The sequence below is a fragment of the Afifella sp. IM 167 genome, from assembly GCF_020144925.1.
GTDB lineage: Bacteria > Pseudomonadota > Alphaproteobacteria > Rhizobiales > Afifellaceae > Afifella.
Genome location: NZ_NSLC01000005.1, coordinates 224,500 through 279,232, shown reverse-complemented (window position 1 = coordinate 279,232; position 54,733 = coordinate 224,500). Strand labels below are relative to the sequence as shown.

Below are 54,733 nucleotides of genomic sequence, written 5' to 3'. Positions count from 1 at the left end.
CTCTTCGGGCAGCTGCGCCAGGACGGACCGCTGGGCGGGCCGATCCTCATCAATGCGGGACGCGGCAGGCTGCAGAACGAGGCGGATATCGCCGCCGCGCTCACGAACGGCCTTCTGAGAGGCGCAAGCCTCGACGTCTTCGCCGAGGAGCCGCTGCCGGCCTCAAGCCCTCTGTGGAAGCTCGACAACCTCTTCATCACCCCGCATGTCGCCTCGGTCTCCGACCCGGCGGTGCTGCCGCGCCTGATCGCAAGGCAGGTGAAGCGGATGGAGGCCGGGGAAGAGCTTCAGTACCTCGTCGACCGATCCGCCGGGTACTGAACCGGCGGCGGGGTGAAGGCCATATTGGCCGCAAGAATCACCCGCTCGTCCGGGTGGTCGAGCTGCTGGAAGCTCATCACCTGAAGCGCGTTCTCCACCTTTTCCCATAGGCCGGGGCGGATCGCCGCCGAGGTCATGTCGATGGCCAGAAGCCGGGTGCGCTTCAGCGTGCGCACGGCGCCGGCAAGGATTTCCGGCTCCACGCCCTCGCCGTCGATCTTCAACAGGTCGATCGCCGGCAGCGCCACGATCTGCGGCAGGGCGTCGAGCGGCCAGGCCTCCACGGAGATGGAATCGCGCGGACGGCCGGTGCGGCGGATCAGCGAACTCTTCGTCGCATCGCCGGCAAGATAGAGCTTCAGCGCCTCGCGGCCTTTCCAGACGGCGCAGGAGACGAGGCGGACATGATCGAGCCCGGCGACATTCTGGGTGAGGCAGGAAAAGGCCCGCGGATCTGGCTCGATCGCCACGACCTGCGCCCCCGCATCGGCGCACAGGAGAGTGAGCTCGCCGATATTGGCCCCGACATCGACGATGACGTCGCCCTCGCGCGGGAAATAGACCCCCCCGATCCCGTATTTGTCGCCGACGAGATGCAGCCTGGCGCCGATCCCCTGCCGGTAGCGCGGAACGCGGCTGAGATTGGGCAGAACGAGGCGCCTCAGCCCGTCATCGATGACGACCCGATCCGGATCGGCGAGAAGCTCCACCGGGCGGCCGCGCCCGTGCCGCATGGCCTGCAAGCTGAGATGCAGCTGGTAGTAGCGACGCAAAAGCTGCACCGGCACGACCGACAGCACGGCGTTGCCAAGCTGGCGTGCAGGCATGCGCAGCGAAGGAAAAGGCAAGGATGTGGCCATGTGTTTTCGCCGACTAAGAAAACGACGCGAGGTGGCGAATTACAAGCGGCGAATTGCGGTGATGGTGGGACCCTTTTGCGCAATCCGCACGGCAGCGACGGAAAGCGGCTCGAAGCCCACAGCCATGTGGAAAACATTGGCGTGAAGCAGGCTCTGCCCGTCCTGCATGATGCCGACATGGCCCTTCCAGAAGACGAAGTCGCCGCGCTGAAGCGGCGGCAGGCCGGCGGAGATGTCGAGGGCTGAGCCGAGGCCGTTCGCCTGCATGTCCGAATCACGCGGGCAGGCGATGCCGGCGGTCTCGCAGGCGATCTGGACGAGGCCGGAGCAGTCGATGCCGAGGCGGGACTTGCCGCCCCAAAGATAGGGCGTGCCGAGAAAGGCCTCGGCGGTCGCCACGAGGTCGGTTCCAGCCGGCGTGCCGACGGGTGAAAGGTGCTGGGCGACGATGGCGCCGGCCGGCGCGATCTTCAGGTAGCGGGCGTTGCGATCCTCCGCCTCGCCCGTCACGCGCACAGTGGCGCCGAGGGGCAGTACGGCGAGCGGCGGCAGCTTGATGTCGGGCCCGGGGAAGACAAGCGTGGAGGGCACGGCGACGCGGTGCGTGGCGGCGGCGACATGCCGGCTGAGCGCCCCGGAGGGCAGATAGCCCACATATCCGTCGGCGGCGAGCTGACCCCAGGCCCAGCCCTCCTCTCCGAGCTCGAAAACATGGACGATTTCACCCCTTAGGGCCTCCGTGTCGAGCGGTGCGTCCGGCGAGGGCGCGCGGCGCACGGGAGCGAGCGGATCGACCACCTGATACGCCTCGGCCTCGACGAAGCGGGCCGCCTCCACCTTGCCGGCAAGACGGCTGTCGGCGAGATCCGGCCGATAGGCGGCAAGACGCGGATCGAGCTCGCTCACCGCATCACCTCAGCGGCCTTGCGAACGACGAGATCGCCGAAGCGCTCCAGGAAGAGCGCGCCTTCCACGGTGCGCTGGACGAGGACGTTGCGCATGTCCTTCGGATCGCGCTTGCGCGTCAGCAATCCGTGGCGGCCGAGCGTATCGAGGGCGCGGGTGATCACCGCCTTGGTGACGCCGAGCCTTGCGGCGAGGCCGCGCACCGTATGAGGCGGCGCCTCCAGATAGACGATCAGCAGCACCGTCATCTGGCGTGCGGTGAGGTCCGGCTCCTCGGCGCGGACGAGAGAGAGCGTGACGTCGTGCCAGAGGCGAAGGGCATGGCTGGGGCGCAGCGCGTTCATGGGCGGGCGAGCGGGGCTCAGCCCTTCCCGTAGCGCTTTTCAAGATAGGCGAAGAGCGCGCGGATCGCCTGCGCCTCGCCGCCCTTCGGGCCGATGGGGCGCGATTTCGGCGCCCAGCCGAAGACATCGAAATGGGCGTAGGCGCTTTCGGCGACGAAGCGCTTCAGGAAAAGGGCCGCCGTGATGGCGCCGGCATAGGGACCGGAGGAAATGTGGCTGACATCGGCGATGTCGGAGGACAGAAGCTCGTCGTAATCCGGCCAGAGCGGCAGGCGCCAGAACGGATCATGCACGGCGCGCCCGGCCGCTTCCATACCGGCGGCAAGCTCGTCGTCGGTGGCGAAGAAGGCGGGAAGATCCGGGCCCAGCGCCACCCGCGCGGCACCCGTCAGCGTCGCCATGGAGACGATGAGCTCCGGCTTTTCCTCCTCGGCGAGCGCCAGGGCGTCGGCAAGGACGAGGCGGCCTTCCGCATCGGTGTTGCCGATCTCGACGCTGAGGCCCTTGCGGCTCGGCAGAACGTCGCCGGGGCGGAAGGCGCGGCCGGAAATGGCATTTTCGGCGATCGGCAGGAGGACGCGCAGGCGGACCTTCAGCCCGGCGCGCATCACCATCCGGGCAAGGCCGAGGACGCTGGCGGCGCCGCCCATATCCTTCTTCATCAGCAGCATGGAGCTCGGCGGCTTGATGTCGAGACCGCCGGTATCGAAGACGATCCCCTTGCCGACGAGTGTCACCTTCGGGGCGCTCTCATCGCCGTAGGCGATATCGACAAGGCAGGGCGCCCGATCGCTGCCCATGCCGACGGCGTGGATCAGCGGAAAATTGTCCTCCAGTTCCTCGCCCTCCACGAGGGAAAAACTCGCGCCCTCCTCGGAGGCGAGACGGCGGGCGGCGGCGGCAAGCTCGGCGGTGCCGAGATCGTTCGCCGGCACGTTGATGAGGTCGCGGGCCAGAGCGATGCTCTCGGCCTGATCGCGGATGGCGGACAGGTCGACAGAGGGCGAGACGGCGAGCCGCGGCCGCGGCTTGTCGCGGTCGGGGAGGTAGCGCGTGAAGCGGTAGCCGCCGAGGGCAAAGCCGAGCGCGGCAAGCGCCTCGTCGCCGACATCGCCCTCCAGCCGGTAGGTGCCGGCGGGAAGGCGCTGGGCGAGGCGGCCGGCGAGGAAGGGCCTTGCCGCCTTGCCGAGGCCGAAGGCGACACGTGCGAGCGCGCCGTCCTCGCCCGGCAGCAGCGCGATCTCGCTCTCGCCGGCGGCAAAGCCGCTCGTTTCCAGAAAGCGCCGCTGGACAGCCGGAAGCGCGCCCAGGGCCGCCTCCAGGCCTGAGGCGGCGATCATGGTGACGGGAATGGCCGCTTCGCCATCGGCAAGCTCGGCCGCCGCAATCAGAAGGCTGTCTGGGCTCAAAATCTCTCTCCTCGCCCTCCCGTAGGCGCGGCGCCGCGCCAATGCAACGCCCGGCTTTACCGACTTTCGCCCGCTCGCCTCAATTAGCGTTAACGAAGCGTTAGCCAGTCAGGCCTAAGGCTTGGGTCGAACGTGCCAGAACGGGACAGGCCCATGCTGACGAGGCGAACGCCAAAACCCACGATCCGCCGGTCCTCCGGAGTGATGGCCGGCCTGCTTGCGGCGAGCCTTCTCGCCGGCTGCCAGACCGATTCGTCCGACGGGCCGCGCCATACGGGCTCCATCAACCCGTCCGGATCGCTGCGGTCTTCCGATCTTTCCAGGCCGCAGGCGCTGCAGGCGGTCCAGCAATGGGGCGCCGCCTATTCGCGGGACGAGCGCAACAAGGTCGCCGCGCTCAACTACGCCACCGCCCTGCGCGCGGCCGGCCAGACGTCGCAGGCCGTGGCCGTCTTGCGCAAGTCGCTGATCTACAATCCGAAGGACCGGGAAGTGCTGGCCGCCTTCGGCAAGGCGCTCGCCGACAACGGCGAATTCGAGGAGGCGCTGGCCACCGTGCGACGCGCCCAGCACCGCGACAACCCGGACTGGCGGCTGCTGGCCACTGAAGGCGGCATCCTCGATTCGATGGGCGAAAACGAGGATGCGCGCGCGGTCTACCGCCAGGCGCTGGTGCTGGCGCCCGGAGAGCCGCAGATACTCAACAATCTCGGCATGTCCTACACGCTGACAGGCGATCTCGCCGAGGCGGAGAAGGTGCTGCGCGAGGGCGCCCAGAACCCGGCCGCTTCGGCCAAGGTGCGGCAGAACCTCGCCCTTGTCGTCGGCCTGCAGGGCCGCTTTCAGGAGGCGCAGGAGATCGCCACGCGGGACCTTTCGCCGGAGCAGGCGAAGGCGAATGTGGCGTACCTCAAGGCGATGATGAGCCAGCGCGACACCTGGAGCGAGCTGAAGAAGGCAGGCTGAGCCGCCCCTTCTGGCAACGACACGCGAACGGCCGCCCATCGGGCGGCCGTTTTGCTTTCCTTGAAACGGGAGAGCGGCGAGCCGCCTACGGGATCTCCATCACCTGGATCGCCGCCGGCGTGATGATGACGGCAAAGAGCACGGGCAGGAAGAACAGGATCATCGGCACGGTGAGCTTCGGCGGCAGGGCGGCCGCCCTCTTTTCCGCTTCCGCCATGCGCATGTCGCGGTTTTCCTGCGCCAGAACACGCAGGGACTGGCCGAGCGGGGTGCCGTATTTTTCCGCCTGAATGAGGCTGGTGACGACGGAGCGCACGCCTTCCACGCCGGTTCTCTTGCCGAGGTTCTCGTAGGCCTTGCGCCGGTCCTGCAGATAGGAGAGCTCGGCCGTGGTGAGCGAGAGCTCCTCGGCGAGCTCGACCGACTGGTGGCCGATCTCCTCCGACACCTTTCGGAAGGCCGATTCGATGCCCATGCCCGATTCCACGCAGATGAGCAGGAGATCGAGCGCATCCGGCCAGGCGCGCCGGATCGCAGTCTGCCGCTTGGTGGTGCGGTTCTTCACATAGAGGCCGGGCAGATAGTAACCGGCATAGGCGGCGACGACGACGATCAGGATCTTGATCATCGCCGGCTGATCGAGCGGCGTCAGCACGAAGATGTAGAGCGCCGTCACGACGAGCATGACGCCCGGCATCAACAGGCGCGCCACGAGGAAGATGAAGACCGGGTTCTGGCCCCGCAGGCCCGCCATGCGCAGCTTGTTGGCGATCTCGCCATCATCGGCCTGCTTGGCGAGATTGAAGCGATCGACGAAGTTCTTCGCCCAGCGGCTCGGCTCGACGCGCAGCGAAGCCTGCTTCTTGTCGGCTTCCAGCTTGGCGCGCTCGCGGGCGCGGATGCGCTCACGCTCGGAGGAGACCTGCTTCATGCGGGCGCTGAGGTTGTCGCCGGCGAGATACGGCCAGGCAACGACCACGATCGCAGCGAAGACGGACAGCGCCGAGGCGATGGCGATCAGCAGTTCCGGATTGTCGATGAAATCCATCAGCTGCATCCGTCAGAAATCGAAGTTGATCATCTTGCGCATCACGAGAATCCCCATCCCCATCCACATGGCAGAGATGCAGAGCACGATCTGGCCGATGGTCGTGTTGAAGAGCAGCAGGATGTAGTCGGGGCTGGTGAAATAGACGAGCAGCGCCACGATGATCGGCAGCGAGCCGATGATGGCGGCCGAGGATTTCGCCTCCTGGCTCATGGCCCGGATCTTGGCGTCCATCTTCTTCCTGTCGCGCAGCACCTTGGAGAGGTTGGAGAGCGCCTCCGAGAGCGAGCCGCCGGAGCGCGACTGGATGGTGATGACGATGGCGAAGAAATTGGCCTCCGGCAGCGGGATGCGCTCCGGCAGCTTGGAGATCGCCTCGTCGAGCGGCAGGCCGAGCGTCTGGTCCTCCACCACCTCGCGGAACTCCGTGGAGACCGGCGGGGAGGCTTCCGAGGCGATGATCTTCAGGCAATCGACGAGCGGCAGGCCCGCCTTGACGCCGCGCGTGATGACATCGAGCGCGTTCGGAAACTCGTTGGTGAACTGCTTGAAGCGGCGCTTGCGCAGGAATCCCACATAGCCATAGGGCAGGAAGATGCCGAGGCCGAGACCGAAGCCGATCGACGGCAAGAGGGGCAGGCCGGTCAGGAAGGCGATCGCCGGGATCATCACCAGCACCGACAGCACGCACACGATCGCGAAGGTGCGCACCGACCATTTCAGGCCGGCCTGGCGCATGCGCATGATCAAGGTGGGCTTGGAGCCGCGCTTGCCCTTCGCCTTCTGCTGCTCCTCGATCTCCCGCAGCGTGTCCTCGACGGAGCGGCGGCGGCGCCCGTCCTCGCCCGGCCGGCGGTCGTGCGCCGGACTGGCGGCGCCGGCGGCGACGACGTCGACGCGCTTCTGGCTGCGCGAGCCGCCGGAAAGCCGCGCATAAAAGAGCGCATAGAGGATCCCGCCGATGGAGAAGGCCACCAGCCCGAAAAGGGCGAACTGGATCATCTGCGGACTGAGATTCACCTTTGCCTCCCGCCTCGCGCGCGGCGCCGGCCGAAGCTGATGTCAGCGTTGCCGGTCATGAGCGGTGCGGCTCGTCGTATTCGGCGGCATCGAGCGCGGCTGCGAGCCGCTGCTCCTCGCCATAGTAGCGGGCGCGATCCCAGAAGGCCGGACGGCCGATGCCGGTGGAGCGGTGGCGGCCGATCAGGCGGCCATGCTGATCCTCGCCGATGAGATCGTAGACGAAGAGATCCTGGGTGATGATGACGTCGCCTTCCATGCCCAGGACCTCGGTCACATGGGTGATGCGGCGCGAACCGTCGCGCAGGCGCGCGGCCTGGACGATGACGTCGATGGAGGAGACGATCATCTCGCGGATGGTCTTCGATGGCAGCGCATAGCCGCCCATGGTGATCATGGATTCGATACGGCTCATCGCCTCGCGCGGCGAGTTGGCATGGAGCGTGCCCATGGAGCCGTCATGGCCGGTGTTCATCGCCTGCAGAAGATCGAACGCCTCCGGTCCGCGCACCTCGCCGACGATGATCCGCTCGGGGCGCATGCGCAGGCAGTTCTTGACCAAGTCGCGCATGGTGACCTCGCCCTCGCCTTCCAGGTTCGGTGGGCGCGTTTCAAGACGCACCACATGCGGCTGCTGCAGCTGGAGCTCGGCGGCGTCCTCGCAGGTGACGATGCGCTCGTCATGATCGATGTAGCGCGTCAGGCAGTTGAGGAGCGTCGTCTTGCCCGAGCCGGTGCCGCCCGACACGAGGACGTTGCAGCGCACGCGGCCGACGATCTGCAGGATGGTCGCGCCTTCCGGGGTGATGGTGCCGAACTGGACAAGCTGATCGAGGGTCAGCTTGTCCTTCTTGAACTTGCGGATGGTAAGGGTCGGGCCGTCGATCGACAGCGGCGGGGCGATGACGTTGACGCGGCTGCCATCGGGAAGGCGCGCGTCGCAGATCGGGCTCGATTCATCGACGCGGCGGCCGACCTGGCTGACGATGCGCTGGCAGATATTGAGGAGCTGGCCGTTGTCGCGGAAGCGGATATCCGTCTCCTCGACCTTGCCCTTCACTTCGATGAAGACCTGGTCGGCCCCGTTGACCATGATGTCGGCGATGTCGTCGCGGGCGAGCAGGGGCTCCAGCGGGCCGTAGCCGAGAACGTCGTTGCAGATGTCCTCCAGCAGTTCTTCCTGCTCGGAGATCGACATCACCAGGTTCTTCACCTGGATGATGTCGTTGACGATATCGCGGATCTCCTCGCGCGCCTGCTCGACATCCATCTTGGCGAGTTGGGAGAGGTCGATCGTGTCGATCAGGGCGCCGAAGATCTGCGTCTTGACGCGGTAATATTCCTCCGACTTGCGGGCGCGGCCGGCCGGACGCACGGGCGGCGGGGCGGCAGCCTGACGATCGGCAGGCGCGGCCGCGGACGGGCGGGCACCCGCCGGCTTCTGCTCCGGGACGCGCTGCGGCTGCGGCGGCTGGGCGGAAACCGGCGCCGCCGGCGCCTTCGCCGGCTCGGGCAGCTTCGGCTTCGGCTTGTCTTCCAGGTCGTTGAGTGCACGCTTGCCGAACATTCAGGAACTCCGCTCAGGCGGCCTTGTTGGACTTGGACTTCTTGCCGGACTTCTGCATGACGGAGAGCTTTTCAAACAGGGGCGCGAGGCTGAGCCCGCTCTTGCGCCCGTGCTTCAGCTCCATGCGGCCGGTGATGATCTGGGCGATCTCGGCGAAGGTGTCGTTGATCGACGACTTGGCCGAGGCCTCGGCGATCATCTGGCCGTTATTGGCCGCCGTGCCGAAGAGCAGCGGATCGAACGGAATGGCGGCGGTCGGGGCGAGCTGCAGGGCGGCTCCGAAATCGTCGACCTTGATCTCCGGCTGGCGCGGCACGCCGACCTTGTTGAGGATGAGCTTGGGCGGCGTGTCGTTGGGGCGCGCCTGCTTGAGAAGATCGACGAGGTTCTTGGCGTTGCGCAGATTCGCCAGATCCGGCGTCGCGGTGACGATGACATCGTCGGCGGCGAGCAGCAGCTTGCGGGTCCAGGACGTCCACATATGCGGCAAGTCGAGGACGACGGTCGGCACGTTCGACTGGACGATATCGAGGACGTGGTCGAAGGAATCCTCCTCGAAGTCATACGTCTTGTCGAGCGTTGCCGGGGCCGCGAGGATGCTCAGATGCTCCTCGCACTTGGTCAGGAGCCGGTCGAGCAGGACCTCGTCGAGGCGGTCGGAACCGAAGACGGCGTCCGCCATGCCCTGCGGCGGATCCTGGTTGAAATCGAGCGCGACCGTGCCGAAGGCAAGATCCAGATCGGCGAGCAGCACGTCGGAGCCGAAGGCTCGCGCCATCGTCCAGGCGACGTTGTGGGCGATGGTGGAGGAACCGACGCCGCCCTTAGCGCCGACGAAGGCAAAGACGTGGCCGAGCTTGGATTCGCCGTCCTCGCGGTAGATGTCGGCAATGGCGGCGATGACAGTCATGACGTCAACAGGGGCGATCAGGTATTCGCTGACGCCCCGCTTGAGGAGCTCGCGGTAGGTGACGACGTCGTTGGAATGGCCGATGACGAGGACCTTGGTGCCGGCATCGCAGACCTCGGCGAGATCGTCGAGATGGGCGAGCAGCTCCTCACGCGAAAGGCGGCTTTCCACGACGATGAGGTTCGGTGTCGGCGCCGAGCGGTAGAACTCGGCCGCAGCGGTGATGCCGCCCGTGTGCACCTTGGTGTGGGCCCGCGCCATGCGCCGGTCGGAAGCGGCCATGTCGAGCGTGCCGGCCACATCCGGCGTATCGCAGAAGGCCTGGACGGTAATGCGCGGCACCGGCCGGGCGACCGGCGCGAACTGGCTGGGCATCTCCGGCCGGTCGTCGGCAAACGGATCGTCAAAATCAAGCGCGCCCATCAGATCAAGACCCCCCCACGGTGCTGTCGATCAGCTCCGTCTGCGACTTCGGATCGGCGCCCTTGGCGTAGTCGTCCAGCACCTTGGCGCGCCGCGCACCGGAGGCCGGGGACATCGGCCGCGGCCGGACGAGATCGGCCGGATTTGCCACCATCGCCGCCAGGTTCTGCTGCGAAGCGCAACCGAAGTTGTAGTAGTTGCGGTTGTCCATCGTCGCGGTCACATCCTTCGGCCAGGCGCCGCAATCGGGCGTCACGGCCTTCACCTTGAGATAGGAGAGGCGCACCGGCGCCACCCTTTCCGGCATGCTGGGATAGGCGGCAACGCGCACCAGGCCGGGCTCCACCCCCGCTTCGATCACGGCAGCCCGGATCGCCCGCGAGGCGGCGGCCGCCGCGATGTCGTTGCCGGAGCCGCTCGGCACCTGAACGGTGACCGCTCCGATCCCGTCGTCCCGATAGCCGAGGGCATAATCGTAGATCGCGTCCTTGAGCTCGGCGGACAGATGGCCGCCGCGCATGCCGATCGGGATATCGAGCGTCTCGGGCTCCTCCGACACCATAATAGGGTGGCGCAGACGGTAATCGTGGCGTTCGAGATCGGCAGCGTTAATGTTTCGTGACTGACAACCGGCCAGGAGCGAGGCGGCGAGCGCCAGCCCGAGGGCGGCCCCTGCCGGGGCGCGCTTCAGACGGTTTTCGGACTGCAGCATGTGTCTCTCCCCAACCCGATCAATCGAAGGAAAATCCGACCTGACCGGAATAGACGCCCTTGGGCCGGTCACCCTGCGCGCCGTAGCGCTTGATGAGCGAGCCGAGGAAATAGGCTTCCGCATCGTTGGCCATGACGAGATTGTCGTCGGGCCGGGCGAGAGCAGAAGGCGAAGTGGGCTTCACGATGTAGGGCGTGATGATGATGACGAGCTCGGTCTCCTTGCGCAGGAAGTCCTTGGAGGAGAACAGCGCGCCGAGGATCGGCAGATGCTGAAGTCCCGGCAGGCCGCCGACGGAACGCCGCGTCTCGTCCTGGACGAGACCGGCGATGGAGAAAGAGCCGCCGGAGGGAATCTCGACCGTCGTCTCCGCGCGCCGCACGGTGATGCCGGGGATGGTAATGCCCGCCGCCGTGGTGAAGGCACCTTCCGTGGCAAGGTCGCTCACCTCGGTCCGCACCTTGAGGCTGATGCGGCCACCGTCGAGGACGACGGGGGTGAAGGCGAGATTGACGCCAAAGGGCTTGAAGGAGATCGAAACGTCGCCGTTGTTGTCGACCGAGACCGGCACCGGGAACTCGCCGCCGACCAGGAAGTTGGCGGTCTCGCCGGAAACGGCCGTCAGGTTCGGCTCGGCGAGGTTGCGCAGCATGTTGGCCTCTTCCAGGGCCTTGATCGAGGCGGAAAGCTGGTTGCCGTTGTTGTTCCAGGCGACGCCGCCTTCGGCGGCGGTCTTGTTGGTATTGATCGGGAAGCTGAACGGCGACAGGCTCGCCGCGCTGGAGACCGCCGCGCCGGCGATGGTGCCAAAGCCGATGTTACCCTTCTGCAGCAGCGCCTGGGTGTTGATGCCGAGCTGCTTGACCACCTCGCGGTTCACCTCCGCGATGGTGACGCGCAGATTCACCTGCTCCTGGCCGGTGATCTTCAGAAGATTGATGACGGAGCTGTCGCTGCCGCCTCCACCACCGCTGCTTGCGCCGCCACCGCCGCCGGCGACCATGGCAAGCGCCGCGGCCGCGCCGCCGCCGCTCTTTTCCAAGAGGCTCGTGGCGATCTGCTCGGCGCGCTGGGAGGCGGCCGAGGAGGGAACGTAGCCGGAAAGCACGATCGAGCCGTTGATCACCTCCGCGCGCACCTCGCCATCGGGGATGGCCGTGCGCAGGAGGCGGTTGAGCGGCGTCAGGTCGACCTCGACATAGAGGTCGAGGCTGGCGATCTGGCGACCCGCGGCGTCGAACAGGAACACGTTCGCCTGGCCCACCTTGACGCCGATCAGATAGAGGCGCGTGGCGGTGCGCAGGACGGCGTCAGCGATCTCCGGATTGGAGACGAGGACATCGCCGGCAGGGCGGGGAAGCTCCACCACCACGGATTTGTTGATGCCGAGGCGGATGGTGCGCTCCTGACCGTTACTCACCCGCGCCAAGTCGATGCTGCGGGGAAAATCGCCATCGGCGCGGGCGGGCGTCGCCGTGAAGGCGCCCAGCATGCCGGTGAGCGGAATGGCGAGAGCGACGAGCGTTGCAAGACGCGCTGCCCATCTGCGCGGGTTGCCCATCATCTTCACACTCCTCATCGCGCGGTTTTCGGCGCTCATCGGGTCTTCACCATCTGCTCGCGGCCAAAGCGGATGATCTTCACGACGCCGGAGCGGTCGCGGTCCTCCACCATCTGATCGTTGTCGGCATCGGCCATGGAGCGCAGGGCGAGCGCCAGCGTGCCGCTGCTTTCCGCGGCAGTGACGATCTCCGCCTCGCGGGGGCTCACTTCCAGCGTCGCGGTCTTGCCGATGACGACGGGCTGGCCCTCGCGTTCTTCCACCTCCTGGTCGACCGCCAGGACGCGCACATTGGACAGCAGCGTGCGGCTCACCTGCTGGCCGGCCTCGCCGTTCACGCCCTGCTCGGCCGTCGTCAGGATGATATCGACATGGTCGTTCGGCAGGACGAAGCCGCCGGCCGCGCTCTGGGCCGAGACCCGCACGGCGATGGCGCGCTTGCCGGAAGGCAGGATGGCGGAGAGGAAGCCCGATTCGGCGCGGGCGAGCTTGCCTTCGCGGATCGGCTCTCCGGCGAGGAACTGGGTGCGCACGATGGTGCCTTCCAGCTTCTCCAGCGCCTCCGACCGGGCGGTCTTCTCGATATAGGCCGGGTTGACGTTGTCCTCAGGCCAGGGCTGCCAGCGCACATTGGCGGCCGTCAGGGACGCGCCGGGCGGAATATCGGCCGCGGCGACGAGGATGTCGCGCGTCGCAAGCTGGGGGTTGAGCTTGACCTCGGTCGGGCTCGGCTGGCCCTCCGGCTCCAGGTTGAGGGCAAGATAGGCCGCGGCGCCGCCCGCCAGAAGGGCGACGAGGAGAACGATCAGGCGGATTGGTGTCATCGGCCGGTAACCCTGCTTGCGCTTCCCGAACAGGGAGCGGATTGGTGACAAGGAGTTTCGTGCCGAATGGTCAAAGGACAGTTAACGAAGGGGCGAAACTGTCTCCATTCGGGACTTGGAATCCATCGAAACGGTGTGAAACCCGTCCGAAATGGATGCAAAGGCCTTCAGGCCAAGCGCGCGTACCAGTCGGTCTGGCTGAAAAGCACGAAGGCGGCCGCGGCGAAGGCGGCGCCATAGGGGACCCCCCGCTTCACGTCGCGCAGGCGCGCGAGCCAGCGCGGCAGCTCGCGACCGAGCGGACCCCAGCGGGTGCGCAGGACAATGATGGCGAGCGAGAGAAGGCCGCCGAAGAGCGAGGCGAGCACGAAATAGGAAAAGGCGTCCTGCCAGCCGAACCAGAGCGCCACCGCCGAGGCGAGCTTGGCATCGCCGGCGCCGATCCATCCGAGCGCGAAGAAGAAGCCGCTGAGAACGAAGACGATGCCGGCCGCCGCGATGGAAAGCCCGATATCGACTGGCGACATGCCGGCGAGCGGCGCGGCAACGGCCCAGAGCGCGACAACGGCCAGGACGAGCACGTTGCGGATGCGCAGCGTGAAAAGATCCATGATCCCGGCATAGGCCATGATCAGGAGAAAGAGGATGGTCGCGACAGAGGCCAGCGAATTTGCAGCGAGCATGTTTCCTCCGGGGCCAACCGAAGCTAGGCCGACAGGGTTAACGCCCGGTTGCCGAACGCATCCGCGACCAGCCCGGGTAGGCGGAAACGAAAACGGAGGGCAAGAGCCCTCCGCTTGATCCATCCAACGTGGCCTTTAGCCCGTGGCGTCGTGCCTTAGCCGCCTGCGGGCGCGAGGGCACTGGCAACGCTGCTGAAGGCGATGTTGAGGTTGCCGCCGATGGCGGTCAGCGTGGTGATGACCACGACCGCGATCAGGGCCGCGATGAGACCGTACTCGATGGCGGTCGCACCGGACTCGTCCTTCACAAAACGCGCGATAAGCTTCTTCATCTCTCTGCTCCTTGAATTATTCTCTCGTTCCGTTCGCCTTGAGGCCTGCGTTATCGGAACTGACGCAGAGGTAGCAGCAATTGCTTGCGGCAATCTTAATCCAATCCCATAGCGACCGGGGCTTCGGCAGCGTTTCCGAGGTGATTTGAAGCCTCCCATCCGCCGTCTTCAAATCGACGATTCAGGGATGGCAAGTTGCGTGTGGCGGGCGAAAAATCGCGCCGAAATTCAAAGGATTACGAGGGGGACATATTTTTCGTCCCAGCGAGCGCGACAGCTGAGGAGGCGCGCCGGACGACCGCCGCGCGTTTGGACTTCATTCACCCTTCCCGAGCAATATGGCCCGGACAGAAAGGGATGCCGCCATGTCAGTTCTCCGCGTTCGGCCGATCCTCAGATACATCCTTGCCGGACTTGTCGCCGGGTTCCTTTCCGGCGCCGCCCATGCCGCGGAGCCGATCGACCTCGTCATCGACTTCGCCAAGATCCTGCAGCTCGACCGGCCAGCCACGACGATCATCGTCGGCAATCCGGGTATCGCGGACGCTACGGTGGAAGACCAGACCACCCTGGTACTGACCGGAAAGGCCCCGGGCACCACCAACCTCATCGCCCTCGACGCGGAGGGGGCGGAGATCGCCAACGCGACGATCCGCGTCGCCTCCAACGACCGGCAGCTGACCACCATCTTCTACGGCGCCAAGCGGCAGACCCTTTCCTGCGCCCCGGTCTGCGAGCAGGTGATCTCCATCGGCGACGCAAACGAAAAGTTCCAGGAAGCGGCCTCGCAGATCCAGGCCCGAAAGGGCTTCTCGGGCGGCCAGTAGGCGGCTTAACCGCGCGTTCACCAAACGGCGGTCGCAAGCGGGCGCGCGCCGGCGCGTTAACGCTCCTTTGGCGCGAGATGGCGCAGGTTTGGCGCGTTCCTTGTGGGGGAGGATTGCTGCCATGCGCCAAGCGGCGGCAGGGCGACCGGAAGAAAGGGCGGCCAGCAACGCGGGCCGAAAACGCCGCGCGCGGCGGCTTTTCGCACGCCTGGCGCACGAGGAAGATGGCGTGACCGCGGTCGAATTCGCACTGATCGCACCCGCCTTCTTCTTCCTCATCCTCCTAATCATGGAGACGGCGCTCATCTTCATCGCCGAGCAGGTTCTCGAAAACGCGGTGTTCGAGGCAGCGCGCGACGTGCGCATCGGCCGGGTCCAGGCCGACCATGCCGACGCCGCCGGCTTCAGCGACATCGTCTGCAGCCGCCTCTTCGCCCTCATCCGCTGCGACAGCCCGAACTTCTATCTCGACGTGCGCTCTTACGAGACCTTCGCAAGCGCCCAGGTCTCGAACCCGGTGGACGAGGACGACGCGTTCGAAGATGCCGGCGAGTTCGAGTTCGGCGGGCCGGGCGACATCGTCGTCGTGCGGGCCTATTACCAGTGGCCGACCAACCCGCTCTATGGCGGCCTCACCTTCGGCAATCTCGCCAACGGCAAGCGCCTGATCGGCTCCTTCACCGCCTTCCGCAACGAGCCCTTCCCCGAGGTGGAACCGATACCCGAAACCCCGGTCTCCGACGCGGGTGGCGGGGGCAGCCCATCATGAGCCGCCCTGCCCTTTCCAGCCTCAGAGCCCTCCTTCATCGCTACCGGGCGCAGGAAACCGGCGTCGCGGCCATCGAGTTCGCCTTGATCGCCCCGATCCTGATCGCCCTCTGGCTCGGCACGGTGGAGCTCAGCCAGGGGCTCAGCGTCGACCGGCGCCTCGACCAGATCACCGCCTCCGTGGGCGACCTCGTCGCGCGCACGGCCAAGCTGACGGAAGCGGACATGAGCGACATCTTCGAGATCGTCCGCTCGGCGATGACCCCCTATCCGGAAGAGGAGGTCGGCGTCGTCGTCTCGGCGGTCGACATCGACGAGGAAGGCAACGCCTCCGTCGCCTGGAGCCGGGCGAGAGGCCCGCTCGCGGCGCATGCCAGCGGCTCGGACGTCACCGGCGAGATCCCGGCGAGCCTGCGCCGGCCGAACTCCCAGGTCATCGTCTCGGAAGGAAGCTATGCGTTCCGCCCGGCCCTCGGCTATACGATCACCGGGACGATCAATCTCTCCGACCAGCACTTCTTCGTGCCGCGCGAGTCGGAGAAGGTCGAGCTTTGCGGGCCGGACGAGGAGGATTGCGGCTAGGGCGATCCTCGATGGAGGAGCGTCATGCTGAAGGAATTCAAGGAGTTCGCCCTCAAGGGCAACGTCGTCGACATGGCCGTCGGCATCATCATCGGCGCCGCCTTCGGCGCGATCGTCTCCTCGCTCGTCGACGACATCATCATGCCGCCGATCGGGCTCCTGCTCGGCGGGGTCGATTTCTCGCAGCTCTTCGTAGTGCTTTCCGGAGACGGTCCCTACAACACCGTCGCGCAGGCGAAGCAGGCCGGGGCCGTCACCTGGAACATCGGCCTGTTCATCAACGCCATCCTCAAATTCCTGATCGTCGCCATGGCCGTCTTTCTGCTGGTGCGGACGGTGAACCGGCTGGTGCGCAAGCGCGAGGAGAAGCCGGCCGCCGCGCCGGAGGTGCCGGAGGACATTCGCCTCCTGCGCGAAATCCGCGATCTCTTGGCGACCCGCGGCGAGAGCTGAGGCGACGGAGCCCCACCGAGGACGGCCTGCCATGCGCCGGCACGGCGCGAAGGCTCTGGACGGGCCGGCGCCGGCCGGCCTAGAGAAGCTGCATGACACACGCGCTTTCACCCGAGACTGAGGCAGCAGGCCCCCTGGCCAGACCGGAAGAGGCCGCCTCGCCGCTCTTCAAGAACCTGCGGCAGGCCGCCCGGTCGGCGCCGGATTCGGGCATCGTCGAAGTGATGAACTACGGCCGCGACCGGCCGGGGATGATCCCGCTCTGGGCCGGCGAGGGCGATCTCTCGACGCCCGACTTCATCTGCGCGGCGGCGACGAAATCGCTCGCCGAGGGCGAGACCTTCTATACCTGGCAGCGGGGCATCCCGCCGCTGCGCGAGGCGCTGGCGCGCTACCACAGCCGCGTCTTTTCCCGCGACCTGCCGGCGGAACGCTTCTTCATCACCGGATCGGGCATGCAGGCGATCCAGCTCGCAATCGCCGCCGTGGCGGGAGCCGGCGACGAGGTGCTGATCCCGACCCCGGCATGGCCGAACTGCGCGGCCGCCACCGGACTTGCCGGCGCCAGGGCCGTGGAAGTGCCGATGCGCTTTGCCGACAATTCCGGCTGGCGGCTCGATCTCGACGACCTCTTCGCGGCGGTCACGCCCGCAACAAGGGCGATCTTCGTCAACTCCCCCTCCAACCCGACGGGCTGGACTGCGGACGAGGACGAGCTCAGGGCGCTTCTTTCCTTCGCCCGCGAGAAGGGGCTGTGGATCATCGCCGACGAGGTCTACCACCGCTTCTATTTCTCCGGCGAGCGCTCGCCCTCCTTCTACGACGTGGCGGGCGAGGACGACCCGATCCTCTTCGTCAACACCTTCTCCAAGAACTGGGCGATGACCGGATGGCGCGTCGGCTGGATCGGCGCCCCGCCGGTTCTCGGGCGAGTGATCGAGAACCTCATCCAGTATTCCACCTCGGGCGTCGCCGTGTTCATGCAGCGCGCCGCCACGGTGGCGCTGGACGAAGGGGAGGATTTCGTCCGCCTGCAGGTGGATCGCGCCCGCCAGGGCCGGCAGATCGTCTGCGAGGCGCTGCAATCCTCGCCGCGCGTGCGCTTTTCCTGGCCGGACGGGGCCTTCTATCTCTTCTTCTCCATCCGGGGCGCGGAGGAGACCGGCAAGCTCGGCCTGCGCCTCGTCGACGAGGCCAATATCGGGCTGGCGCCCGGCACCGCCTTCGGCGCGGGGGGCGAGACGTTCATGCGCCTGTGCTTCGCGCGCAAGGCGGAGGACCTTTCGGAGGCCGCGCGGAGGCTGACGGCCTGGCTCGCACACTGAAGGACATCGAAAGCCGAGCCGTCCGGACCGGGAGCAAGGGGCGCGGGCCGAAGCGCGCCGCCCGGGTGCTGGCGACGCTCGCCATCTCCGCCACCGGCGGCTTCCTGTTCTCGCTCGCCGGCGTTCCGGCGGCCTGGATCGCCGGCGGCATGCTGGCGGTCGCGGCGACGACGCTCGCCGGCTTCGACAGCGACATGCCGACGCCGCTGCGCGACCTCGTCTTCCTGGTCCTCGGCGTCATCGCCGGCACCGGCGTCAATCCCGCCACGATCCACCAGATGGTGAGCTGGCCGATCAGCTTCGTCATTCTCGTGGTGACGGTCTTCCTGGTGGCGCTCTCCGGCTATGTGTTCTTTTCCCGCTTCTGCGGCTGGGACCGCAACAGCGCCCTTTTCGCCTCGCTGCCGGGAGCGCTCTCCTTCGTGCTCGCCGCCGCCGAGATGACGAACGCGGACATGCGCCGCGTCGCGGTGGCGCAAAGCCTTCGCCTCATCGTGCTGCTGGAAGCGCTGCCGGCGGCCGCATGGATCTCCGGCATCCACCCATCCGGCATGCCGAGCCGCACCGACGCTCCGGTCATCCCGCTGGAACTTCTGCTTCTTTATGCGCTGGGCGCGGTCGGCGGGCTCATTCTCAACCGGCTGCGCATTCCAGGCGGCATTATGCTCGGCGGGCTGACGGTGGCGGCCGTTCTTTACGTTTCCGGCGCGGTGACGACTGCCGTGCCGACCTGGATCCTCGTGCCGGCCCTCATCGGGCTCGGCGCCGTGGCCGGCTGCCGGCTGAGGCCGGAGGACCGGCATCTTCTGAAAAGCACGCTCGCCAGCGCCAGCGGCGCCTTCGTCGTGGCGGTGGTGATCTCGGCGGCCGGAGCGGGCCTCGTCACCTGGCTCCTCGGCGTGCCGATCGAGCAGACCTTCATGGCCTTCGCGCCGGGGGCGCTGGAAGCGCTGACCATCCTCGCCTTCACGCTCCATATCGACCCGGCCTATGTGGCCGCCCACCATGTCGTGCGCTTCATGGTGCTCGCCTTTTCCGTTCCCCTGATCGCCCGATGGCTGATGCGCCTCGACGCCAGCGACGCGGCGCGCGCCGAGGCACAGGCTGCGGGGAGCGGCAAAGGCTAGAGGCGTTCTCCCGGCAAGGCGACGCCGCACAGCGCGACGCGAAGCGGCAGGACGCGGCGCGCAAAAAAGCGCCGGGCACGGAGCCCGGCGCCGAGAGGAACGGGAGGCTACTTTGAGATCAGCCGCCGGAAGCGGCGAAAATCTCGGCGCGCACTGGCACGGTCTCCGAAGAATCCGGCCGGTTGAGCGGCAGGTCGAGCGCCTGCCAGGTCTCCACCAGCGCCTCGGCGAGCGCGTCGATCAACTGGTCGTCATGCGCCGGCGTCGGCGTGATCCGGAGCCGCTCGGTGCCGCGCGGCACCGTCGGGTAGTTGATCGGCTGGATGTAGATGTGATGCTTTTCGAGCAGCCGGTCGCTGGCGGCCTTGCAGGCCTCCGGGTCGCCGACGAGCACCGGCACGATATGGGTCTCGCTCGGCATCACCGGCAGGCCGTGGCGGCGCAGCACTTCCTTGGCGCGGGCCGCCTGGCGCTGCTGGCCGTCGCGTTCGGCCTGCGAGCTCTTCAGGTGGCGGATGGAGGCGCAGGCGGCGGCGGCGATGGCCGGCGGCAGGGCCGTGGTGAAGATGAAGCCCGGCGCATAGGAGCGGATGGCGTCGATCACCGCCTCGCGGCCGGTGATATAGCCGCCCAGCGTGCCGAAAGCCTTGGCGAGCGTTCCCTCGATCACGTCGATGCGGTCCATGACGCCATCGCGCTCGCAGATGCCAGCGCCGCGCGGACCGTACATGCCGACCGCATGGACCTCGTCGATATAGGTCATGGCGCCGTACTTGTCGGCGAGATCGGCGATCTGCTCGATGGGGGCCACGTCGCCATCCATGGAGTAGACCGATTCGAAGACGATCAGCTTGGCCCGCTCGTCGCCCGCCGCCTTCAGGAGATCTTCAAGATGCTCCAGATCGTTGTGGCGCCAGATCTGCTTCTGGCCGCCGGCGCGCTTGACGCCCTCGATCATGGAAGCGTGGTTGAGCTGGTCGGAAAGGATGAGGCAGTCCGGCAGGAGCCGGGCGAGCGTGGAGATGGCCGCCTCGTTGGAGACGAAGCCGGAGGTGAAGACCAGAGCGGCTTCCTTGCCATGAAGGTCGCAGAGCTCGGCTTCCAGCTCGACCAGGGGCCGGTTGGTGCCGGAGATGTTGCGCGTGCCACCGGCGCCGGCGCCCATCGTGGCCGCCGCCTCGCGCATGGCCTCGACGACCTTGGGATGGTGGCCCATCGCCAGATAGTCGTTCGAACACCAGATAAAGACTTCCTCAGCTTCGCCATGGCGACGCCATATGGCCCGCGGAAACTTGCCGACCTGACGTTCCAGATCAGCAAATACGCGGTACCGCCGCTCATTGCGCAGCGCCGCGATCGCGGCCTCGAAATGGGATTGATAATCGAACATGGCGTGCTCCAGTCGATGCCGCGGCAACATTAAACAGGCGGGCCCCCCTTTGGCTAGCGGCGGTTCGACGCGCCGAATTTGCCAGCGGCCCCAAGGGGAGAGTAGGGCGTGCTTCCTTCTGCGCCTCTGATCTGGATCAAATCCTTGACACTCGAAAGGCGTCTAAAAGGACTCAAAGTGTCACGTGCGCTTGACAGCCGCCGCGGCACTCGGTCCCAAGCAGCGCCGTCCACGCGACGTCCTGCCGGGCCGCCACCGCGGCGGGTCGCCGCAAGGATTTGAAAAGGCGCAGCGCGCCACCATGGGAGAGCAATGCCTACCAGCGAAGCCAGACAGCCGCCACCCCGCGCCGTCGGCATGGGACGCGCCTTCGCAGGAAGGCGGCTCAGACTATCGACCCTGACCTGGCTGCGCTGGCTGGCCATCGTCGGCCAGACGGCGACGGTGCTTCTGATCGGCTTCTGGTTCGATTTTCCGGTGCCGTTCGGGGCCTGCTTCGCGCTGATCGCGCTCTCGGCCTGGGTCAACATCGCGCTGCGGATCCGCTTTCCGGCCAGCAACCGGCTCGAGCCGAAATGGGCGACGCTCATCCTCGGCTACGACGTCGTGCAGCTCGCCGGCCTGCTCTATCTGACGGGAGGGCTGGAAAACCCGTTCGCCTTCCTGATCATCTCGCCTGTCCTCGTCTCGGCGACGACGATGCAGGCCGACAAGACTTTCCTTCTCGGCTTCCTCGCCTTCGTCTGCGCCACGATCCTCGTCTTCTTCCACGAGCCGCTGCCCTGGCCTCCGGGACAGATGCTCGCCATCCCGCTTCTTTATGTCGGCGGGCTGTGGTCGGCGCTGGTCTGCTCGCTCGCCTTCATGGGCTTCTTCGCCTTCCGCATCGCGGAAGAGACGCGCCAGCTTTCCACCGCGCTGACGGCGACGGAACTCGTGCTGCAGCGCGAGCAGCACCTGACGGCGCTCGACGGCCTGGCCGCCGCCGCCGCCCACGAGCTCGGCACGCCGCTCGGCACCATCGCGCTGGTCGTCAAGGAGCTGCAGCGCGAGACGGAGGAGGACGATCCGCGCTCGGAAGACCTGAAGCTTCTCGCCTCGCAATCGGCGCGCTGCCGCAACATCCTTTCCAAGCTCACCTCGCTCTCCACGGAGCCGGAGGAGCATCTCGGCATGCTGCCGCTTTCGCGGCTCGTCGAGGAGGTGACCGCGCCGCACCGGGACCTCGGCAAGAAGCTCTCCATCGAGCGCCACGGCACCATCGCCGAGCCGGTGTTCCGCCGCAATCCCGGCATCCTCTACGGCATCGGCAACCTTCTGGAGAACGCCGTCGACTTCGCCAACAGCGAGATCACCATCGGCACGGGCTGGGACGAGAACTGGGCCATCGTGACGATCGCCGATGACGGGCCGGGCTTTTCGCCCGACGTCATCGACCAGCTCGGCGAGCCCTATATCACCACCCGACGCACCAAGCCTGAGGCCCCTCGTTCGCACCATGGCGGCGGGCTCGGCCTCGGCTTCTTCATCGCCAAGACGCTGCTGGAGCGCTCCGGCGCCCAGCTGACGCTCCGCAACCGGACGGTGCCGCAGACCGGCGCCGTCGTATCCATCGCCTGGCCGCGCACGGCGCCGATCATCGGCGGATCCTCGGAAGAAGAAGAGGAGATGCTGTATGCCGCTGAGTAGCCATCCGATCCATCCGGGACCGACGGCCCGGATTGGCGTTCCAACCAGAGACCAGTCCATCTCATGACAAGGTGGGGTTAGCTCACATGACTACCGAATCCCTAGCGGAACTGGGCGTTGCAGATGCAAGCCTGCTGATCGTCGACGACGACAAGCCCTTCCTGCAGCGCCTTGGACGCGCCATGGAAAAGCGAGGCTTCGCCACCGAAATGGCGGAGAACGTGAAGGACGCCAAGCAGCGCGTGGCCAACGACCCGCCCGCCTTCGCGGTGGTCGACATGCGCCTGGAAGACGGCAACGGCCTCGACGTGATCGAACTGCTTCGCGAGAAGCGACCCGATGCGCGCGCCGTGATCCTGACCGGCTACGGCAACATCGCCACCGCCGTGACGGCCGTGAAGATGGGCGCCATCGACTATCTGTCGAAGCCGGCCGATGCGGACGACATCTATGCCGCCCTCATCCAGCAGCCGGACGAGCGGGCCGACCCGCCGGAGAATCCGATGTCGGCCGACCGGGTGCGGTGGGAGCACATCCAGCGCGTCTACGAGCTTTGCGACCGCAACGTCTCGGAGACCGCAAGGCGGCTCAACATGCACCGGCGCACGCTGCAGCGCATCCTCGCCAAGCGCGCTCCCCGCTGAGACGAGGGGTCCGCGCCGCCATCGCGGCGCGGGCGCGCCCACCCTCAGGCCCCGTGCCCGGGGTCCTCGAGGTCGTGAAGCCGGTTCGCACCGGCCCGCGCCAGGCGCGTCAGCATCTCCTTGCGACGCGCCGCGGGCAGGCGGCATTGGGGAGCCCCCTCGCGCAGGATCTCCGCACCGAAGGGATCGGCGAGGATGAGGCCTGCCTCCTCAGGGAACACATCGAGCGGCACCTCGGCCGAGGTGGCGAAGAAGAAGCGGTCGGAATGGGCGAGATAATCGCGCCATTTGCGATCGGCCATGAAATCGGCCAGCGACGACTTGATCTCGACGATGACGATCTCGGCCTTGCGGCCGAGGGCGACGAGATCGGCGCGCCGGCCACTTGCAAGCGGCACCTCGGGCAGGAGCGCATAGCCTTCGGCCCGCAAGCGCCGGCAGACGCCTCGCCGGATGGCAAGGGCGGCGGCCGACTGGCGCCCGTCGACGAGACCGGGCTGCGAGCCTGACTGGCAGGGCGATGCTTCGGCGATGACGGTGCGGACGGCGATGCGCGGCATTTTTCGAAGATAGCAAAGCCGCGCCGGCGCGCAAACAAAAGATGAACGAAACTGCCGCATGCGGCGACAGGGCCTCGGCCAAAAAAGGCCGCGGCGCAGGCGCCGCGGCCGAAACTCCGCTACCGGCGGGCCCCGATCAGAAGGGCGAGTCCGGATAGTAGTACTGGCTGGCGTTTTCGGGCGTCACCAGCGTGGAGTTGAGGATGTAGCGCCCTTCGATGGCGGCGCCCGAGACGTATTTGAGGGCCGTCAGCTCGATGGCGGTGGCGATCATGGAGGGCGGATAGAGGACGTCGGCCGGCACCATCGTGTCGTTGTCGCCGACGCGCTCGATCATCTGCTTCATGCCGGCGCCGCCCAGGACCCACATCTCGTCCTGGCGGTTCGCCTGCCGGATCGCCTCGATGACGCCGAGCGCCATGTCGTCGTCGGAGGCCCAGACGGCGTTGATCTCGGGGAAGCGGGAAAGGAAATCCTGCATCACCTCGAAGGCGTCGTCGCGGTTCCAGTTGCCGTGCTCCATGCCGAGGATCTCGATGCCGGAGCCTTCGATCGCTGTCTGGAAGGCCTCGACGCGCTGGTTGTCGATGACGGTCGGGATGCCGCGCAGGACGACGATCTTGCCGCCATCGGGCATCTTTTCCTTGAAGAACTCGCCGGCGTTGCGGCCGAAGCCCGGATTGTCGCCGGCGACGTAGAGGTCCTCGATGCCTTCCTGGGCAAGGCCGCGATCGACGACGGTGACGAACTTGCCGGCGTCCTTGACGCGCTTCACCGGGCCGGTGAGCGGATCGGATTCGAACGGCAGCACGACGAGGGCGTCGATGTTGCGGGTGGCGAGCATGTCCTCCAGATCCGAGACCTGCTTGCCGGCATCGCCCGCCGTGGCGAGGACGAAGTCGAGATTCTCGTATTCCTGCTCCAGGCGGTCGATCGCCTCCTGGGCATGGAAGTTGACGCCGCCCGTCCAGCCATGCGTGGCGGCGGGAATCGAGACGCCGATGATGGTCGTTTCCTGCGAAAGGGCGGCGCCCGGCAGGGCGATGGCAGCCGCGAGCGCGGCTCCCACCAGGCTCATTGCGCGTTTTTTCACGATTTCACTCCCTCGGTTGGGCCCGCAAGGGCCGTTTCGGCCGGCTTCAGCCGGCCTTTCTGCCGCGCTGCAGAACGACGGCGAGAATGATGATGACGCCCTGGATCGCCCCGTTGAGATAGGGGCTGACGAGGTCGGTCAGGTTGAGGATGTTGTCGATGAGGCTGAGGATGAGGACGCCGACGGCCGTGCCCCAGACCCGGCCGAAGCCGCCCTTCAGCACCGTGCCGCCGATGATGACGGCGGCGATCGCTTCCAGCTCCCACAGGAGCCCGGTCGTGGAGGAGGCCGAGCCGAGGCGCGGCACGTACATGATGGTGGCGATGCCGACGAGAATGCCGAGAAACACGTAGGTGAGAAGGCGCACGGTATCGACATGGATCGCCGAATAGCGGGCGACCTGGTCGTTCGAGCCGATCGCCGCGCAATGGCGGCCGAAGGCGGTGCGGCGCATGACGATCTCGCCGATGACGGCGATGACGGCAAAGACGACGATCGGCCAGGCAACGCCGAAGAGACCGCCGTAATAGACCGGCCGGTAGACCTCGCGGACCTCGAAGTTGAGCGACAGCGTGCCGCCATCGGCGAGCCAGGTGACGAGGGAGCGAAAGATGCCCATCGTGCCGAGCGTGACGATGAAGGCCTCTATCCCCGCCCGGGTGACGAGAAGGCCGTTGACCGCGCCGGCGACGAGGCCGACGAGCAGCGCCGCGCCCATGCCGGCGAGGACGACGGGCCAGCCGGCCCCCAGCTCCGGCACCAGCCAGTTCATGACGATGATCATCACGCCGGCGATGAAGGCGGCCATGGAGCCGACCGAGAGGTCGAGCCCGCCCGCGGTGATGACGAAGGTCATGCCGACGGCGATGATGCCGATGAAGGCGGAGCGGGCGAGGACGTTGGTGACGTTGCCGTAGGACAGGAAGTTGGCGTTGAGGAAGGCGCCGAGGAGGATGAGGAGGACGAGCGCGACCAGCGGGCCCCAGACATGCAGGTCGATGCGCATGCGGCGGGCCGGCGCGGCGGGGGTGCTAGCCTCGGCGGACATGGTCATCTCCTGCTCTTTCTTCCGCCCCCTGCTGCAGCCCCATGGCGTAGCGGACGATCTCGTTCTCGGTGATCTCTTCGCCGGAGACCTCTCCCATGACGCGGCCGGAGCGCATGACGACGATGCGATGGCAAAGGCCGATCACCTCGGCCATCTCGGAGGAGATGACGATGATGGCGTGGCCCTCGGCGGCGAGTTCGGTGATGAAGCCGTAGATCTGCTGCTTGGTGCCGATGTCGATGCCGCGCGTCGGCTCGTCGGCGATGAGGATCGCCGGCTCCACCAGCATGGTCTTGGCGAGAAGCAGCTTCTGCTGGTTGCCGCCCGAAAGGTTGCCGACGGGGATGTCGCGACGCGGGGCGCGGATGGCGAAGCGCGCGATCGCCGCATCGAGCGCGGCCTCTTCCGCCTTCTCGTCGATGAAGATCCGCGAAAAGCGCTCCAGGCCGAGGAGGGTGAGGTTCTGGCGCATGCCCTTGCCGAGGAGAAGGCCGTGGCCCTTGCGGTCCTCCGTCAGGTAGGCAAGGCCGTGCCGCACGGCGTCGCGGGGGCTCGCGATATGCACCTCATTTCCGTCGAGCCGGACCGTGCCGGAAGCGTGGCGGAGCCCCACCAGCCCTTCCATCAGCTCGGTGCGGCCGGAGCCGACGAGGCCGGCGAAGCCGAGGATCTCGCCCTGGCGCAGCGTGAAGGAGACATCCTTCACATAGCCAGGCACCGAAAAGCCCTCCACCTCGAGGACGACGCTGGCGCCCGGCTCGGGGGCCTTCGGCGGAAAAACGTCGGTGAGGTCGCGGCCGACCATCTGGCGGGCCATGTCCTCCTCCGAAAGCTCGGCGACGGGCGCCGTGACCACGTGGTGGCCGTCGCGCAGGATCGTCACCTTGTCGGCGACACGCTCCATCTCGTCGAGCTTGTGGGAGGTATAGAGGATGGCGACGCCATCGGCCTTCAGACGCTCGATCTGGCGAAAGAGGACTTCCGCCTCGCGCCGGGTGAGGACGGCGGTCGGCTCGTCCATGATGAGCACGCGAGCATTCCTGACCAGCGCCTTGGCGATCTCCACCATCTGCTTCTGCGAGACGGAGAGCGCGGAGACGGGCGTTGCCGGATCGACCGGCGTCTCCAGTTCGCGAAGCACCTCGGCGGAGCGCTTTCGCATGAGGGCCGTATCGAGGAAGGGGCCGCGCTTCAGCTCCCGGCCGAGAAAGATGTTGGCTTCGGCCGAAAGCTGCTCGGCGAGGTTGAATTCCTGGTGGATGAGGACGACGCCCTCCTTCTCGGCCTCCTCGGAGGAGGCGAACGCGACCGGCCGGCCGCGCAGGAGGATCTCGCCGCCGCTGGCCGGCTGGTAGCCTGCCAGGCACTTCATCAGCGTCGACTTGCCCGCGCCGTTCTCGCCGATCAGGGCATGGACCTCGCCGGGCCTCAGCTCGAAATCGATGTCGAAGAGAACCTGAACCGGGCCGAAGCTCTTGGAGACGGCGCGTGCGGCGAGGACCGGTCCTTCGGCCGGGCCCTTCCTCTCAGGGGCGTTTCCTGCCGACGGCGCAGGCTCCGCCGCGCCGTTCTGCGGCTGTGAGGCCAAATGCGTTATCTCTCCCCGAGGCGCTTTTTCTAGAGTGAGACCCAGGCGCCGTTTTTTTGTGACGATTTGACGCATGCCTCAACGAAGGCCACTCCTGCAACCCCATCTTGCACCGTCGGGTAAACAACTTCGCGAGCCGGCTTGCCGCCATCGCGCGCGGCGCGGATCGCGGCGGCCGCCTCGGCGTAGATGTTTGCAAAACCTTCCAGATAGCCTTCCGGATGACCGCCAGGCGTGCGGGTCATGCGCGCCGCCGCCGGGCCGGCACCCGCGCCGCCGCGGGTGATGAGGCGCTTTTCCTCGCCGAGGGGGGTGAACCAGAGGAGGTTGGGGTTCTCCTGCGCCCATTCCAGCCCGCCCTTCGTGCCGTAGACCCGCAGCTTCAGCGCATTCTCGTTGCCGGGCGCGACCTGGCTCGCCCAGAGCATCCCCTTGGCCCCGCCGGCAAAGCGCAGGAGCACATGGGCGTTGTCGTCGACCCGGCGGCCCTCCACGAAGCTGTCGAGATCGGCGGCGAGGCTTTCCAGCGTCAGGCCCGAGACGAAACAGGCGAGGTTGTAGGCATGGGTGCCGATATCGCCGGTGGAGCCGCCGACGCCGGAGCGGGCCGGGTCGGTCCGCCATTCGGCCTGCTTGTTGCCGCTCTCCTCGGTCTTCTCCGACAGCCAGTCCTGCGGATACTCCACCTGGACGACGCGGATGTCGCCGAGACGGCCCTCCTCCACCATGGCACGCGCCTGCCGGACCATCGGATAGCCGGTGTAGTTGTGGGTGAGGACGAAGACGGCGCCGGATTTTTCCACAACCTCGGCGAGGCGCTTGGCGTCGCGCAGGTTTGAGGAAAGCGGCTTGTCGCAGATGACGTGGATGCCGCGCTTCAGAAACTCTTTCGCCACCGGCACGTGCATGTGGTTGGGCGTGACGATGGAGACGGCCTCGATGCCATCCTTCAGCCGCGCCTCGCGCTTCGCCATCTCCTCGTAGGAGCCGTAATTGCGGTCCTCGGCGAGACCGAGTTCGCGGCCCGATGCCTTCGCCCGCTCCGGATCGGAGGAGAGCGCCCCGGCGAGGAGGGCGAAATGGCCATCCATGCGCGCGGCGATGCGGTGGACGGCGCCGATGAAGGCGCCCTGCCCGCCGCCCACCATGCCGAGGCGGATCGGGCCGTGCGTATCGTTTCTCGAGGCGCCTATGGCCATCGTTCTCTCCCTTGATCCTGTTCTTGAGGCAGGCCCCGCCAGCCGCCCGCCGGCGCGGCCTGCCCGATTAGCCGATGCCCAGCATGCGCCGGTTGGCCGCCTCGTCGGTGCCGCCGGAGGCGAAATCGTCGAAGGCCTTCTCGGTCACCTCGATGATATGGCCCGCGATGAACGGTGCGCCCTCGGCCGCCCCCTGCTCTGCCGACTTGATGGCGCATTCCCATTCCAGCACCGCCCAGGAGGCATAATCGTATTCGGCGAGCTTGGAGAAAATGGCGGCGAAGTCGACCTGGCCGTCGCCGAGCGAGCGGAACCGGCCGGCCCGCTTCAGCCAGGGCTGGTAGCCCGAATAGACGCCCTGGCGGCCCGTCGGATTGAACTCGGCGTCCTTCACGTGAAAGGCGACGATGCGCTCGTGATAGATGTCGATGAACTCGACGTAATCGAGCTGCTGCAGGACGAAATGGGAGGGATCGTAGTTGATGCAGCAACGCGGATGGCCGCCGAGCGCCTCCAGGAACATCTCGAAGGTGATGCCGTCGAAGACGTCCTCGCCGGGATGGATCTCGTAGCCGACCGAGCAGCCGGCCTCGTCAAAGGCGTCGAGGATCGGCTTCCAGCGCTTCGCCAGCTCCGTGAAGGCGGTGTCGATCAGGCCGGCGGGGCGCTGCGGCCAGGGATAGAGATAGGGAAAGGCGAGCGAGCCGGGAAAGGAGACATGGGAGGCAAAGCCCATGTTCTTCGAGGCTTTCGCGGCCTTCATCATCTGGTCGACCGCCCATTCCTGGCGGGCCTTCGGGTTGCCCCGCACCTCGGGGGCGGCAAAGCCGTCGAAGACCTCGTCATAGGCCGGATGCACGGCGACGAGCTGGCCCTGCAGATGGGTGGAAAGATCGGTGATCTCCACACCGGCCTCGCGGCAGATGCCCGTCACCTCGTCGCAGTAATCCTTCGATTCCGCGGCCCTGGCGAGATCGAAGAGGCGCGCATCCCAGGTGGGAATCTGGACGCCCTTGTAGCCGAGGCCGGCCGCCCATTGCGCGATGGATTTGAGGGAGTTGAACGGCGCTTCGTCGCCGCCGAACTGGGCGAGAAAAATCCCCGGCCCCTTCATGGTCTTCATGGATGGCTCCTTCCCATTCCCGTTGTCGCGCCCGGCGGCGCTTCGGTTCGGGCGGCCCTTCTGGCGGGGCCGCGCCTCTGGCAGATCGTCGCCCGACCTAGACGCCGAGATGGCGGTCGACGAGCATCTCCAGAAATTCCTGCTTTCCCGACTTCGGCTGCGGACGGAGGTCTTTTTCCGCGACCTGCGCGGCGAGGCTTTCCAGGCTCTCGCCGCCGCCGAGGATCGAGCGCCCGAAATCGCTCTCCCAGCCGGAATAGCGCTCCTCGACGAAGGATTTGAGGTCGCCCTTCTCCATCATGTCGGCGGCCGCCAGAAGCGCGCGGGCGATGGCGTCCATGGAGCCGATATGGGCGATCAGAAGGTCGTCCGGATCGATCGACTGGCGGCGGATCTTGGCATCGAAATTGAGGCCGCCGGTGGTGAAGCCGCCCGCCTTCAGGATCTCATAGAGGGCCAGCGCCATTTCCGGCACGTTCATGGCGAACTGGTCCGTATCCCAGCCGGACTGGTAGTCGCCGCGGTTGATGTCGATGGAGCCGAAGATGCCCAGCGCCGCCGCGAGCGCGATCTCGTGCTCGAAGGAATGGCCGGCCAGAATGGCGTGGTTCTGCTCGATGTTGATCTTCACCCTGTCCTCAAGGCCGAAGGCCTGGAGCATGCCGTAGATGGTGCCGACGTCGAAATCGTACTGGTGCTTGGTCGGCTCCTGCGGCTTCGGCTCGATCAGGATCGTGCCCTTGAAGCCGATCTTCTCCTTGTGCTCGACGACCATCGAAAGGAAGCGGCCGAGCTGGTTCAATTCGCGCTTGAGGTCGGTGTTGAGCAGCGTCTCATAGCCTTCGCGCCCGCCCCACAGGACGTAGTTGGCGCCGCCGAGCTCGTGGGTGACCTCCAGGGCGTTCTTCACCTGGCCGGCGGCATAGGCGAAGACCTCCGGATCCGGATTGGTGGCGGCGCCCGCCATATAGCGGCGGTTGGAAAAGAGGTTCGCCGTGCCCCAGAGAAGGCGGACGCTGGCGCTCTCCATTTTCTTGCCGAAGAGATCGGCGATCTCGCGGACGTTGCGGTTGGATTCGGCCAGGCTCTCGGCCTCGGGCGCAATATCGCGATCATGGAAGGTGAAGAAGGGCACGCCGAGAAGGCGAAACATCTCGAAGGCGACATCGGCCTTGAGGCGCGCCTTCTCCATGGTGTCGCCGAACCAGGGGCGCAGCAGGGTCTGGCCGCCGAAGGGATCGCCACCCGGCCAGGTGAAGGAGTGCCAGTAGCAGACGGCGAAGCGCAGATGCTCCTCCATGCGCCTGCCGAGCACCATGCGGTCGGGATCATACCAGCGGAAGGCGAGGGTCCGGTCCGTCTCCGGCCCCTCGTAGCGGACCGGCTCGGCGATGGAGAAGAACTCTTCGGGCATGGCTTCCTCCGGCGGGCCGCTCAGCTTCGCCCGCTCATCTCATTTCGGCAGGTGCCGGCACGAACCGGCGCCCGACCGTCTTCGGAGGAAGAACCTACTGCACCCGCCTTACGAGGCAAGCTTGCGGCGCTGCAGGCGGCGGCGATCGACCGAGGAGGGAATGCCCATGGCTTCCCTGTACTTGGCGACGGTGCGCCGGGCGATCACGACGCCCTCCTCCTTGAGGATCGTGACGATCTGGTCGTCAGAGAGGACGCGCTCGGCCTCGCCGGCGACAAGGACGCGAATGCGCTGGCGCACGGCCTCGGCCGAATGCGACTCGCCGCCATCCGTGGCGGCAAGCGCGACGGAGAAGAAGGCCTTCAGCGGGAAGATGCCGCGCGGCGTCGTCATCGCCTTGTTGGCGACGGCACGACTCACGGTCGATTCGTGCATGCCGATCTCGTCGGCCACCATCCTCAGCGTCAGCGGGCGCAGATAGGCGCCGCCGTCATGCAGGAAGCCGTCCTGCCAGCGGACGATCTCGCTCGCCACGGCGAGCAGCGTGCGGGCGCGCTGGTCGAGGCTCTTTTCCAGCCAGGTCGCCTTCTGCAGGCAGTCGGAGAGGAATTTCTCTGCGCCGGCATCGCGGGCGCGGCTCAGATGGGCGGAGACCTCGGCATGGTAGGAGCGGTCGATCAGGAGGCGCGGCAGCACCGCGTCGTTGAGGTCGACCAGCCAGGCGCCGTCCGGCCCGGCGCGGACGATGATATCGGGCACCAGCAGCGCCACCGGGTCGCTCGCAAAGCGCAGGCCGGGCTTGGGATCGAGAGCCTTGAGCTCCGAAATCATCTCCGAAAGGTCCTCCCGGTCGACGCCGCAGCGGCCGAGGAGAAGGTCGAGGCGGCCCTCGGCGAGGAGCTCCAGGTTCTCCAGCAGCGCTTCCATGGCCGGATCGAAGCGGTTCAGCTCCACGAGCTGCAGGCGCAGGCACTCCTTCAGAGAGCGGGCGAAGACGCCGGCGGGCTCGAAAAGGTGGCACCGCTCCAGAACGCGGGCGACATCCTCCACCGCCACCTGGAGGGTGACGGCGATCGCCTCGAGCGAGGTGCGCAGATAGCCCGCCTCGTCGATCTCGCCGAGCAGGGTCAGGGCGATCAGCCGGTCCGGCCCCTGCGGAAAGGCGGTATCGATCTGGCCTTCGAGGAGCGCCAGCAGCGTCGGCGGCGAGGCGACGTAGCTGTCCTCGTCGGGAAGCTCGGAAAAATCGCGCCCGCCGGCGCCGATCCTGGCGTCGGGAAGCGGCGCGGCGCTCCTGTCCTCACCCGGGAAGAGATCCTCGCGGGGGGCATCGGTCTCGCTGGCGGCGGGATCGGAAGGCGGGGCGGCCGAGATTTCGGTCTCGGCGGAGGAAGAGCGAGAAAGAAGGGGCGCCTCGCCATCGGCGGCGCCTTCGCCCGGCTCCTCCCCGCGCGACAGGAGCGGGTTCTGCTCGATCTCGCGGTCGATGAAGTCTTCCAGTTCCGGGGCGGACATCTGCAGGAGGCGGATCGCCTGCATCAACTGCGGCGTGATGACGAGCGATTGCGACTGCTTGAGCTGAAGTCTCGCCGAAAGAACCATCCCACAACGCCCCGAATACCCCGTCGGGCCTTATCCTTGGCCGCGTGCGAACAGCCTTCGCGCGCAGACTGGCCCGTTCCTTGCTAGAGGAGCTTAGTCGGCTTTTGGGAACGGTTAAAGACGGAAGTTCTCGCCCAAGTAAACTCGCCGCACTTCGGGATTGCCGACGATATCGTCGGGCGAGCCCTCGGTCAGCACCTCTCCGGAATGGATGATGTAGGCGCGGTCGATGAGGCCGAGCGTCTCGCGGACATTGTGATCGGTGATGAGGACGCCGATGCCGCGCGCCGTCAGATGGCGCACGAGGGCCTGGATGTCGCCGACGGCGATCGGGTCGATGCCGGCGAAGGGCTCGTCGAGCAGCATGAAGGCCGGCCGGCTCGCCAGCGCCCGGGCGATCTCGCAGCGCCGCCTTTCGCCGCCCGAAAGGGCGAGCGCCGGCGACTTGCGCAGATGCGTGATGTGAAACTCTTCTAGGAGGCTGTCGAGCTCGGCCTTGCGCTTTTTGCGGTTCGGCTCGACCACTTCGAGGATGGCGAGGATGTTGTCCTCCACCGAGAGGCCCCGGAAAATGGAGGCCTCCTGCGGCAGGTAGCCGATGCCGAGGCGCGCGCGCTGGTACATCGGCAGGCGGGTGATGTCGTGGCCCTCCAGCTCGATGCGCCCGCCCTCGGCGCGGATGAGGCCGGTGATCATGTAGAAGACGGTGGTCTTGCCGGCGCCGTTCGGGCCGAGAAGGCCGACGGATTCGCCCTGGCGGACGGCGAGGGAGACGTCCTTGACGACCTTGCGGCCCTTGAAGGATTTCTGCAGGCCGGTGGCGACGAGCCAGCCTTCGGCACCGGGGACCGGAGCGCTGCCGGCCGCGGGCGCGGCCTCCTCGCCATAGCCCGGATCGCGGCCGCCGCCCTTGCCGCCGAAGGCGAGGCGCGCCAGGAACGAGCGGCGACGGCGCGGCGTGCGGCCGGCCTCCTCACGCGCGGGCTGGTCGTTGCGCATCAGCATGCCCGCTACTGCCCGGGCGCCGTCTCGGAACCCGGCGGGTTGGAATTGGGCGCGATGATCGTCTGCACGCGCCCGCCCTGCATGTCCGCCTTCTTCGTCTTCAGATTCACCACGAGCCGCTCGCCGCGCAGGACATTGTCGCCCTGGGTGAGGACGACATTGCCGTAAAGAGTGACGATCTCCGTCTTCATGTCAAAGACGGCACGGTCGCCGGTGGCGGTCTTGTCCTCGGTGTTGACCCTGACGCCGCCTTCGGCCTCGATGATGGTGATGGAGGAACCGGGCCCGCCGACCAGACCGGAGCCGGCGCCCGCAGCGGCGCCGCTCTTCGGCTCGCCGCCGCTCGCCGCGCCGCCGTTCTCGTCGTTGCCGGTGTAGTGGACGATGAGCTTGGCCGTCTGCATGACGGTCTCGGCCTGACGGACCTTCACGTTGCCGCTGTAGATGGCGATCTTTTCCTCGTCGCGCACTTCAAGCCGGTCCGCCTCCACGAGGATCGGATCATCGGAAGAGGAGGAAAAGCCGCCGAAAGCCTCGCCGAAGCCCTGCGCAAGCGCGGGCGCCGAAAGGCCGAGGCCGGCCGCGAGGAAAATAAGGAGGGCGAGCGCCGGGATGACCGCCCGCGAAAATGGGGGCTTCAATGGGATGCTGCCGCTCGCTGGTCTTCGGCGCCGCCGGCCGGCTTTTCGTTTCCGGCCTTGTCGCGGTTGGGCGGCATCAGATGCGTGCGGACATTGCCCTCGATGACGATATGCCTGCCGCCTTCGGTCGCGCCGATCGTGTCGCCGGTGGTGCGGCTGTCGCGATAGGTGACGACGACCGGGTTCGGCGAAGACAAGGTGGAGTTCTTGGTGTCGATCTTGGCGTCGTGCAGCAGCATGCCGTAGCCGTCGGTGGAATCGACGTTGACATCGCCGTCGAGGACGAGGGCGCCGGCGGCATTGTCGAAATCGGCGTTGCGCGCCTCTATCTCGACCGGGCCGCGGCCCGGCGCGGTGATATAGGCGACGATGTTCTCCAGCGTCACGGCGTCGGGCGTGGCGAATTTCTGGATCGCCCGATCCGCCTCCAGGCGGAATTCACGCTCGAAGCGGTCGAAGCCGGTGAGCTTCGGATTGTCCATGATGATGGCGTTCTTGGCGATCGTCGTCTTGGCGATGGAAAGGTCGAACTGCTCGCCCGGAGAGAGCTGGCCGAGATAGACCATGCCGGCAAGCGCGGCAAAACCCGTGACGGGAAGGGCGAAGCGCAGCACCCGTACAAAGAGGGAATGACGGCGCGCAGCACGGTACGCGGCCGTGCGCGTTCTCACACGGTCGAAAGCGAATTGCTCCGGCGGCCCCATGTCCGCCGGTGTCGCGACCAGCATCATCTCAACCCTCTTCCCGGCGGGATGCCCCCGTATCCCCTGTCAAGATGGTGTTTTTTGGGCGATGCGCCACCACCCGATGTTTTTCAGGCGTGCGCAAAGATATCGCCATCTTCCCAGCCAAGCAAATCAAGCTCCGAACGCACCGGCACGAAGCGGAAGCAGGCCTCGGCAAGCTTCAGCCGGCCCTCCCGCTCCAGACGCTTGATGAGCTCGGTGCGCATGGCGTGCAGATAGAGCACGTCCGCCGCGGCATACTGGAGCTGCGCCTCGCTCAGCTCGTCCGCGCCCCAGTCCGAACTCTGCTGCTGCTTGGAGAGCTCCAGGCCAAGAAGCTCGCGGGCGAGATCCTTCAGGCCGTGCCGGTCGGTATAGGTGCGCACCAGCTTGGAGGCGATCTTGGTGCACCAGACGGGCGTCGTGACGACGCCAAGGCCGTTGCGCAGCGCGGCGACATCGAAGCGCGCATAGTGAAAGACCTTGATACGGGCGGGATCCGACAGGAGCGCGACGAGGTTCGGCGCCTGGCGCTGGCCCGCGGCGATACGCACCACGTCGGCGGTGCCGTCGCCCGGCGAGAGCTGCACGACGCAGAGCCGGTCGCGGCCGGGCCGCAGTCCCATCGTCTCGGTATCGACGGCGACCACATCGCCGTAGAGGGAAAGATCGGGCAAATCGCCCTCGTGGAAGCGGATCGTCATGGCGGGCCTTTCTCTGTGAGAAGGCTCCTGACACGATCCGGCGAGCCGGACAATGCCTGCCGGGCCCGTCAGCGGACCCGCCGGGGCGTGAGGAAGCCTCGCCGATCACAGGCGGGCCGGGGCACCCCCGCAGCGAAAGAACCCTACCAGACAGGCGGCGTGGTGATCCACAGGACGCGGGTGGTTCCGTCGGCGAGATTGCGGAACTTGTGCGGCAGACGGCTCTCGAAGGTGAAGGCGTCACCCTCGCCGAGACGATAGACGCTGCCATCGACGAAGAGTTCGAGCCTACCTTCGAGGACGACGCCGCATTCCTCCCCCTCGTGGCTGTAAGCTTCTTCCCCGGATCCGCCGTTCGCCTGGAGGACGATCTCCATCACCTGCAGGGCGCCCTCGTCGCTCGGATTGAGAAATGCCTTCACCATGCCCTTGGCGCCGAAATCCACCTGGCGGCGCTGACCCGCCCGCACGATGCGCTTCGCCTCCTTCTCGGCGCTCGCCTCCAGCTCGCCGAAGAGGGCGAGCACCGGCACCTCCAGAACCCCGCAGATGGAGCGCAGCGCACGCACGGAGGGCGAAGAGATGCCGCGCTCGATCTGGCTCAACAGGCCGACCGAGATGCTGGCCCCGTCGGCGACCTGCTTCAGCGAAAGGCCGCGCGCCTGGCGCGCCTCGCGCACGGCAAAGCCGAGCGAGCGATCGTCCTCATGCGCCTCGGCGCCGAAGCGGGCGCTGACGAGAGAAGGGGAGGCCTGAGGCTTCATGATTGCCTGTCGCTGATTTTCATATGGATGAACTTCTATCGGATTCTCGCCAGAAGTGAAAGCTGCGCCACGCGGCAAAGGCTTCTGGATACCGCCGAAATTCCCCGAAATCCCCCTGCATCATCGGGGCCAGAGGAGTCACGGCGGCGGCGTTGCGCCAAGTCATAATTTCATGATAGTGAAATGTGCACGCCTGATCCATGCGTGATTTCAGCAATAGCGAGGCAGGTCGAGGCGCCGACCGTCGGCGACAGGCCCCGCAATAAGGGGAATTTCATGAGCATGAAACGCTTCGCCTCGCTCGCCTTCGGCCTTGCGATCGCCTTCGCAACGCCTGCCCTGGCCGATTCCGTCAAGGTCGGCGTCACCACCACGGGCGTGCCCTTCACCTTCGTCGACACCTCCAGCCAGGCGCCCACCGGGGCCATGGTCGATCTCGCCAAGGCGATTGCCGCCGACAACGGCATGGACGCCGAGTTCCAGGTCGTGGCCTTCTCCGCCCTCATCCCGGCGCTCTCCAGCGGCAAGATCGACCTCATCTCCGCGGGCATGTTCGCGACCGACGAGCGCAAGAAGGTGGTCGACTTCTCCACCCCCGTCTACGCCTATGGCGATGCCATGTTCGTCGCCGCCGACGATGCCAATAACTACACGATCGACGACCTGAAGGGCGCGACCGTGGGGGCGCAGATCGGCACGACGTTCGCCGACAATCTGCAGGCACTCGGCACGTTCGGCGAGGTGAAGCTCTACGATTCCATCGCCGACATCATGCGCGACGTGAAGCTCGGCCGCATCAAGGCAGGCTTCGGCGACAAGCCGATCGTCGCCTATCAGATCGCCCAGAAGCCGGAGCTCGGCGTCCGCCTGGTGGAGGGCTACAAGCCGCTGAAGTCCGGCGAGGTGGCGCTGGCCGTCGCCAAGGAGAACGGCGCTCTCCTGGAAAAGGTGAACGCCTCGATCGCCAAGCTGAAGGAGAGCGGCGAGCTCGAGGCGATTTTCGCCAAGTACGGTCTCTGAGACCCCGCTTCCGCCGGCGCGCTCGCGAGCGCGCCGGACCCCGCGTCCTCTGGCGCGCTTGAGAACCGGGCCGCCGCAACCTGACGGCGGCCTGAAGAGGAGGCGCTCCGGCGGGCTCCCTGCCAGCAAGGGCTCCACATGACGGATTTCATCGCCAGCGCCGGCGTCTACCTGCCGATCCTCCTCAAGGGAGTCTGGCTGACGATCGCGGTCACCCTCCTGTCGCTCGGGCTCGCCACCCTGCTCGGCCTGATCTGGGCACTCTTCCGCACCTCGGGCATCCGCTGGCTGGCGCTGGCGACGCGCATCTTCGTGGAATTCGTGCGCGGCGTGCCGATCCTCGTCGTTCTCTTCTACATCTACTTCGTGATGCCGGAATTCGGCCTCGACCTCACCGCGTTCCAGGCAGGCGTGGTTGGGCTCGCCCTCACCTATTCCTGCTATATCGGCGAGACCTTCCGTGCCGGCATCGAGGCGGTCGACAAGGGCCAGGTCGAGGCGGCGAAATCCATCGGCATGAAGACGCCGATGATGATGCGCCGGGTGGTGCTGCCGCAGGCCTTCCGGATCGTGGTGCCGCCCTATGCCAACAACATGGTCATGCTCTTGAAGGATTCCTCGCAGGTCTCGGTCATCTCGGTGGCCGAGCTCACCATGCAGGGCAAGATGCTCGCCTCATCCACCTTCGACAACATGACAGTCTTCACGCTCGTCGCCCTTCTCTATCTGTGCCTGACGATCCCGCTCAACTTCGCCATGCGGCGGGTCGAAGTCGCCATGGGAAGCGCGAAATGATCAAGCTCGAGGACGTGCACAAATCCTTCGGCGACCACGAGGTGCTGAAGGGCGTCGACGCGGAGATCGACAAGGGCCAGGTGGTCTGCCTGATCGGCCCGTCGGGTTCGGGCAAGTCGACGCTGCTGCGCTGCATCAACGGGCTGGAAACCTACCAGAGCGGGCAGATCAGCGTCGACGGCGAGAGGGTCGACGTCGCCTCGCCGCGGATCCACGACATCCGCACGCGCGTCTCCATGGTCTTTCAGCGCTTCAACCTCTTCCCGCACAGGACGGCGATCGAAAACGTCATGGAAGGGCCGCGCTATGTCCTGAAGCAGGAGCAGGCGAGCGCCCGGCAGAAGGCGGAGCAGCTGCTCGTGCGGGTCGGGCTCGAAGACAAGCTCGACGCCTATCCGAGCGCCCTTTCCGGCGGCCAGCAGCAGCGGGTCGCCATCGCCCGCGCCCTCGCCATGGAGCCGGAAGCGATCCTCTTCGACGAGCCGACCTCAGCGCTCGACCCGGAAATGGTCGGCGAGGTGCTGCAGGTGATGCGGGCACTCGCCGAAGAGCACATGACCATGCTCGTCGTCACCCACGAGATCCTCTTCGCGCGCGAAGTGGCCGACAGCGTCCTCTTCCTCGACGGCGGCCGCATCGTGGAGGAGGGGCCGGCCGGCGAGGTGCTGCGCCAGCCGAAGAACGAGCGCACGCAGGATTTCCTGCGGCGCGTCACCCATCCCGTCTAGAAACCCCTCTTGCGGATCGCCCGATGCCTCATCCCGTTCCCTCGCTCTGGGCCGCCACCGCCGTGCCGGCGCCGGAAACGCCTCCCCTTCGCGGCGCGAACCGCGCCGACGTCGCCATCATCGGCGCGGGCTTCACCGGGCTGTCGGCGGCGCTGAAGCTCGCCGAGGGCGGCGCCGAGGTCACCGTCGTCGACAGCCACGCGCCCGGCTTCGGGGCGAGCGGACGCAATGGCGGCCAGGTGATCCCGGGCCTCAAATACGATCCCGATACGCTCGACCGGCTCTATGGCGAGGCGACGACCGATTTCGCCGGGCGCACGGCGGAGACGACCTTCGGATTGATCGAAAAGCACGCCATCGCCTGCGAGCCCATGCGCAAGGGCTGGATCCAGGCCTCGCTGAAGACATCGCACCTGCCGACGCTCGAAGGCCGCATGCGCCAGTGGCAGGCACGCGGCGCGCCAGTGGAAATGCTCGACGCGGCGCAAATGGCGGCGAGGACGGGCAGCCAGAGCTTCGCAGGCGGCTGGCTCGACGGGCGCGCCGGCAGCCTGCATCCGCTTTCCTATGCGCGCGGCCTAGCGCAAGCGGCGATCGCCGCGGGGGCGAAGATCTACGGCGACAGCGAGGCGAGCGCGCTGAAGCGCTCGCCAGAGGGTTGGACGATCTCCCTTGCGAGCGGCGCGAGCCTTGAGGCCCGCGAAGCGATCGTGGCGACCAACGGCTACACCGGCCCGCTCTGGCCGAAGCTGAAGGCGACGGTGATCCCGGCCAACAGCATCCAGGTGGCGACGGTGCCGCTGCCGGAGGCGCTTCTTGCAGAAATCCTGCCCGAACGCATGGTGGTCTCCGACAGCCGGCGCATCACCAACTATTTCCGCATCGGCCCGGGGGGCCGGCTGATGATGGGCGGGCGCGGCAGCTTTTCGGAGCCCGAGGCGCCGGCGGATTACCGGCGGATCATCGCCGCGATGCACCGCTTCTTTCCGCAGACGCGCGAGCTCGCGCTCGACTATTTCTGGGCCGGCCGGGTAGCGATGACGCGGGATCACCTGCCGCACATCCATCAGCCTTTCGAGAACCTCACCATGGCGCTCGGCTATAACGGCCGGGGCGTGGCACTGGCGAGCGCGCTCGGCCAGGCCATCGGCGCGCATCTCCTCGATCGCACAAGCCCCCTGCCCCTGAAGCTGACCGAGATCGACCCGATGCCGGTGCACGGCCTGCATCCGATCTATGCCTCGGCCATGATCTCCTACTACCGGCTGCGCGACGCGCTGGAGAGCTGACGGGGCGGAGAGCTGACGGGGCGGAGAGCTGACGGGCGGGCGAAAGGCCGGCCGCGTCACCGGTGGCGATCAACCAAGGCTATCGGGGTCCTGCGCTGGAACAAGCTTGAGACGCGGGAATCGGAGCGACGGGTAGCGATCAAAATTCCTGATTGAATTGATCCGCAATTGCAATTGGACGAGAGCCCGCGCCATGCCGATGATCGCCTCCTCTGCAACGAAGGGGCGGGAATGAACCGTAAGCTCTATCTGAAATTCGTCGAAGCGGGCGTCGAGGGGATCATCGATCTTTATTGGGAGACGGCTCCGAAGACCTGCGAGGCCCTGTGGGGCGCCCTTTCGGCGCCGATCACCGTCACCACGAGCCACGCCATCTTTTCGGGACCGGAGATCATGATGGGGCTTCCCAAGGAAGCCCAGAATTTCGATCCGACGAGCCTGCCGCCGGAAAACCAGACGATCCTGCCGGAGCCCGGCGAGCTGCTCTGGTTCTACCAGCCGAAGAACTTCTTCAAGATCGACCCGGACGAGTTCTGGGAAATCGGCATGTTCTACGCCGCCGGCGGGCGCACTTTCGGCCCGACGGGCTGGATCCCGTGCACCTATTTCGGCCGCATGAACGAAGGGCTGGAGAAAGTCGCCGAGCAATGCCGCCTGATCCGCAAGGAAGGCATCAAGACGGTCGAGCTCGGCCGGAAGAGTTAAATGCCGCGTGCGCGGCGGCCCCGTCGCACACGCCCTGTTGTCCAATGCGATTGGAGGGGAACCATGAAGCTTCTTGCCACACTTACGGCCTCGCTGACGGCCACTGCCGCCTGCGCTCTGGTCTCGACGACCGTGCTCGCGGCCGAGACCATCACCATCAATTCCTTCGGCGGCGCCTACGAGACCGCCCACCGCAAATGCGTCATCGATCCGTTCGAGAAGGAGACCGGCGCGAGCGTGCAGATCGTCACCGCCTATTCGGCCGACGCCTTCGCGCAGCTGCGTGCCCAGAAGGACGCGCCGCAGTTCGACGTGATCCACTTCTCCGGCGGCCAGGAGATCGTCGGCGCCAAGGAAGGCCTGCTGTCGCCGCTCGATCCGGCCAAGGTGCCGAACCTTGCCGACCTCTACGACTTCGCCAAGAAGAACGTCGCGGAGGGCGAAGGCCCGGCCTATTCGATCGCCGCCATCGGCCTTCTCTACAACTCGGAGAAAGCGCCGAAGGCCCCGACGAGCTGGAAGGACCTGATGGACGAGGCCTATGCCGACCACATCGTCCTGACCGACATCTCCAACGGCTACGGCATGCTGGGCTTCTTGATGCTGAACCAGGCCGAGGGCGGCAGCCTTGAAGACATCGAGCCGGGTCTCGAGGCGGTGAAGACGCTTCTCGGCCGCGGCGCGGTCGTCGTCTCCACCTCGCCGGAGATCCAGCAGGAATTCGCCCAGAACGACGCCTGGATCGCCGCCTACGCCTCCGACTACGCCTATACGCTCGAAAAGGCCGGTCTGCCGGCGAAGTTCGTGCAGGGCGAGGAAGGCACGCCGGCAAGCTTCATCACGGCGAACCTCGTCGCCGGCCGTCCGAACCAGGACCTCGCCATGAAGTTCATCGACATGACGATCTCCAAGGAAGCGGAAGCGTGCTTCGCCAACGAGCTGCGCTACTCGCCGACCAATTCCAAGGTCGAGCTTTCCGACGAGGTCGCGGCGAACATGGTCTACGGCGAGGACGCGGTGAAGGGCCTCATCCGTTTCGACCCGCAGGTGATCGAAGCCAACCGTTCCGACTGGGTCGACCAGTGGAACCGGGCGATCGCCCGCTGAACCCCGGAGCGGGGCGGGGCCTTGCGGCGCCGCCCCCTTCCCTTGCCCCGGCCCCCTTTCCCTTGCCGCCACCCCGGGGCCGGAGAATGAAAGAGCGCAGGCGATGAGCGATCGCACCGAGAACCTCGTGCTGGTCCTGCCGGGCCTTCTGCTCCTGGCGCTCGCCTTCCTGGTGCCGATCGGGCAGATGCTGGTGCTCTCGGTAGAGGGCGAGAACGGCTTCACCCTGGCGCATTTCTCGCGCTTCCTGACCGACAGCTACTATCTCGGAGTCCTCTGGCGGACGATCCGGCTCTCCATCGTCATCACGGCGATCTGCGCGGCCATCGGCTTTCCCTTCGCCTACATCATGGCGCATGTCGGCCCGCGCATCCGGCTGTGGCTGGTACTTCTCGTCATCCTGCCGCTGATGACCAGCGTCGTCGTCAGGACCTTCGGCTGGATGGTGCTCCTCGGCCGCTCGGGCCTCGTGCCGGATATCCTGCGCGACCTCGGCCTTGCCGGGCGCAACTTCTCGCTCATGCATACCGAGGCGGCGATCGTCATCGGCATGGTGCAGGTGCTCCTGCCCTTCATGACGCTCTCCATCCTCGGCATCCTCACCCGCCTCGATCCGCGGCTGGAGGAAGCCGCCCGCACCATGGGATGCTCCTTCCTGAAGACCATCCGCACCGTGGTGCTGCCGCTCGCCCTGCCCGGCATCGTCGCCGGCTCGCTCCTCGTCTTCACGCTTTCGGCGAGCTCTTTCGTGACGCCGAACCTTCTCGGCGGCTCTCGCATCCAGATGCTCGCCACCTCGATCTACCGGCAGGTGACGCAGACGCTGGACTGGCCCTTCGCGGCGGCGCAGGCGACGATCCTCTTCGTCGGCGTGCTCCTCATCCTCATCCCCTATGCCAGGCTGACGGGAGCGCGGAATGGTTAGGGCCATCCCGCGCTGGCTCAAAATCTCGGCGGTCGGCTTCGTCATCCTGACGGGGATCCTCCTCCTTGCCCCACTGATCGTCGTCGTCGGGGTGTCGCTGTCGCAAAGCCAGTTCATCGCCTTCCCGCCGGCGGGCCTTTCGCTGCGCTGGTACCGCGAGGTGCTCTCCTCGGACGCCTATCTCTCCTCGGCCTGGATCAGCCTTCAGGTCGCCGTCCTCGTGACGCTCTCGGCGAGCCTCATCGGGGCGATGGCGGCGATCGGCATCCATCGGCGCAAGCTGCCGGGCTCGGGCTTCCTGTCGATCTTCTTCCTGTCGCCGCTCGTCCTGCCGACGATCATCTACGCCATCGGCATGCTGATGGTGTGGAGCGCCCTCGTCGGCCCCGTCTCGGTGCTGACGCTGTGGATCGGCCATACCGTCATCACCCTCCCCTATGTGGTGCGCACGACGCTGGCGGTGCTTTCCGAATCCGACCCGTTCCTGGAAGAGGCGGCCCAGACGATGGGGGCGAACCGGGTGCAGCGGCTCCTCCTCGTCGTGCTGCCGCAATGCCTGCCGGGGCTTGCCGCCGGCGCCTTCTTCGCCTTCAACATCTCCTTCGACGAGGCCGTGCTGTCGCTGTTCCTGCGCCGGCCGGGCCTGACGACGCTGCCGGTGCAGATCTACGGGCAGCTGGAATTCAGCCCCGACCCGTCCGTGGCGGCGGTCTCCACCATCATGATCGGCCTGACGGTCTGCCTGATCTTCGTGATCGACCGGATCCTCGGCCTGCAACGTTTCTCGAGCACCTGACCATGGTCGACGTCCTTCTCAAGGATATCCGCAAGTCCTTCGGCTCCATGGAGGTGCTGCACGGCATCTCGATCGAGATCGCGCGGGGCGAGTTCGTCAGCCTTCTCGGCCCTTCCGGCTGCGGGAAGACGACGCTCCTGCGCATCATCGCCGGGCTGGAAGGCGTCTCGCAGGGCAGCGTGGAGATCGCCGGCCAGGACGTGACGCGGCTGCCGCCGGAAAAGCGCGACATCGCCATGATGTTTCAGTCCTACGCGCTGCTGCCGCATCTCAGCGTCGCCGAGAATGTCCGCTTTCCCCTGCGCATGCGCGGCATCGGCTCGCGCGAGGAACAGGCCGAGCGGGTGCGCGCGGCGCTGGAGACGGTCCACCTTTCCGCCTTTGCCGAGCGCCGGCCGCGCCAGCTCTCCGGCGGCCAGCAGCAGCGCGTGGCGCTGGCGCGCGCCATCGTCTCCAATCCCAAGGTGCTGCTCCTCGACGAGCCGCTCTCCAATCTCGACGCAAGGCTGCGCGAGGACATGCAGGTGGAGCTGATCGAGATGCACAAGCGGCTGGGGCTCACCACCGTCTTCGTCACCCACGACCAGGAGGAGGCGCTCAGCCTCTCCGACCGGATCGTGCTCATCCAGAAGGGGCGGGTGGAGCAGGAAGGCACGCCGAGCGACATCTACGCCCGGCCGGCGACACATTTCGCTTCCACCTTCCTCGGCACGGCGAATCTCGTGGCGGCAGAGATCGAAGGGCACGGCGAGAATGCCGCGGCGCGGCTTGCCGACGGGCAGGTGCTCCCGCTTGCCGGCGCCGACGCCCAGCCGGGACCGGCCATGCTCGCCATCCGCCAGGAGGACGTGACGCTCCTTGCGGCAGGCTCCGTCGAAGGCGCCCTCAGAGCAAGGGTCCGCACGCGCGTTTATCTCGGTGCGCGCAGCCGCTACGTGGTGGAACTCAGCGACAAGGAACTGAGGGTGCTCGCCCCGAACGACTCCGTCTTCGAGGGCGGAGAGGACGTGATGCTGAAGATCGATCCGGCGCGGATCCGCATCCTGCCGGCAAAAGAAACCTGACGGACGAAAGAGGTATTTCGGCATGAGCCATCCGCGCCAGGCGCCCTCCCCCCGGAGGCCGGCCGTCGGAGCGAAGGCCGGCGACGCCTCACCGGGGCAAGGCAACGGGTCCGCCTACCGAGGCGATCCGGCGCGGATGCGCGCCGACACGAACGCCCTGCGCAACATGCGCATCGTCGACATCAACACCTTCCTCGTCCTCGTACGCACCCGCCACTTCCGGCGGACGGCGGAAATCCTCAACACCTCGCAGCCGGCGATCTCGGCACGGCTCCTCGCCCTTGAGAACGAATTCGGCGTGCGCCTCATCGAGCGCGGCGACGGCGCCTTCCGCGTCACGCCGGAGGGCGAGAAGGCGCTGCAGGCCTTCCAGCACATTCTCGACAGCCTGCAGGATCTGACCGCGAACCTTTCCGGTCAGGAGGCGAGCGCCCCGCGCAATGTGCGCATCGGGGCGATCGATTCCATCGCCTCGACCTTCATGCCGAACCTCGTCGATTCGCTGCACCAGGCGATGCCGCGGCTGAAGATCGACGTCTCGGTGGAAGGCACCAAGCTTCTCGTGGAGGGCATGGAGCGGGGCGAATACGACATCATCTTCGCCGTCGATCCGGTGATCGGCGACAATTTCCGCTCCTTTTCCTCGCTGGTGCTGGAGATGGCCTGGGCGGGCTCGCCGAGCCTCATCGATCCGCAGCGCGTCTACAGCGTCGACGACCTTTCGCGCATGCCGATCATCACCTTTCCGAAGGACACCCCGCCCTATCGGCAGATCGCGCCCTACTTCCAGGACGAGCGCGTCCTCGCATCAAAGCTGACGAGCTCCAACTCGCTGTTCGCGATCATCAACCTTCTGATCCACGGCTTCGGCGTCGGGGCGATCCCGAGCGTCACCATCGAGCGCGAGATCGCCGCGGGACTGCTGTGCCCGATCAAGGTCTCCAAGCGCTTCCCGCCGCTGCCGATCGTCGCCACCTACCAGACGGCAAGCGACTACGACCTGGTGCGGCTCGTGGTGGAGCAGGCGCGCCAGAGCGCCGCCGATTTCTGCGACGGGCTCGCGGCGAAGGTCGCCTGGGTCAGCTGAGGCCCGGCCGGTTCGGAGCGGCTAGAGCTCGGCCCGGACGATCGCGGCGCCGTCGGCGAGCGCCTTCAGCTTGGCGAAGGCGACCGCACGCGGCAGGTACTTCATGCCGCAATCGGGCGCCGGCAGGAGCCTTTCCGCAGAGACGAACTTCAGCGCCGGCCTGATCCGCTCCGCCACCGTCTCCGGGCTCTCCACCTCTTCGGTGCCGAGGTCGATGACACCGTAGAGGATGCTCTTGCCGGAAAGCTCGGCGAGGATGCCGGGATCGAGCCGGGGCTGCGCCGCCTCGATGGAGACCATCTCGGCGCTGCAATCGGCAAGCTGGGGCAGGAAGGAATAGCCGGCCGGCTTGTCGGCGACGAAGGCGGCATAGCCGAAGCAGAGATGTACGACGGTCGTCGCGTTGACGCCCTTGAGCGCCCTGTCGATCGCCTTGACGGCGTATTCGCCGGCCCGGTCCGGGAAGGCCTGCATCCAAGGCTCGTCCAGCTGGATGATGTCGGCGCCGGCATCGGCGAGCTCGCGGGCCTCCTCGTTGACCGCATCGGCATAGGCGAGCGCCATCTCCTCGACGCTCGCATAGAAGTCGTTCTGCGCCTGCTGGGCGAGGGTGAAGGGGCCGGGCAGCGTCACCTTCACCTTCCTGTCGGTCTGGGCGCGCAGGAACTTCAGCGCCTCCAGGCCGACGGGCCGGGCGCGGCGCACGGGCGCCACGACGCGCGGCACCTTGATGGGCTTGCCGATGCGGCTGATCACCTCGCCGGGATTTTCCTCGTCGAGACCTTCCAGGGCATTGGCGAAGTGGTTCGAATAGCTCTCGCGGCGCACCTCGCCATCGGTGACGACGTCGATGCCCGCCCTTTCCATATCGGCGATGGCAAGGCGGGCCGCATCGTCCTGCGCCTCGGAAAGGAGCTCGGCCGGCACACGCCAGATGAAAGGGGCGCGCACGCGCGGCACGCCGGCCTTCAGCTTCTCCGGATCGATCAGCCAGGCGGGCTGCGGATAGCTGCCGACAACGGTGGTCTCGAGGGGTTTGCGGCTCACGATATGTCTCCCGCCGCGCTTCGGCGGCTTTTCTCGTTTGGGGCCGGCCGTGTCCTACGGCAGGCAGGTCTTGGTGCCGTCGGGCAGGTCGATATCGGCGAGCGACAGGACAATGGCACCGGAATGGTAGTGGGCAATCAGCGCGCCCATCTCCACGACGCCGCGCTCGGAAAAGAGCGCCTTGGCCTTCTTCAGCGTCGCATCGCTCACCCTTTCCCCGGCGAGCGCCTCGCGGGCGAAGCGGTAGGCGACGGCCTCCTCCTCGCGGGCGAAATCAGGGGCGTTGCGGTTCTTGATCGCCTCGGCGATCTGCGGGTCGAGGCCGGCCTTCAGCGCCATGGGCAGATGGTTGAACCAGATGTAGTGGCAGGAATAGTGCCGCGCCGTCGTGAGGATGACGAGTTCGGCGATGCGCTGGCCGATGACCGTGCGCCAGCGCAGGAATTCGCCGAGGCGCTGGGCGATATCGGCCAGCTCCGGGCTGTGCAGCCAGGCGCGGACGGGGCCGCGCACCACGCCGCGCGGGCCGGCGGCGACGGCATCGGCGATCTTCTGCTGCTCCGGCGTCAGGTTGTCGAGATCGGGCAGCGCAATGGTTTCGCGCCCGCTCATTTCGCCTGCGCCGCCAGAAAGTCTTCCAGCGCGAAGATCTCCACGTCCGGGCCGGTCGGGGTCACCCCCTTGAAGGGCGTCGCTTCCTGCAGCCAGCGGCGCGAGGGGGGCAGATCCCAGGTGAAGCGGTTGCCGGCGTGCCATTTCACCGGCTCGTCGTCGAGGTCGATGATCTGGATCGGCGGCGGCAGGGTTTCCACGCGATGCCCGTCCGGATCGCGCCAGTAGACATAGAAGGCATGGCCCTGGCCGTGGCGGCCGGGGCCGCGCTCGAAGCAATGGGCAAAGCCGGTGCCGCCCGCCCAGTCGAGCGCGGTGAACAGATGCTGCACGTCCTGCACGATATAGGCGAAGTGGTGCAGCTTCGGGCCCGGCCGCGTCAGGAAGACGATGTCGTGCGGGTTGTCCTTGCGGAAGAGGAAGATACCGAGCGGGTCCTCGTCGGTCTCCTTGTCGACGAAGTAGTCCGACACGCGAAAGCCGATATCGGTGTAGAACTTGCCGACCGTGGCGACATCCGGCGCGAGGCACTGGATGTGGTCGTAGCGCAGGGCCGCCGCGCCCTTGTGAAGCTGCGGTTGGTCGTGCAGGCGCGGCAGGGTCGGCATGGTGGCGACGAATTCGAGCGGCGTGCCGGCGCTGTCGGAGACATGCAGCGTGCGGCCCTGATGCGGGCGCTCGGCCCATTCGGCCGAAATGCCGGATCGGTCGAAGAATTCCTTCGCCTTGTCGAGATCCTCGTCGCGGAAGACACGGAAGCCGAGCCTTTCGCAGGAGGGGTGTTCGTCCGACTGGCGCAGGATGAGGCTGTGGTGGCAGGCCTCCTCCATGCCGCGCAGATAGATCTCGCCATCGCCTTCATCGCTCACCTTGAGGCCGATCACCTCGGTGTAGAAGTCGCGGCTCCTTGCAAGGTCGCGGACCGTCAGGACGATGTGGCTCGCCCGCGTCACATTGAAGGGCGGATCGAAATTGGTGCTCGGAAGCGGCATTTTTTGTCTTTCCGTTACAGGGCCCCTGAGAGAGGCCCCTGCGAGGGGTCCTGAGAGAGGCGAGCGGCGTTGCGTGAGGGCTCAGGCAACCTTGCCGACGCGTTCCTCTTCGGCCACGTAGCTGCCGCCGCCGATCGCGGCCTCGAGGCGGGCCTCGTATTCCTGGAAGACAGGGTCGTGGCGGTGGCGCGGGCGGGGCAGATCGACGACGAGCTCGTCGGCGACGCTGGCCGGGCGACCGGACAGGACGAGGACCCTGTCGGAAAGGTAGATCGCCTCGCGGATGTCGTGGGTGATGAAGAGGATCGTGCCCTTCGTCTTCATAGAGATATCGGAGAGCGCGTTCTGCATCGCCTCGCGGGTCTGGGCGTCGAGGGCGCCGAAAGGCTCGTCCATGAGAAGCGCCGCGGGCTCGATGGCGAGCGCACGGGCAAGGCCGACACGCTGGCGCATGCCGCCGGAGAGGCGGTGCGGGTGATAATCCTCGAAGCCGGACAGGCCGACGAGTTGGCAGTATTTGCGCGCAATCTCGTCGCGCTCCTTCCGGCCCAGGCCCTTGGCCTTCAGGCCGAAGGCGATGTTGCCGAGGACGGTGAGCCAGGGAAACAGGGCGAATTCCTGGAAGACGATGCCCCGGTCGAGCCCCGGGCCCTTGATCGGGCGGTCGTCGACATAGATCGTCCCGCTGGTGGCCGGAGAGAGGCCGCCGGCAATCGACAGGAGCGTCGACTTCCCGCAGCCGGAGGAGCCGATGACGCTGACGAATTCGCCGTCGCGGACGGTGAAGGAAATATCCTGGAAGACCTTCAGGTAGCGGGTGGCGTTCCAGCCTTCCCGGCGCGCATAGGTCTTCGTCAGGCGGTCGATACGCAATTCGCCCATATCAGCTGAGCTCCCTCACCGTGCCCCAGCGCTCGACCGTGATCAGCTCAAGGCCGCGCAGGAGGACGCGCTCGATCAGAAGGCCGACCATGCCCACGACGAGGAGACCGCCATAGACCACGTCGGAGTTGAAGTATTCGCGGCCCCAGTAGATGCGGTAGCCGAGGCCGGCCGAGACGGAAACGAGCATCTCGGCGACGATCAGGATGCGCCAGCACCGGGAAAAGGCGAGGCGATAGCCGGCGATGATGGAAGGCAGCGCCGCCGGGATCAAAACCCGCCAGAAGAGCGAGATGCCGCCCGAACCGAAAGCCCGGCCCGCCTTGATGAGCGAGGAATCGACCGACTTCACACCCGTCCAGGTGTTGAGCGTGGCGGTCAGCGCCACCTCGTAGATGAGGATGGAGATGATCGCCATCTCGGTCAGGCCGAACCAGATCATGGAGAGCGGGAACATGGCCGTTCCCGGGATCGCCAGGAGGAAGTTGAGCGGCGCCGCGAGCAGCCGCTCGCAGAGCCGGAAATAGCCCATCAGGACGCCAACGACGGTGCCCAGAACGGCGCCGATGAAGACGCTCTCGAAGAGCCGGCGCAGGGAGGCGAAGATGTCGTCGAAGAGCAGTCCCTCGCGCGCCAGCCGGAAGATCGCGGCGAAGATGTCGCTGACCGGGGGCAGGAGCGCCGGGGGCATGCCCGAAAGGCGGGCCACCAGCTCCCAGACCGCCATCAGCACGACGATCGGAATGGCAAGGTAGACAAGGTTAGTGAGGGCGGCCCTTGCACCGCCGCCCACCTTTACCTCCTCCGGTCCGGCAATCTGCGCCAGTCGGGAGTCAGCCTGGAGTACCGTCATCTCTCTTCGCCTTCTCGCAATGCCTCTTCGGGCAGGTGGGCCAGCCTATTTGAGGCTGGCCTCGGCCTTGTCGCCGAAGGAGGTATCGGTGATCGCCTTGATGTCGGGGCTGGTGGAGATCTGTCCGTTCTCCTTCAGGAAGTCCCGCGTATCGGCGAGCTCGCTCCAGTCGCTGTCGATGAACTCGACGCCGGGGAACTTGTCGACCTCGAACATCATGTTGCGGACGATCTCCTTGTCGAGCGGAGCGCCGGCCTTCTCGATGTAACCGGCATAGAGATCGAGCGCCTTTTCCGGGTTCTCGCGGATCCACTTCTGCGCCTTGGCATAGGCGTTGACGAAGTGCTGCACGGTCTCGCGGTTCTTCTCGACCCAAGCCTTGTCGGCGACGAGAACGAGCGGATAGGTGATGCCGGCCATCTTCTGGAACTGGTCCGCGCTGATCACTTCCTTGCCGTAGCCCGCCTGGACGGTGCGCTGCATCATCGGATCCCAGCCGAAGACGGCGTCGAAGGTGCCCGGAGAGCTCATCGCCGTCGGCATGTCGTTGACGCGCACATTGGCAATGTTGAAATCGTCCTGGCTGAGGCCCTTCTTCTTCAGAAGCATGAGGAAGACGCCGTGGACGCCGGTGCCGACCTGGATGCCGATGCGCTTGCCCTTGAGATCGGCGATGTCCTTGACCTCGCCCAGATCGTTGGCGCCGACCATCTTGCCGGTGAAGCCCCGGGAGGCGGCGGCGACGGCCAGAAGCGGGATGCCCTTGTCGACGGCGGAGAGCAGGGCGACCTCGGAGACCTCGGCGAACTGCATGGAGCCGGCGATGATCGCCTCGATGGCGATGTTGCCGCGCGGCACGGGCTTGATGTCGACGTTCAGGCCTTCCTCCTTGAAGAAACCCTGGTCGGCGGCGACCAGCGAGGGCACCTGGTTGACGCCTCCCGCCATGCCGACGGTGATCGTGTCCTGCGCGAGCGCGGAGCCCGCCATCAGGAGCGTTGCGGCGAAGGTGATCGCCATTCCAGCGGTTTTGCGCATGTCTTCCTCCCGTTTGTGCTGCCGTGTTTGTCGTTCTTGGCCCGGCCGTTAGCGGCGGGTCGGCAGATTGGCGGCACCATAGGAGGCGCATTTTCGTCGGTCAAGATTTTATCGATATTTTCTATATTGTTGACGAATATGAGATGTGTCGATAATTGTGGGGCGACCATTTCACGACACGGCCGGCCTTTCCGGGCCTTAAATCCGGGGGCAGCCGCGAGAGGACACATGCGCTATCTGGTTTTCGAATCTCACGGCGAGCCGCGCCTCGGGGCGCTCGTCAACGGCGACACGGTGATCGACATTACCGAGGCCGTGCCCGGCAACCCGCGTTCCGTGCGCGCCCTCGTCGAAGGCGGCCCTGCCCTGGAGAAAGCGCTGCAGGCGCGCCTCGGCGATGCCGACCTTCCACGCCAGCCGCTCGCCGGCGTGAAGCTGCTTTCGCCGCTGCCCGACGCCAGCAAGATGATCTGCCTCGGCCTCAACTACGCCGACCATGCCAAGGAAGGCGGCCACGCCGTGCCGGACTATCCGGCGCTCTTCCTGCGCGCATCGAGCTCGATGATCGGCCCGGACGAGCCGATGATCGTACCGAAATGCTCCGAGCGCCTCGATTACGAGGCCGAGCTCGTCATCGTCGTCGGCGAGAGATGCCGGCATGTGAAGGAAGAGGATGCGCTCGACGTCATCTTCGGCTTCACCGCCTTCAACGACGGCTCGATCCGGGACTACCAGAAGCGCACGGCGCAGTGGACGGCCGGCAAGAATTTCGACGGCACCGGCTCGCTGGGACCCTGGATCGTCACCAAGGACGAACTGCCCGCCGGCGCCAAGGGCCTGACGATCCGCTCGCGCCTCAACGGCCGGATCATGCAGGAATCCAACACGGAGCGGATGATCTTCAGCGTGCCGAAGACGATCGCCATCCTTTCGGAGATCATGACGCTGGAGCCGGGCGACCTTATAGCGACCGGGACGCCGGACGGCGTGGGCCATGCCCGCAAGCCGCCCGTATGGATGCGCCCGGGCGACGAGATTACGGTGGAGATCGACCAGATCGGCACCCTCCGCAATCCGATCGCGGCGGAAGTCGAGACCCCCGATCTCGTCACCGCGTAGGACGGCAGGCGAAGAAACGGAGCGAACATGGCGACGGCAGGCAGCGGCAAGGCGCGTTCAAGGACCAGCGATACCTATGCGCGCATCCGCGACGACGTCATCCTCGGCCATTTCGCGCCCGGCTCCAAGCTGAAGATCGAAGCCCTGCGGGAGCGCTACGGCCTCGGCGCGACGCCGATCCGCGAGGCGCTCTCCATGCTGACGGCCGACGGGCTGGTGGAGCGCGTCGACCAGCGCGGCTTTCGCGTCGCCGAGGTCTCCAGCGGCGAGTTCGAGGAACTCCTCGCCATCCGCTGCAACATCGAGGAGCGGGCTCTGCGGCTCGCCATGGAGCGCGGCTCGGAGGAGTGGGAGGAGGCGATCGTGCTCGCCCGCTACCGGCTGGCGCGCACGCCGCGCCTCGGCCCGGACGGCAGCACGAAAGACCTCGAATGGGAGAACTGCCACAAGGGCTTCCACATGGCCCTCACCTCGGCCTGCGGTTCGCCCATTCTCCTGCGCCTGTGCAACCAGCTCTACGACGAGAACAACCGCTACCGCTGCATCGCCCGGCTCAACCCCTCGGCCCGCCCGAACATCTACGACGAGCACGAGGAGATCGCCGAGGCGGTGCTGGCGCGCGATGCCGACCTCGCCGTCCGGCTGATCGTGGAACACTACACGACGACCGGCAGGCTTCTGCACGCCGCCCTGTGCAGCCGCGAGGAAGCCGCCGCCCTCAAGGATCAGAGCGCCGCGGCAAAGGCCGGCCCGGGCCATCGCGCCGCGACCCGCAACCCCGAACGCGTCTGACCCATCCTGGGGATGCCCGCCGCCGGCCCCGGCCGGCCGGACAGCCTTTCTCTGCCCGCCCTTTCGCTCGACGAGGAGCTCGATGCCAAAACTCACCTTCACCTTCGACAACGGCCCCTGGCCCGGGGCGACCGACGCGGTCCTCGACTTCCTGGCCGAGCGCAGCATCAAGGCGAGCTTCTTCGTCGTCGGCGAACGGATCGCCGCCGAAGGCGGGCGCGCGCTTGCCGAGCGGGCCCACAGCGAAGGCCATTACATCGCCAACCACACGCTGACCCACGGAACACCGCTGGGGCGGGACGGCGGCCGCGAACGGGTGCAGCGCGAAATCGGCGAGACGGAGAAGCTGATCGACGGCCTGGCGCATCCGCGAAAGTTCTTCCGGCCGAACGGCTCCGGCGCGCTCGGCCCGCATCTCCTCAGCCCGGAGGCGATCGCCTACCTCCAGGAACACGCCTATACGGTGATCACCTGGAACAACGTTCCGGGCGACTGGCTGGCGCCGCACGAGGACTGGTACGAGACCGCCCTCAAGGACCTTGAAGGCGCCGACTGGACCGTCCTCGTCCTGCACGACCAGCACATTGCCCGGATGCTCGACCTCCTCGCCCGCTTCTGCGACGAGCTCCAGGCGCGCGGCATCGACATCGTGCAGGATTTTCCCGCCTCCTGCACCGTGATGGAGAAGGGCAGGCCGACGCCCGCCATGGACCAGCTCCTTCCGGTGGAGGCATGAGCATGGCGGAGAAAACGGCAACGCCGATCAAGGTTCTGGCGCTTTCGGGCAGCCTGAGGCGCGCTTCCTACAACACCGCGCTGCTGCGGGCGGCCGCCGAACTGGCGCCGGCAGGCATGACGATCGAGATTTACGATCTCGCCGACATCCCGATGTACAACGACGATGTCCGGCTCGCCGGCTTCCCGCCGGAGACGGAGCGCTTTCGTGATGCGCTGCGCCAGGCCGACGCGGTGCTCATCGCCTCGCCGGAATACAACCGCTCGGTGCCGGGCGTTCTGAAGAACGCCATCGACTGGGCCTCGCGCAAGCCGGACCAGCCCTTCGCCGGCAAGCCCATCGCCATCATGGGCGTCAGCAACGGTGCTCTCGGCGCGGCATTCGCCAACCACCACCTGCGGCAGATCTTCGTCTTCATGGATGCGGTGATGGTGAACGGGCCCGAGGTGATGGTCGGCGGGGCGAAAGAGAGGTTCGACGAGCAAGGCCGGCTCACGCACCAGGCAACGCGCGACTTCGTCGGGGCGCATCTTGAGCGGCTCGCCAGGCTGACGCGCCAGACGAAGGCGGCGCAGGCGGAATAAGCGAAGCTGGCTTTCGGCCGGCAGCTCCCTTCAGCCCGCGGCGCTCGCTGCCGAAAGCGGCGAGCGCACGCATCGAACGCCCAGCCGGGCGCGGCACCTTTTGGCACGCCGAATTCCAGGCCTGCGCGAAGGCGAGAGGGGCATGCTCCTTTAGAGGAACTTGAACGAAGACTTCTTTCGTCTAAAGTCGCCGCAACCATCACGGCTCTGGAGCGGGACGCCGCTTTCATGCGATCCAGCGGATCCCCCGCATAGACTTCTCCCCCACCCGACGTTCTGCCGCCTCATAGGAAAACGATGCCAATATTCCGTATCAAGGACCAAAATGTCCTGTTCATACACATCCCCAAGACCGGCGGAACTTCGATAGAAAAATGGCTGGGCCGATTCGGCTCGCCGTCGCTC

The 54,733-nt window shown here is 66.7% G+C and carries 58 protein-coding genes (2 of these 58 running past the window's edge); 25 read left to right on the top strand and 33 right to left on the bottom strand.

Annotated elements, in window-relative coordinates:
• Nucleotides 1-321, top strand: the 3' portion of a protein-coding gene (locus CLD20_RS11030; protein ID WP_224406674.1) for a glyoxylate/hydroxypyruvate reductase A. 645 nt of this gene lie to the left of the window's left edge; only the last 321 of its 966 coding nucleotides appear in the window; the start codon falls outside the window, past its left edge; the stop codon is at nucleotides 319-321.
• Here the strand turns inward: CLD20_RS11030 and CLD20_RS11025 are convergent.
• The 4 genes from CLD20_RS11025 to CLD20_RS11010 are packed head-to-tail and all read right to left on the bottom strand — an operon-like array spanning nucleotide 288 to nucleotide 3,771.
• A complete protein-coding gene (locus CLD20_RS11025) occupies nucleotides 288-1,181 on the bottom strand; it encodes an FkbM family methyltransferase (protein ID WP_224406673.1) in 894 nt (297 codons plus the stop codon). The genes CLD20_RS11030 and CLD20_RS11025 overlap by 34 nt on opposite strands.
• A gap of 39 nt (nucleotides 1,182-1,220) precedes the next feature.
• Nucleotides 1,221-2,087: an NlpC/P60 family protein gene (locus CLD20_RS11020; protein ID WP_224406672.1), complete on the bottom strand. Its 867-nt coding sequence runs from the start codon at nucleotides 2,085-2,087 to the stop codon at nucleotides 1,221-1,223.
• Nucleotides 2,084-2,431: a MarR family transcriptional regulator gene (locus CLD20_RS11015; RefSeq protein WP_224406671.1), complete on the bottom strand. Its 348-nt coding sequence runs from the start codon at nucleotides 2,429-2,431 to the stop codon at nucleotides 2,084-2,086. Before CLD20_RS11015 ends, CLD20_RS11020 begins: the two co-directional genes overlap by 4 nt.
• 17 nt (nucleotides 2,432-2,448) lie before the next feature.
• Nucleotides 2,449-3,771, bottom strand: coding sequence for a M17 family metallopeptidase (locus CLD20_RS11010; RefSeq protein ID WP_370636873.1), 1,323 nt, complete (start codon nucleotides 3,769-3,771; stop codon nucleotides 2,449-2,451).
• A 222-nt stretch (nucleotides 3,772-3,993) separates the two neighbouring features.
• Here CLD20_RS11010 and CLD20_RS11005 point away from each other — a divergent pair, with 222 nt between their 5' ends.
• The gene (locus CLD20_RS11005; RefSeq protein ID WP_224406669.1) at nucleotides 3,994-4,806 is read left to right on the top strand and encodes a tetratricopeptide repeat protein; all 813 of its coding nucleotides are present in this window, start codon (nucleotides 3,994-3,996) and stop codon (nucleotides 4,804-4,806) included.
• Nucleotides 4,807-4,891: 85 nt separating this feature from the next.
• Here CLD20_RS11005 and CLD20_RS11000 read toward each other — a convergent pair whose 3' ends face one another.
• The 9 genes from CLD20_RS11000 to CLD20_RS10960 all read right to left on the bottom strand — a co-directional run bounded on the left by CLD20_RS11000 (nucleotide 4,892) and on the right by CLD20_RS10960 (nucleotide 13,886).
• Complete coding sequence (locus CLD20_RS11000; RefSeq protein ID WP_224406668.1) at nucleotides 4,892-5,863, bottom strand: type II secretion system F family protein; 972 nt, start codon at nucleotides 5,861-5,863, stop codon at nucleotides 4,892-4,894.
• 3 nt (nucleotides 5,864-5,866) lie between these two features.
• On the bottom strand, nucleotides 5,867-6,856 hold the full coding sequence (locus CLD20_RS10995) for a type II secretion system F family protein (protein WP_224406813.1): 990 nt from the start codon (nucleotides 6,854-6,856) through the stop codon (nucleotides 5,867-5,869).
• 73 nt (nucleotides 6,857-6,929) lie between these two features.
• Nucleotides 6,930-8,441, bottom strand: a complete 1,512-nt coding sequence (locus tag CLD20_RS10990; RefSeq protein WP_224406667.1) for a CpaF family protein — start codon at nucleotides 8,439-8,441, stop codon at nucleotides 6,930-6,932.
• 13 nt (nucleotides 8,442-8,454) lie between these two features.
• Nucleotides 8,455-9,774, bottom strand: coding sequence for a CpaE family protein (locus CLD20_RS10985; RefSeq protein WP_224406666.1), 1,320 nt, complete (start codon nucleotides 9,772-9,774; stop codon nucleotides 8,455-8,457).
• Between the two features lie 4 nt (nucleotides 9,775-9,778).
• Complete coding sequence (locus tag CLD20_RS10980) at nucleotides 9,779-10,486, bottom strand: CpaD family pilus assembly protein (protein ID WP_224406665.1); 708 nt, start codon at nucleotides 10,484-10,486, stop codon at nucleotides 9,779-9,781.
• Nucleotides 10,487-10,505: 19 nt separating this feature from the next.
• Entirely contained in the window at nucleotides 10,506-12,086 is a 1,581-nt protein-coding gene (locus CLD20_RS10975; RefSeq protein WP_224406664.1) for a type II and III secretion system protein family protein, read from the bottom strand.
• Nucleotides 12,083-12,871, bottom strand: coding sequence for a Flp pilus assembly protein CpaB (gene cpaB / locus CLD20_RS10970; RefSeq protein ID WP_224406663.1), 789 nt, complete (start codon nucleotides 12,869-12,871; stop codon nucleotides 12,083-12,085). Before cpaB ends, CLD20_RS10975 begins: the two co-directional genes overlap by 4 nt.
• A 167-nt stretch (nucleotides 12,872-13,038) precedes the next feature.
• Nucleotides 13,039-13,554 carry a prepilin peptidase gene (locus tag CLD20_RS10965; protein WP_224406662.1) on the bottom strand — a complete coding sequence of 172 codons (516 nt, stop codon included), beginning with the start codon at nucleotides 13,552-13,554 and terminating at the stop codon, nucleotides 13,039-13,041.
• A gap of 155 nt (nucleotides 13,555-13,709) precedes the next feature.
• Nucleotides 13,710-13,886 carry a Flp family type IVb pilin gene (locus CLD20_RS10960; RefSeq protein WP_224406661.1) on the bottom strand — a complete coding sequence of 59 codons (177 nt, stop codon included), beginning with the start codon at nucleotides 13,884-13,886 and terminating at the stop codon, nucleotides 13,710-13,712.
• A 365-nt stretch (nucleotides 13,887-14,251) separates the two neighbouring features.
• On the opposite strand from CLD20_RS10960, the gene CLD20_RS10955 reads away from it, so the two are divergent.
• The 6 genes from CLD20_RS10955 (at nucleotide 14,252) to CLD20_RS10930 (ending at nucleotide 18,968) form a co-directional block, all read left to right on the top strand.
• Nucleotides 14,252-14,713: a pilus assembly protein N-terminal domain-containing protein gene (locus tag CLD20_RS10955; RefSeq protein ID WP_224406660.1), complete on the top strand. Its 462-nt coding sequence runs from the start codon at nucleotides 14,252-14,254 to the stop codon at nucleotides 14,711-14,713.
• Nucleotides 14,714-14,942: 229 nt separating this feature from the next.
• Nucleotides 14,943-15,482 (top strand): TadE family protein, encoded by a 540-nt coding sequence (locus tag CLD20_RS10950; RefSeq protein WP_370636863.1) that lies wholly within the window; start codon nucleotides 14,943-14,945, stop codon nucleotides 15,480-15,482.
• Nucleotides 15,479-16,063 carry a TadE/TadG family type IV pilus assembly protein gene (locus tag CLD20_RS10945; protein WP_224406658.1) on the top strand — a complete coding sequence of 195 codons (585 nt, stop codon included), beginning with the start codon at nucleotides 15,479-15,481 and terminating at the stop codon, nucleotides 16,061-16,063. Before CLD20_RS10950 ends, CLD20_RS10945 begins: the two co-directional genes overlap by 4 nt.
• Before the next feature lie 24 nt (nucleotides 16,064-16,087).
• On the top strand, nucleotides 16,088-16,516 hold the full coding sequence (gene mscL, locus CLD20_RS10940; protein WP_224406657.1) for a large conductance mechanosensitive channel protein MscL: 429 nt from the start codon (nucleotides 16,088-16,090) through the stop codon (nucleotides 16,514-16,516).
• Nucleotides 16,517-16,608: 92 nt separating this feature from the next.
• Nucleotides 16,609-17,841, top strand: coding sequence for a pyridoxal phosphate-dependent aminotransferase (locus CLD20_RS10935; protein ID WP_224406656.1), 1,233 nt, complete (start codon nucleotides 16,609-16,611; stop codon nucleotides 17,839-17,841).
• A 65-nt stretch (nucleotides 17,842-17,906) separates the two neighbouring features.
• On the top strand, nucleotides 17,907-18,968 hold the full coding sequence (locus tag CLD20_RS10930) for an AbrB family transcriptional regulator (protein ID WP_224406655.1): 1,062 nt from the start codon (nucleotides 17,907-17,909) through the stop codon (nucleotides 18,966-18,968).
• Between the two features lie 118 nt (nucleotides 18,969-19,086).
• On the opposite strand, the gene hemA is transcribed toward CLD20_RS10930, so the two are convergent.
• Nucleotides 19,087-20,358: a 5-aminolevulinate synthase gene (gene hemA, locus CLD20_RS10925; RefSeq protein ID WP_224406654.1), complete on the bottom strand. Its 1,272-nt coding sequence runs from the start codon at nucleotides 20,356-20,358 to the stop codon at nucleotides 19,087-19,089.
• A gap of 357 nt (nucleotides 20,359-20,715) precedes the next feature.
• Here hemA and CLD20_RS10920 point away from each other — a divergent pair, with 357 nt between their 5' ends.
• A complete protein-coding gene (locus CLD20_RS10920; RefSeq protein ID WP_224406812.1) occupies nucleotides 20,716-22,047 on the top strand; it encodes an ActS/PrrB/RegB family redox-sensitive histidine kinase in 1,332 nt (443 codons plus the stop codon).
• An 86-nt stretch (nucleotides 22,048-22,133) separates the two neighbouring features.
• The gene (locus CLD20_RS10915; RefSeq protein WP_224406653.1) at nucleotides 22,134-22,691 is read left to right on the top strand and encodes an ActR/PrrA/RegA family redox response regulator transcription factor; all 558 of its coding nucleotides are present in this window, start codon (nucleotides 22,134-22,136) and stop codon (nucleotides 22,689-22,691) included.
• 44 nt (nucleotides 22,692-22,735) lie between these two features.
• On the opposite strand, the gene CLD20_RS10910 is transcribed toward CLD20_RS10915, so the two are convergent.
• The 13 genes from CLD20_RS10910 to CLD20_RS10850 form a co-directional block, all read right to left on the bottom strand.
• Nucleotides 22,736-23,251 carry an MmcB family DNA repair protein gene (locus CLD20_RS10910; RefSeq protein ID WP_224406652.1) on the bottom strand — a complete coding sequence of 172 codons (516 nt, stop codon included), beginning with the start codon at nucleotides 23,249-23,251 and terminating at the stop codon, nucleotides 22,736-22,738.
• 136 nt (nucleotides 23,252-23,387) lie between these two features.
• Nucleotides 23,388-24,329: an ABC transporter substrate-binding protein gene (locus CLD20_RS10905; RefSeq protein WP_224406811.1), complete on the bottom strand. Its 942-nt coding sequence runs from the start codon at nucleotides 24,327-24,329 to the stop codon at nucleotides 23,388-23,390.
• Nucleotides 24,330-24,390: 61 nt separating this feature from the next.
• The gene (locus CLD20_RS10900; protein WP_370636862.1) at nucleotides 24,391-25,392 is read right to left on the bottom strand and encodes an ABC transporter permease; all 1,002 of its coding nucleotides are present in this window, start codon (nucleotides 25,390-25,392) and stop codon (nucleotides 24,391-24,393) included.
• Nucleotides 25,376-26,980 (bottom strand): sugar ABC transporter ATP-binding protein, encoded by a 1,605-nt coding sequence (locus CLD20_RS10895; RefSeq protein WP_255599604.1) that lies wholly within the window; start codon nucleotides 26,978-26,980, stop codon nucleotides 25,376-25,378. Before CLD20_RS10895 ends, CLD20_RS10900 begins: the two co-directional genes overlap by 17 nt.
• A 29-nt stretch (nucleotides 26,981-27,009) precedes the next feature.
• A complete protein-coding gene (locus tag CLD20_RS10890) occupies nucleotides 27,010-28,179 on the bottom strand; it encodes a Gfo/Idh/MocA family protein (protein WP_224406650.1) in 1,170 nt (389 codons plus the stop codon).
• A gap of 67 nt (nucleotides 28,180-28,246) precedes the next feature.
• Nucleotides 28,247-29,302: a sugar phosphate isomerase/epimerase gene (locus tag CLD20_RS10885; RefSeq protein WP_224406649.1), complete on the bottom strand. Its 1,056-nt coding sequence runs from the start codon at nucleotides 29,300-29,302 to the stop codon at nucleotides 28,247-28,249.
• Between the two features lie 97 nt (nucleotides 29,303-29,399).
• Nucleotides 29,400-30,716: a xylose isomerase gene (gene xylA, locus CLD20_RS10880; RefSeq protein WP_224406648.1), complete on the bottom strand. Its 1,317-nt coding sequence runs from the start codon at nucleotides 30,714-30,716 to the stop codon at nucleotides 29,400-29,402.
• 108 nt (nucleotides 30,717-30,824) lie between these two features.
• Nucleotides 30,825-32,318: an RNA polymerase factor sigma-54 gene (gene rpoN, locus CLD20_RS10875; RefSeq protein ID WP_224406647.1), complete on the bottom strand. Its 1,494-nt coding sequence runs from the start codon at nucleotides 32,316-32,318 to the stop codon at nucleotides 30,825-30,827.
• 114 nt (nucleotides 32,319-32,432) lie between these two features.
• Nucleotides 32,433-33,323 carry an LPS export ABC transporter ATP-binding protein gene (gene lptB / locus CLD20_RS10870; protein ID WP_224406646.1) on the bottom strand — a complete coding sequence of 297 codons (891 nt, stop codon included), beginning with the start codon at nucleotides 33,321-33,323 and terminating at the stop codon, nucleotides 32,433-32,435.
• 5 nt (nucleotides 33,324-33,328) lie between these two features.
• Nucleotides 33,329-33,964, bottom strand: coding sequence for an LptA/OstA family protein (locus CLD20_RS10865; RefSeq protein ID WP_224406645.1), 636 nt, complete (start codon nucleotides 33,962-33,964; stop codon nucleotides 33,329-33,331).
• Complete coding sequence (gene lptC, locus CLD20_RS10860; RefSeq protein WP_224406644.1) at nucleotides 33,961-34,695, bottom strand: LPS export ABC transporter periplasmic protein LptC; 735 nt, start codon at nucleotides 34,693-34,695, stop codon at nucleotides 33,961-33,963. Before lptC ends, CLD20_RS10865 begins: the two co-directional genes overlap by 4 nt.
• 83 nt (nucleotides 34,696-34,778) lie before the next feature.
• A complete protein-coding gene (locus CLD20_RS10855) occupies nucleotides 34,779-35,393 on the bottom strand; it encodes a ribonuclease D (RefSeq protein ID WP_224406643.1) in 615 nt (204 codons plus the stop codon).
• 143 nt (nucleotides 35,394-35,536) lie between these two features.
• Complete coding sequence (locus CLD20_RS10850) at nucleotides 35,537-36,157, bottom strand: helix-turn-helix domain-containing protein (RefSeq protein WP_224406642.1); 621 nt, start codon at nucleotides 36,155-36,157, stop codon at nucleotides 35,537-35,539.
• A 276-nt stretch (nucleotides 36,158-36,433) separates the two neighbouring features.
• Between CLD20_RS10850 and CLD20_RS10845 the strand changes: the two genes are divergently transcribed.
• The 10 genes from CLD20_RS10845 (at nucleotide 36,434) to CLD20_RS10800 (ending at nucleotide 45,673) form a co-directional block, all read left to right on the top strand.
• Nucleotides 36,434-37,177: a substrate-binding periplasmic protein gene (locus CLD20_RS10845; RefSeq protein WP_370636861.1), complete on the top strand. Its 744-nt coding sequence runs from the start codon at nucleotides 36,434-36,436 to the stop codon at nucleotides 37,175-37,177.
• Between the two features lie 138 nt (nucleotides 37,178-37,315).
• Nucleotides 37,316-37,972: an amino acid ABC transporter permease gene (locus tag CLD20_RS10840; RefSeq protein WP_224406641.1), complete on the top strand. Its 657-nt coding sequence runs from the start codon at nucleotides 37,316-37,318 to the stop codon at nucleotides 37,970-37,972.
• A complete protein-coding gene (locus tag CLD20_RS10835; protein WP_224406640.1) occupies nucleotides 37,969-38,700 on the top strand; it encodes an amino acid ABC transporter ATP-binding protein in 732 nt (243 codons plus the stop codon). Before CLD20_RS10840 ends, CLD20_RS10835 begins: the two co-directional genes overlap by 4 nt.
• Nucleotides 38,701-38,723: 23 nt before the next feature.
• Complete coding sequence (locus CLD20_RS10830) at nucleotides 38,724-39,989, top strand: FAD-binding oxidoreductase (protein ID WP_224406639.1); 1,266 nt, start codon at nucleotides 38,724-38,726, stop codon at nucleotides 39,987-39,989.
• 231 nt (nucleotides 39,990-40,220) lie between these two features.
• The gene (locus CLD20_RS10825) at nucleotides 40,221-40,694 is read left to right on the top strand and encodes a DUF3830 family protein (protein WP_224406638.1); all 474 of its coding nucleotides are present in this window, start codon (nucleotides 40,221-40,223) and stop codon (nucleotides 40,692-40,694) included.
• 63 nt (nucleotides 40,695-40,757) lie between these two features.
• The gene (locus CLD20_RS10820) at nucleotides 40,758-41,801 is read left to right on the top strand and encodes an ABC transporter substrate-binding protein (RefSeq protein WP_224406637.1); all 1,044 of its coding nucleotides are present in this window, start codon (nucleotides 40,758-40,760) and stop codon (nucleotides 41,799-41,801) included.
• Nucleotides 41,802-41,904: 103 nt separating this feature from the next.
• Nucleotides 41,905-42,726, top strand: coding sequence for an ABC transporter permease (locus tag CLD20_RS10815; protein ID WP_224406636.1), 822 nt, complete (start codon nucleotides 41,905-41,907; stop codon nucleotides 42,724-42,726).
• A complete protein-coding gene (locus tag CLD20_RS10810; protein WP_224406635.1) occupies nucleotides 42,719-43,522 on the top strand; it encodes an ABC transporter permease in 804 nt (267 codons plus the stop codon). The genes CLD20_RS10815 and CLD20_RS10810 overlap by 8 nt, the downstream gene beginning before the upstream one ends.
• Nucleotides 43,523-43,524: 2 nt before the next feature.
• On the top strand, nucleotides 43,525-44,586 hold the full coding sequence (locus CLD20_RS10805) for an ABC transporter ATP-binding protein (RefSeq protein ID WP_224406634.1): 1,062 nt from the start codon (nucleotides 43,525-43,527) through the stop codon (nucleotides 44,584-44,586).
• 136 nt (nucleotides 44,587-44,722) lie between these two features.
• Entirely contained in the window at nucleotides 44,723-45,673 is a 951-nt protein-coding gene (locus tag CLD20_RS10800) for a LysR family transcriptional regulator (RefSeq protein WP_224406633.1), read from the top strand.
• A 21-nt stretch (nucleotides 45,674-45,694) separates the two neighbouring features.
• On the opposite strand, the gene CLD20_RS10795 is transcribed toward CLD20_RS10800, so the two are convergent.
• From CLD20_RS10795 to CLD20_RS10770, 6 genes are all read right to left on the bottom strand, one after another.
• The gene (locus tag CLD20_RS10795) at nucleotides 45,695-46,720 is read right to left on the bottom strand and encodes a uroporphyrinogen decarboxylase family protein (protein WP_224406632.1); all 1,026 of its coding nucleotides are present in this window, start codon (nucleotides 46,718-46,720) and stop codon (nucleotides 45,695-45,697) included.
• A gap of 54 nt (nucleotides 46,721-46,774) precedes the next feature.
• Complete coding sequence (locus CLD20_RS10790; RefSeq protein ID WP_224406631.1) at nucleotides 46,775-47,332, bottom strand: carboxymuconolactone decarboxylase family protein; 558 nt, start codon at nucleotides 47,330-47,332, stop codon at nucleotides 46,775-46,777.
• Nucleotides 47,329-48,324: a VOC family protein gene (locus tag CLD20_RS10785; RefSeq protein ID WP_224406630.1), complete on the bottom strand. Its 996-nt coding sequence runs from the start codon at nucleotides 48,322-48,324 to the stop codon at nucleotides 47,329-47,331. The genes CLD20_RS10790 and CLD20_RS10785 overlap by 4 nt, the downstream gene beginning before the upstream one ends.
• A gap of 81 nt (nucleotides 48,325-48,405) precedes the next feature.
• The gene (locus tag CLD20_RS10780) at nucleotides 48,406-49,206 is read right to left on the bottom strand and encodes an ABC transporter ATP-binding protein (protein WP_224406629.1); all 801 of its coding nucleotides are present in this window, start codon (nucleotides 49,204-49,206) and stop codon (nucleotides 48,406-48,408) included.
• A 1-nt stretch (nucleotide 49,207) separates the two neighbouring features.
• Nucleotides 49,208-50,059, bottom strand: coding sequence for an ABC transporter permease (locus CLD20_RS10775; RefSeq protein ID WP_224406628.1), 852 nt, complete (start codon nucleotides 50,057-50,059; stop codon nucleotides 49,208-49,210).
• Between the two features lie 45 nt (nucleotides 50,060-50,104).
• Nucleotides 50,105-51,097, bottom strand: a complete 993-nt coding sequence (locus CLD20_RS10770) for an ABC transporter substrate-binding protein (protein WP_224406627.1) — start codon at nucleotides 51,095-51,097, stop codon at nucleotides 50,105-50,107.
• Between the two features lie 228 nt (nucleotides 51,098-51,325).
• Between CLD20_RS10770 and CLD20_RS10765 the strand changes: the two genes are divergently transcribed.
• From CLD20_RS10765 to CLD20_RS10745, 5 genes are all read left to right on the top strand, one after another.
• On the top strand, nucleotides 51,326-52,216 hold the full coding sequence (locus CLD20_RS10765; RefSeq protein ID WP_224406626.1) for a fumarylacetoacetate hydrolase family protein: 891 nt from the start codon (nucleotides 51,326-51,328) through the stop codon (nucleotides 52,214-52,216).
• 27 nt (nucleotides 52,217-52,243) lie between these two features.
• Nucleotides 52,244-53,008: a GntR family transcriptional regulator gene (locus CLD20_RS10760; RefSeq protein WP_224406625.1), complete on the top strand. Its 765-nt coding sequence runs from the start codon at nucleotides 52,244-52,246 to the stop codon at nucleotides 53,006-53,008.
• Between the two features lie 82 nt (nucleotides 53,009-53,090).
• Complete coding sequence (locus tag CLD20_RS10755) at nucleotides 53,091-53,744, top strand: polysaccharide deacetylase family protein (RefSeq protein ID WP_224406624.1); 654 nt, start codon at nucleotides 53,091-53,093, stop codon at nucleotides 53,742-53,744.
• 2 nt (nucleotides 53,745-53,746) lie between these two features.
• Entirely contained in the window at nucleotides 53,747-54,328 is a 582-nt protein-coding gene (locus CLD20_RS10750; RefSeq protein ID WP_224406623.1) for an NADPH-dependent FMN reductase, read from the top strand.
• 297 nt (nucleotides 54,329-54,625) lie between these two features.
• A protein-coding gene (locus tag CLD20_RS10745; protein ID WP_224406622.1) for a sulfotransferase family 2 domain-containing protein crosses the window boundary here: on the top strand, nucleotides 54,626-54,733 show its 5' end (the start). Its footprint extends 519 nt past the window's final position; the window shows 108 of its 627 coding nt (coding positions 1-108); it begins with the start codon at nucleotides 54,626-54,628; its stop codon lies off the right edge, out of view.

Bases quoted from the DNA above. Each gene is read 5' to 3' on its own strand.
- CLD20_RS10765 (WP_224406626.1), top strand. From the start codon at position 51,326: ATGCGCTATCTGGTTTTCGAATCTCACGGCGAGCCGCGCCTCGGGGCG.
- CLD20_RS10945 (WP_224406658.1), top strand. From the start codon at position 15,479: ATGAGCCGCCCTGCCCTTTCCAGCCTCAGAGCCCTCCTTCATCGCTAC.
- lptC (WP_224406644.1), bottom strand. From the start codon at position 34,695: ATGATGCTGGTCGCGACACCGGCGGACATGGGGCCGCCGGAGCAATTC.
- CLD20_RS10935 (WP_224406656.1), top strand. From the start codon at position 16,609: ATGACACACGCGCTTTCACCCGAGACTGAGGCAGCAGGCCCCCTGGCC.
- CLD20_RS10920 (WP_224406812.1), top strand. From the start codon at position 20,716: ATGGGACGCGCCTTCGCAGGAAGGCGGCTCAGACTATCGACCCTGACC.
- CLD20_RS10820 (WP_224406637.1), top strand. From the start codon at position 40,758: ATGAAGCTTCTTGCCACACTTACGGCCTCGCTGACGGCCACTGCCGCC.
- CLD20_RS10835 (WP_224406640.1), top strand. From the start codon at position 37,969: ATGATCAAGCTCGAGGACGTGCACAAATCCTTCGGCGACCACGAGGTG.
- CLD20_RS10785 (WP_224406630.1), bottom strand. From the start codon at position 48,324: ATGCCGCTTCCGAGCACCAATTTCGATCCGCCCTTCAATGTGACGCGG.
- CLD20_RS10965 (WP_224406662.1), bottom strand. From the start codon at position 13,554: ATGCTCGCTGCAAATTCGCTGGCCTCTGTCGCGACCATCCTCTTTCTC.
- cpaB (WP_224406663.1), bottom strand. From the start codon at position 12,871: ATGACACCAATCCGCCTGATCGTTCTCCTCGTCGCCCTTCTGGCGGGC.
- CLD20_RS10815 (WP_224406636.1), top strand. From the start codon at position 41,905: ATGAGCGATCGCACCGAGAACCTCGTGCTGGTCCTGCCGGGCCTTCTG.
- lptB (WP_224406646.1), bottom strand. From the start codon at position 33,323: ATGCTGATGCGCAACGACCAGCCCGCGCGTGAGGAGGCCGGCCGCACG.
- CLD20_RS11005 (WP_224406669.1), top strand. From the start codon at position 3,994: ATGCTGACGAGGCGAACGCCAAAACCCACGATCCGCCGGTCCTCCGGA.
- CLD20_RS10800 (WP_224406633.1), top strand. From the start codon at position 44,723: ATGCGCGCCGACACGAACGCCCTGCGCAACATGCGCATCGTCGACATC.
- CLD20_RS10845 (WP_370636861.1), top strand. From the start codon at position 36,434: ATGAGCATGAAACGCTTCGCCTCGCTCGCCTTCGGCCTTGCGATCGCC.
- CLD20_RS10850 (WP_224406642.1), bottom strand. From the start codon at position 36,157: ATGAAGCCTCAGGCCTCCCCTTCTCTCGTCAGCGCCCGCTTCGGCGCC.
- CLD20_RS10980 (WP_224406665.1), bottom strand. From the start codon at position 10,486: ATGCTGCAGTCCGAAAACCGTCTGAAGCGCGCCCCGGCAGGGGCCGCC.
- CLD20_RS10975 (WP_224406664.1), bottom strand. From the start codon at position 12,086: ATGAGCGCCGAAAACCGCGCGATGAGGAGTGTGAAGATGATGGGCAAC.
- CLD20_RS10830 (WP_224406639.1), top strand. From the start codon at position 38,724: ATGCCTCATCCCGTTCCCTCGCTCTGGGCCGCCACCGCCGTGCCGGCG.
- CLD20_RS10960 (WP_224406661.1), bottom strand. From the start codon at position 13,886: ATGAAGAAGCTTATCGCGCGTTTTGTGAAGGACGAGTCCGGTGCGACC.
- CLD20_RS10995 (WP_224406813.1), bottom strand. From the start codon at position 6,856: ATGATCCAGTTCGCCCTTTTCGGGCTGGTGGCCTTCTCCATCGGCGGG.
- xylA (WP_224406648.1), bottom strand. From the start codon at position 30,716: ATGCCCGAAGAGTTCTTCTCCATCGCCGAGCCGGTCCGCTACGAGGGG.
- CLD20_RS10900 (WP_370636862.1), bottom strand. From the start codon at position 25,392: ATGTCCGCCGAGGCTAGCACCCCCGCCGCGCCGGCCCGCCGCATGCGC.
- CLD20_RS10855 (WP_224406643.1), bottom strand. From the start codon at position 35,393: ATGACGATCCGCTTCCACGAGGGCGATTTGCCCGATCTTTCCCTCTAC.
- CLD20_RS11015 (WP_224406671.1), bottom strand. From the start codon at position 2,431: ATGAACGCGCTGCGCCCCAGCCATGCCCTTCGCCTCTGGCACGACGTC.
- rpoN (WP_224406647.1), bottom strand. From the start codon at position 32,318: ATGGTTCTTTCGGCGAGACTTCAGCTCAAGCAGTCGCAATCGCTCGTC.
- CLD20_RS10775 (WP_224406628.1), bottom strand. From the start codon at position 50,059: ATGACGGTACTCCAGGCTGACTCCCGACTGGCGCAGATTGCCGGACCG.
- CLD20_RS10840 (WP_224406641.1), top strand. From the start codon at position 37,316: ATGACGGATTTCATCGCCAGCGCCGGCGTCTACCTGCCGATCCTCCTC.
- CLD20_RS10885 (WP_224406649.1), bottom strand. From the start codon at position 29,302: ATGAAGACCATGAAGGGGCCGGGGATTTTTCTCGCCCAGTTCGGCGGC.
- CLD20_RS10955 (WP_224406660.1), top strand. From the start codon at position 14,252: ATGTCAGTTCTCCGCGTTCGGCCGATCCTCAGATACATCCTTGCCGGA.
- CLD20_RS10905 (WP_224406811.1), bottom strand. From the start codon at position 24,329: ATGAGCCTGGTGGGAGCCGCGCTCGCGGCTGCCATCGCCCTGCCGGGC.
- CLD20_RS10790 (WP_224406631.1), bottom strand. From the start codon at position 47,332: ATGAGCGGGCGCGAAACCATTGCGCTGCCCGATCTCGACAACCTGACG.
- mscL (WP_224406657.1), top strand. From the start codon at position 16,088: ATGCTGAAGGAATTCAAGGAGTTCGCCCTCAAGGGCAACGTCGTCGAC.
- CLD20_RS10990 (WP_224406667.1), bottom strand. From the start codon at position 8,441: ATGTTCGGCAAGCGTGCACTCAACGACCTGGAAGACAAGCCGAAGCCG.
- CLD20_RS10910 (WP_224406652.1), bottom strand. From the start codon at position 23,251: ATGCCGCGCATCGCCGTCCGCACCGTCATCGCCGAAGCATCGCCCTGC.
- CLD20_RS10985 (WP_224406666.1), bottom strand. From the start codon at position 9,774: ATGGGCGCGCTTGATTTTGACGATCCGTTTGCCGACGACCGGCCGGAG.
- CLD20_RS10915 (WP_224406653.1), top strand. From the start codon at position 22,134: ATGACTACCGAATCCCTAGCGGAACTGGGCGTTGCAGATGCAAGCCTG.
- CLD20_RS11025 (WP_224406673.1), bottom strand. From the start codon at position 1,181: ATGGCCACATCCTTGCCTTTTCCTTCGCTGCGCATGCCTGCACGCCAG.
- CLD20_RS10810 (WP_224406635.1), top strand. From the start codon at position 42,719: ATGGTTAGGGCCATCCCGCGCTGGCTCAAAATCTCGGCGGTCGGCTTC.
- CLD20_RS10755 (WP_224406624.1), top strand. From the start codon at position 53,091: ATGCCAAAACTCACCTTCACCTTCGACAACGGCCCCTGGCCCGGGGCG.
- hemA (WP_224406654.1), bottom strand. From the start codon at position 20,358: ATGTTCGATTATCAATCCCATTTCGAGGCCGCGATCGCGGCGCTGCGC.
- CLD20_RS10805 (WP_224406634.1), top strand. From the start codon at position 43,525: ATGGTCGACGTCCTTCTCAAGGATATCCGCAAGTCCTTCGGCTCCATG.
- CLD20_RS10780 (WP_224406629.1), bottom strand. From the start codon at position 49,206: ATGGGCGAATTGCGTATCGACCGCCTGACGAAGACCTATGCGCGCCGG.
- CLD20_RS10770 (WP_224406627.1), bottom strand. From the start codon at position 51,097: ATGCGCAAAACCGCTGGAATGGCGATCACCTTCGCCGCAACGCTCCTG.
- CLD20_RS11010 (WP_370636873.1), bottom strand. From the start codon at position 3,771: ATGATCGCCGCCTCAGGCCTGGAGGCGGCCCTGGGCGCGCTTCCGGCT.
- CLD20_RS11000 (WP_224406668.1), bottom strand. From the start codon at position 5,863: ATGCAGCTGATGGATTTCATCGACAATCCGGAACTGCTGATCGCCATC.
- CLD20_RS10890 (WP_224406650.1), bottom strand. From the start codon at position 28,179: ATGGCCATAGGCGCCTCGAGAAACGATACGCACGGCCCGATCCGCCTC.
- CLD20_RS10825 (WP_224406638.1), top strand. From the start codon at position 40,221: ATGAACCGTAAGCTCTATCTGAAATTCGTCGAAGCGGGCGTCGAGGGG.
- CLD20_RS10760 (WP_224406625.1), top strand. From the start codon at position 52,244: ATGGCGACGGCAGGCAGCGGCAAGGCGCGTTCAAGGACCAGCGATACC.
- CLD20_RS10750 (WP_224406623.1), top strand. From the start codon at position 53,747: ATGGCGGAGAAAACGGCAACGCCGATCAAGGTTCTGGCGCTTTCGGGC.